The sequence below is a fragment of the Agromyces zhanjiangensis genome (assembly GCF_040496055.1).
Classification (GTDB): Bacteria; Actinomycetota; Actinomycetes; order Actinomycetales; family Microbacteriaceae; genus Agromyces; species Agromyces zhanjiangensis.
On record NZ_JBEPKB010000012.1, the window covers coordinates 1 to 55,218 of the forward strand.

Annotated in this window: 59 protein-coding genes (1 of these 59 only partly in view); 38 read left to right on the plus strand and 21 right to left on the minus strand. The window is 72.8% G+C overall.

From position 1 onward, the window contains the following. The 10 genes from ABME02_RS17380 to ABME02_RS17425 all read left to right on the plus strand — a co-directional run. On the plus strand, positions 1-328 hold a 328-nt coding region (locus ABME02_RS17380; protein WP_353816621.1), incomplete at its 5' end, for an outer membrane protein assembly factor BamB family protein. A gap of 90 nt (positions 329-418) precedes the next feature. Beyond that, positions 419-1,711: a GAF domain-containing protein gene (locus ABME02_RS17385; RefSeq protein WP_353816622.1), complete on the plus strand. Its 1,293-nt coding sequence runs from the start codon at positions 419-421 to the stop codon at positions 1,709-1,711. Positions 1,712-1,866: 155 nt separating this feature from the next. After that, complete coding sequence (exaC, locus tag ABME02_RS17390; protein WP_353816623.1) at positions 1,867-3,390, plus strand: acetaldehyde dehydrogenase ExaC; 1,524 nt, start codon at positions 1,867-1,869, stop codon at positions 3,388-3,390. 13 nt (positions 3,391-3,403) lie between these two features. Continuing rightward, on the plus strand, positions 3,404-3,820 hold the full coding sequence (locus ABME02_RS17395) for a DUF779 domain-containing protein (RefSeq protein WP_353816624.1): 417 nt from the start codon (positions 3,404-3,406) through the stop codon (positions 3,818-3,820). A gap of 247 nt (positions 3,821-4,067) precedes the next feature. Further along, positions 4,068-4,439: an FKBP-type peptidyl-prolyl cis-trans isomerase gene (locus ABME02_RS17400; RefSeq protein WP_353816625.1), complete on the plus strand. Its 372-nt coding sequence runs from the start codon at positions 4,068-4,070 to the stop codon at positions 4,437-4,439. Positions 4,440-4,618: 179 nt separating this feature from the next. Further along, on the plus strand, positions 4,619-5,452 hold the full coding sequence (locus tag ABME02_RS17405; RefSeq protein WP_353816626.1) for a DUF4397 domain-containing protein: 834 nt from the start codon (positions 4,619-4,621) through the stop codon (positions 5,450-5,452). A gap of 5 nt (positions 5,453-5,457) precedes the next feature. Further along, entirely contained in the window at positions 5,458-6,159 is a 702-nt protein-coding gene (locus ABME02_RS17410) for a class F sortase (RefSeq protein WP_353816627.1), read from the plus strand. A 42-nt stretch (positions 6,160-6,201) separates the two neighbouring features. Beyond that, positions 6,202-6,864, plus strand: coding sequence for an RNA polymerase sigma factor (locus tag ABME02_RS17415; RefSeq protein WP_353816628.1), 663 nt, complete (start codon positions 6,202-6,204; stop codon positions 6,862-6,864). Further along, positions 6,845-7,690 (plus strand): anti-sigma factor, encoded by an 846-nt coding sequence (locus ABME02_RS17420; protein WP_353816629.1) that lies wholly within the window; start codon positions 6,845-6,847, stop codon positions 7,688-7,690. The genes ABME02_RS17415 and ABME02_RS17420 overlap by 20 nt, the downstream gene beginning before the upstream one ends. Before the next feature lie 69 nt (positions 7,691-7,759). Beyond that, complete coding sequence (locus ABME02_RS17425) at positions 7,760-8,491, plus strand: lysoplasmalogenase (protein ID WP_353816630.1); 732 nt, start codon at positions 7,760-7,762, stop codon at positions 8,489-8,491. Here the strand turns inward: ABME02_RS17425 and ABME02_RS17430 are convergent. Both ABME02_RS17430 and ABME02_RS17435 read right to left on the minus strand, forming a co-directional pair. After that, positions 8,460-8,843, minus strand: a complete 384-nt coding sequence (locus ABME02_RS17430; protein WP_353816631.1) for a protealysin inhibitor emfourin — start codon at positions 8,841-8,843, stop codon at positions 8,460-8,462. The genes ABME02_RS17425 and ABME02_RS17430 overlap by 32 nt on opposite strands. Before the next feature lie 10 nt (positions 8,844-8,853). After that, positions 8,854-10,029, minus strand: a complete 1,176-nt coding sequence (locus ABME02_RS17435) for a M4 family metallopeptidase (protein ID WP_436408296.1) — start codon at positions 10,027-10,029, stop codon at positions 8,854-8,856. A gap of 116 nt (positions 10,030-10,145) precedes the next feature. On the opposite strand from ABME02_RS17435, the gene ABME02_RS17440 reads away from it, so the two are divergent. Then, a complete protein-coding gene (locus ABME02_RS17440) occupies positions 10,146-10,991 on the plus strand; it encodes a CPBP family intramembrane glutamic endopeptidase (protein ID WP_353816633.1) in 846 nt (281 codons plus the stop codon). Between the two features lie 64 nt (positions 10,992-11,055). Here the strand turns inward: ABME02_RS17440 and ABME02_RS17445 are convergent, their stop codons facing one another. After that, a complete protein-coding gene (locus ABME02_RS17445; RefSeq protein ID WP_353816634.1) occupies positions 11,056-11,523 on the minus strand; it encodes a hypothetical protein in 468 nt (155 codons plus the stop codon). A 135-nt stretch (positions 11,524-11,658) separates the two neighbouring features. Here ABME02_RS17445 and ABME02_RS17450 point away from each other — a divergent pair, with 135 nt between their 5' ends. Continuing rightward, positions 11,659-12,663: an NAD(P)-dependent alcohol dehydrogenase gene (locus tag ABME02_RS17450; RefSeq protein ID WP_353816635.1), complete on the plus strand. Its 1,005-nt coding sequence runs from the start codon at positions 11,659-11,661 to the stop codon at positions 12,661-12,663. A gap of 296 nt (positions 12,664-12,959) precedes the next feature. Here ABME02_RS17450 and ABME02_RS17455 read toward each other — a convergent pair whose 3' ends face one another. The 5 genes from ABME02_RS17455 to ABME02_RS17475 form a co-directional block, all read right to left on the minus strand. Then, a complete protein-coding gene (locus tag ABME02_RS17455; RefSeq protein WP_353816636.1) occupies positions 12,960-13,382 on the minus strand; it encodes a hypothetical protein in 423 nt (140 codons plus the stop codon). Between the two features lie 140 nt (positions 13,383-13,522). Further along, positions 13,523-13,891 (minus strand): DUF488 domain-containing protein, encoded by a 369-nt coding sequence (locus tag ABME02_RS17460; RefSeq protein ID WP_353816637.1) that lies wholly within the window; start codon positions 13,889-13,891, stop codon positions 13,523-13,525. 52 nt (positions 13,892-13,943) lie between these two features. Further along, positions 13,944-15,041, minus strand: a complete 1,098-nt coding sequence (locus ABME02_RS17465) for an NAD(P)-binding domain-containing protein (RefSeq protein WP_353816638.1) — start codon at positions 15,039-15,041, stop codon at positions 13,944-13,946. 71 nt (positions 15,042-15,112) lie between these two features. Next, positions 15,113-16,006, minus strand: a complete 894-nt coding sequence (locus ABME02_RS17470; RefSeq protein ID WP_353816639.1) for a hypothetical protein — start codon at positions 16,004-16,006, stop codon at positions 15,113-15,115. A gap of 130 nt (positions 16,007-16,136) precedes the next feature. Next, a complete protein-coding gene (locus tag ABME02_RS17475; protein ID WP_353816640.1) occupies positions 16,137-17,003 on the minus strand; it encodes a hypothetical protein in 867 nt (288 codons plus the stop codon). A 236-nt stretch (positions 17,004-17,239) separates the two neighbouring features. Here ABME02_RS17475 and rpsO point away from each other — a divergent pair, with 236 nt between their 5' ends. After that, on the plus strand, positions 17,240-17,509 hold the full coding sequence (rpsO, locus tag ABME02_RS17480; protein ID WP_127793104.1) for a 30S ribosomal protein S15: 270 nt from the start codon (positions 17,240-17,242) through the stop codon (positions 17,507-17,509). Between the two features lie 218 nt (positions 17,510-17,727). Further along, entirely contained in the window at positions 17,728-18,849 is a 1,122-nt protein-coding gene (locus tag ABME02_RS17485; protein WP_353816641.1) for a M24 family metallopeptidase, read from the plus strand. Positions 18,850-18,915: 66 nt separating this feature from the next. Here the strand turns inward: ABME02_RS17485 and ABME02_RS17490 are convergent, their stop codons facing one another. Further along, entirely contained in the window at positions 18,916-19,464 is a 549-nt protein-coding gene (locus ABME02_RS17490) for a CGNR zinc finger domain-containing protein (protein ID WP_353816642.1), read from the minus strand. A 94-nt stretch (positions 19,465-19,558) separates the two neighbouring features. Between ABME02_RS17490 and ABME02_RS17495 the strand changes: the two genes are divergently transcribed. The 7 genes from ABME02_RS17495 (at position 19,559) to ABME02_RS17525 (ending at position 26,728) form a co-directional block, all read left to right on the plus strand. Beyond that, complete coding sequence (locus ABME02_RS17495; RefSeq protein ID WP_353816643.1) at positions 19,559-20,608, plus strand: EamA family transporter; 1,050 nt, start codon at positions 19,559-19,561, stop codon at positions 20,606-20,608. A 10-nt stretch (positions 20,609-20,618) separates the two neighbouring features. Further along, complete coding sequence (locus ABME02_RS17500) at positions 20,619-21,509, plus strand: LLM class flavin-dependent oxidoreductase (protein ID WP_353816644.1); 891 nt, start codon at positions 20,619-20,621, stop codon at positions 21,507-21,509. Positions 21,510-21,561: 52 nt separating this feature from the next. After that, positions 21,562-22,197, plus strand: a complete 636-nt coding sequence (locus ABME02_RS17505; RefSeq protein ID WP_353816645.1) for a hypothetical protein — start codon at positions 21,562-21,564, stop codon at positions 22,195-22,197. A gap of 119 nt (positions 22,198-22,316) precedes the next feature. Then, the gene (locus ABME02_RS17510) at positions 22,317-23,954 is read left to right on the plus strand and encodes a M28 family metallopeptidase (protein WP_353816646.1); all 1,638 of its coding nucleotides are present in this window, start codon (positions 22,317-22,319) and stop codon (positions 23,952-23,954) included. A 77-nt stretch (positions 23,955-24,031) separates the two neighbouring features. Next, on the plus strand, positions 24,032-24,796 hold the full coding sequence (locus ABME02_RS17515) for a fructosamine kinase family protein (RefSeq protein WP_353816647.1): 765 nt from the start codon (positions 24,032-24,034) through the stop codon (positions 24,794-24,796). An 85-nt stretch (positions 24,797-24,881) separates the two neighbouring features. After that, on the plus strand, positions 24,882-26,102 hold the full coding sequence (locus tag ABME02_RS17520) for an LLM class flavin-dependent oxidoreductase (protein ID WP_353816648.1): 1,221 nt from the start codon (positions 24,882-24,884) through the stop codon (positions 26,100-26,102). Beyond that, a complete protein-coding gene (locus ABME02_RS17525) occupies positions 26,099-26,728 on the plus strand; it encodes an FMN reductase (protein WP_353816649.1) in 630 nt (209 codons plus the stop codon). The genes ABME02_RS17520 and ABME02_RS17525 overlap by 4 nt, the downstream gene beginning before the upstream one ends. 79 nt (positions 26,729-26,807) lie before the next feature. On the opposite strand, the gene ABME02_RS17530 is transcribed toward ABME02_RS17525, so the two are convergent. Together ABME02_RS17530 and ABME02_RS17535 are read right to left on the minus strand one after the other, a co-directional pair. Further along, positions 26,808-27,404, minus strand: a complete 597-nt coding sequence (locus ABME02_RS17530) for a DedA family protein (RefSeq protein ID WP_353816650.1) — start codon at positions 27,402-27,404, stop codon at positions 26,808-26,810. A gap of 113 nt (positions 27,405-27,517) precedes the next feature. Beyond that, on the minus strand, positions 27,518-28,456 hold the full coding sequence (locus ABME02_RS17535; protein ID WP_353816651.1) for a hypothetical protein: 939 nt from the start codon (positions 28,454-28,456) through the stop codon (positions 27,518-27,520). Positions 28,457-28,824: 368 nt separating this feature from the next. On the opposite strand from ABME02_RS17535, the gene ABME02_RS17540 reads away from it, so the two are divergent. Further along, on the plus strand, positions 28,825-29,313 hold the full coding sequence (locus tag ABME02_RS17540) for a hypothetical protein (RefSeq protein WP_353816652.1): 489 nt from the start codon (positions 28,825-28,827) through the stop codon (positions 29,311-29,313). A gap of 74 nt (positions 29,314-29,387) precedes the next feature. Here the strand turns inward: ABME02_RS17540 and ABME02_RS17545 are convergent, their stop codons facing one another. After that, positions 29,388-29,594, minus strand: coding sequence for a dodecin family protein (locus ABME02_RS17545; protein ID WP_353816653.1), 207 nt, complete (start codon positions 29,592-29,594; stop codon positions 29,388-29,390). 196 nt (positions 29,595-29,790) lie between these two features. On the opposite strand from ABME02_RS17545, the gene ABME02_RS17550 reads away from it, so the two are divergent. Next, positions 29,791-31,881: a glycosyltransferase gene (locus tag ABME02_RS17550; protein WP_353816654.1), complete on the plus strand. Its 2,091-nt coding sequence runs from the start codon at positions 29,791-29,793 to the stop codon at positions 31,879-31,881. Positions 31,882-32,201: 320 nt separating this feature from the next. Next, a complete protein-coding gene (locus tag ABME02_RS17555; protein ID WP_353816655.1) occupies positions 32,202-34,484 on the plus strand; it encodes a polyribonucleotide nucleotidyltransferase in 2,283 nt (760 codons plus the stop codon). 89 nt (positions 34,485-34,573) lie between these two features. Here ABME02_RS17555 and ABME02_RS17560 read toward each other — a convergent pair whose 3' ends face one another. The 4 genes from ABME02_RS17560 to ABME02_RS17575 form a co-directional block, all read right to left on the minus strand. Then, a complete protein-coding gene (locus tag ABME02_RS17560) occupies positions 34,574-35,422 on the minus strand; it encodes an SDR family NAD(P)-dependent oxidoreductase (RefSeq protein WP_353816656.1) in 849 nt (282 codons plus the stop codon). 103 nt (positions 35,423-35,525) lie between these two features. Then, positions 35,526-35,738, minus strand: a complete 213-nt coding sequence (locus ABME02_RS17565) for a hypothetical protein (protein WP_353816657.1) — start codon at positions 35,736-35,738, stop codon at positions 35,526-35,528. Further along, the gene (locus ABME02_RS17570) at positions 35,735-36,391 is read right to left on the minus strand and encodes an ArsR/SmtB family transcription factor (RefSeq protein ID WP_353816658.1); all 657 of its coding nucleotides are present in this window, start codon (positions 36,389-36,391) and stop codon (positions 35,735-35,737) included. The genes ABME02_RS17565 and ABME02_RS17570 overlap by 4 nt, the downstream gene beginning before the upstream one ends. A 79-nt stretch (positions 36,392-36,470) precedes the next feature. After that, complete coding sequence (locus tag ABME02_RS17575; RefSeq protein WP_353816659.1) at positions 36,471-36,929, minus strand: Lrp/AsnC family transcriptional regulator; 459 nt, start codon at positions 36,927-36,929, stop codon at positions 36,471-36,473. Positions 36,930-37,095: 166 nt separating this feature from the next. On the opposite strand from ABME02_RS17575, the gene pdhA reads away from it, so the two are divergent. The 5 genes from pdhA to ABME02_RS17600 all read left to right on the plus strand — a co-directional run bounded on the left by pdhA (position 37,096) and on the right by ABME02_RS17600 (position 41,721). Further along, positions 37,096-38,217 carry a pyruvate dehydrogenase (acetyl-transferring) E1 component subunit alpha gene (gene pdhA, locus ABME02_RS17580; RefSeq protein WP_353816660.1) on the plus strand — a complete coding sequence of 374 codons (1,122 nt, stop codon included), beginning with the start codon at positions 37,096-37,098 and terminating at the stop codon, positions 38,215-38,217. Further along, entirely contained in the window at positions 38,214-39,224 is a 1,011-nt protein-coding gene (locus ABME02_RS17585; RefSeq protein WP_353816661.1) for an alpha-ketoacid dehydrogenase subunit beta, read from the plus strand. Before pdhA ends, ABME02_RS17585 begins: the two co-directional genes overlap by 4 nt. Before the next feature lie 2 nt (positions 39,225-39,226). Continuing rightward, positions 39,227-40,654 carry a dihydrolipoamide acetyltransferase family protein gene (locus ABME02_RS17590; RefSeq protein WP_353816735.1) on the plus strand — a complete coding sequence of 476 codons (1,428 nt, stop codon included), beginning with the start codon at positions 39,227-39,229 and terminating at the stop codon, positions 40,652-40,654. A 187-nt stretch (positions 40,655-40,841) separates the two neighbouring features. Further along, positions 40,842-41,150, plus strand: a complete 309-nt coding sequence (locus tag ABME02_RS17595) for a 4a-hydroxytetrahydrobiopterin dehydratase (RefSeq protein ID WP_353816662.1) — start codon at positions 40,842-40,844, stop codon at positions 41,148-41,150. Between the two features lie 247 nt (positions 41,151-41,397). Continuing rightward, on the plus strand, positions 41,398-41,721 hold the full coding sequence (locus ABME02_RS17600) for a histone-like nucleoid-structuring protein Lsr2 (protein ID WP_353816663.1): 324 nt from the start codon (positions 41,398-41,400) through the stop codon (positions 41,719-41,721). Positions 41,722-41,782: 61 nt separating this feature from the next. Here the strand turns inward: ABME02_RS17600 and ABME02_RS17605 are convergent, their stop codons facing one another. The 3 genes from ABME02_RS17605 to ABME02_RS17615 all read right to left on the minus strand — a co-directional run bounded on the left by ABME02_RS17605 (position 41,783) and on the right by ABME02_RS17615 (position 43,665). Then, on the minus strand, positions 41,783-42,268 hold the full coding sequence (locus ABME02_RS17605) for a GNAT family N-acetyltransferase (protein WP_353816664.1): 486 nt from the start codon (positions 42,266-42,268) through the stop codon (positions 41,783-41,785). Then, complete coding sequence (locus ABME02_RS17610; RefSeq protein WP_353816665.1) at positions 42,247-42,843, minus strand: SACE_7040 family transcriptional regulator; 597 nt, start codon at positions 42,841-42,843, stop codon at positions 42,247-42,249. The genes ABME02_RS17605 and ABME02_RS17610 overlap by 22 nt, the downstream gene beginning before the upstream one ends. A gap of 90 nt (positions 42,844-42,933) precedes the next feature. After that, complete coding sequence (locus ABME02_RS17615) at positions 42,934-43,665, minus strand: MBL fold metallo-hydrolase (protein WP_353816666.1); 732 nt, start codon at positions 43,663-43,665, stop codon at positions 42,934-42,936. A gap of 57 nt (positions 43,666-43,722) precedes the next feature. Between ABME02_RS17615 and ABME02_RS17620 the strand changes: the two genes are divergently transcribed. The 9 genes from ABME02_RS17620 (at position 43,723) to ABME02_RS17660 (ending at position 54,200) form a co-directional block, all read left to right on the plus strand. Beyond that, positions 43,723-44,289, plus strand: a complete 567-nt coding sequence (locus ABME02_RS17620) for a TetR/AcrR family transcriptional regulator (protein ID WP_353816667.1) — start codon at positions 43,723-43,725, stop codon at positions 44,287-44,289. A gap of 111 nt (positions 44,290-44,400) precedes the next feature. After that, complete coding sequence (locus tag ABME02_RS17625; protein WP_353816668.1) at positions 44,401-46,008, plus strand: carboxyl transferase domain-containing protein; 1,608 nt, start codon at positions 44,401-44,403, stop codon at positions 46,006-46,008. A gap of 5 nt (positions 46,009-46,013) precedes the next feature. Beyond that, positions 46,014-48,062, plus strand: coding sequence for an acetyl/propionyl/methylcrotonyl-CoA carboxylase subunit alpha (locus ABME02_RS17630; protein WP_353816669.1), 2,049 nt, complete (start codon positions 46,014-46,016; stop codon positions 48,060-48,062). Between the two features lie 10 nt (positions 48,063-48,072). Next, a complete protein-coding gene (locus ABME02_RS17635) occupies positions 48,073-49,236 on the plus strand; it encodes an acyl-CoA dehydrogenase family protein (RefSeq protein ID WP_353816670.1) in 1,164 nt (387 codons plus the stop codon). 32 nt (positions 49,237-49,268) lie between these two features. Continuing rightward, a complete protein-coding gene (locus tag ABME02_RS17640) occupies positions 49,269-49,790 on the plus strand; it encodes a MaoC family dehydratase (RefSeq protein ID WP_353816671.1) in 522 nt (173 codons plus the stop codon). Beyond that, positions 49,787-50,638 carry an HpcH/HpaI aldolase/citrate lyase family protein gene (locus ABME02_RS17645; protein ID WP_353816672.1) on the plus strand — a complete coding sequence of 284 codons (852 nt, stop codon included), beginning with the start codon at positions 49,787-49,789 and terminating at the stop codon, positions 50,636-50,638. Before ABME02_RS17640 ends, ABME02_RS17645 begins: the two co-directional genes overlap by 4 nt. Beyond that, positions 50,638-51,414: an electron transfer flavoprotein subunit beta/FixA family protein gene (locus ABME02_RS17650; protein WP_353816673.1), complete on the plus strand. Its 777-nt coding sequence runs from the start codon at positions 50,638-50,640 to the stop codon at positions 51,412-51,414. The genes ABME02_RS17645 and ABME02_RS17650 overlap by 1 nt, the downstream gene beginning before the upstream one ends. 11 nt (positions 51,415-51,425) lie before the next feature. Continuing rightward, positions 51,426-52,412, plus strand: coding sequence for an electron transfer flavoprotein subunit alpha/FixB family protein (locus ABME02_RS17655; RefSeq protein WP_353816674.1), 987 nt, complete (start codon positions 51,426-51,428; stop codon positions 52,410-52,412). Positions 52,413-52,415: 3 nt separating this feature from the next. Further along, on the plus strand, positions 52,416-54,200 hold the full coding sequence (locus ABME02_RS17660) for a cytochrome b/b6 domain-containing protein (protein WP_353816675.1): 1,785 nt from the start codon (positions 52,416-52,418) through the stop codon (positions 54,198-54,200). A 63-nt stretch (positions 54,201-54,263) separates the two neighbouring features. Here ABME02_RS17660 and ABME02_RS17665 read toward each other — a convergent pair whose 3' ends face one another. Beyond that, entirely contained in the window at positions 54,264-55,061 is a 798-nt protein-coding gene (locus ABME02_RS17665) for an ABC transporter permease subunit (protein ID WP_353816676.1), read from the minus strand. Beyond that, positions 55,058-55,218, minus strand: the 3' end of a protein-coding gene (locus ABME02_RS17670) for an ABC transporter ATP-binding protein (RefSeq protein WP_353816677.1). The gene runs 814 nt beyond the window's last position; only the last 161 of its 975 coding nucleotides appear in the window; its start codon lies beyond the right edge, outside the window — the gene reads right to left on this strand; it ends in the stop codon at positions 55,058-55,060. The genes ABME02_RS17665 and ABME02_RS17670 overlap by 4 nt, the downstream gene beginning before the upstream one ends.

The window sequence follows — 55,218 nt, forward strand, 5'->3', positions numbered from 1 at the left end:
CTCGGTCGCGGCCGGGAAGTCGGCGGTCGCGGCGGGGACCTCGACGGGCGTGGTCGTCGCGTTCGACGCCGCCACGGGCCTGCTGCTCTGGGCGAGCGATCTCACGGGGGGAGCGGGATCGCCGGTGGAGGTGTCGGGCGTGGCGTTCGGGAAGGACGTGGTGGTCGCGGGCACCTCGACGGGTGAGGTGACGGCCATGGACGGCGCGACCGGAGCCCTGTGGTGGGTCACCGATGTCGGGTCGGGATCGGCGGCCCTCGGCGTCGCCGCCGAGAAGTCGCGGGCGTACGCCGCAATCGCCGGCGGCGCGCTCGTGGCGGTCGACTGACCCCCACCGTCCTCGGTGTCGCGCCGAGCGCCCGCCCGGAGCGGACGACTATGATGGCCCCGTTCCGCATTGACGGCGATCGGAGACGGCATGCCCGTGCCGCAGCACGATCCGCGGGGGAGCGGTGACGGCTCCCTGCGCGATCGACTGGTGCGCGCCCAGGAGGACGCGCTCGCGACCGGAGTCGTGCCGCTCAGCCTGAGACCGGTCGTCCGAGCCTCGTGGGAGCGGGCCATCCGCGGTTCGATCGACCCCGACCGCGCGCTGCCCGGCATGGGCCTCGACGAGGACGCCTTCAGGGAGTACCGCGCGTCCCACGCGCTCGCCCCGGTCATGCCCGTGATCCGCCGCCTGCTCGTCGACGGCGCGGACGAGAGCGGGCTCGTCGTCGCGGTCGGCGACGCCGACGGCCGACTGCTCTGGGTCGAGGGCGATCCGTACCTGCGTCGACGGGCCGAGGACATGCTCTTCGTCGCCGGCGCCGACTGGTCGGAGGGCACCATCGGCACCAGCGCGCCGGGCACGGCGCTCGCGCTCGACCGCGCGGTGCAGATCCGCGGCGCTGAGCACTTCAACCGCATCGTGCACCCCTGGAGCTGCACGGCGGCGCCGGTGCACGACCCCGAGACGGGGGCGCTCCTCGGCGTCATCGACATCACGGGGACCGACCTCGCCGTTGCGCCGCACGCCCTGTCGCTCGTGTCGGCGACCGTGGCGGCGGTCGAGGCCGAGCTGCGCATCGCCGGCCTCGAGTCGACGGTGCGCAGCACCATCCGCCGCTCCCGCATGCGTGCGCTGCCCGTCGAGCGCACGTCGCTCGAGGTGCTCGGCGAGCGGCGCCCCCGCCTCGGCACCCACGAGCTCAGCCGACGGCACGCCGAGATCCTCACGCTGCTCGCGTGGCATCCGCGCGGCCTCGGCGCCGAGAAGCTGGCCGCGCTCGTGTACGAGGGCGACCCGTCCCCGGTCACGCTGCGGGCGGAGATGACGCGCCTGCGCCGCGTGCTCGAGGCGGCCGGCGAGCCGCCGCTGGAGTCGCGCCCCTACCGCCTCGGGCGCGAACTCGACGTCGACGCCGCGCGCGTCTCCCGGCTCCTCGGGCAGGGGTCGCTCCGCCGGGCCCTCGAGCAGTACCACGGTCCGATCCTGCCGGCGTCGACCGCGCCGGGCGTCGTCGAGCTCCGCGACGAGCTCACGAGCCGGCTGCGCGAGTCCATGCTCGCCGACGCCTCGCCCGAGGTCCTGCTGGCGTTCGCCGAACGCGACGAGCACCGCTACGACGCGGGGATCTGGCGCGCGCTCCTCGAGGTGCTGCCCGCCCGCTCTCCGAAGCGGGCGTCGGTCGTCGCCCACCTCGAGCGGGTCGACGCGGCACTCCGCTGACGCGCGAGGCTGCGGCATCCGCCGACCTGCGGCATCCGCCGGCCCGCGCTGCAACGTGGTTGCAACCCTCGGGCAACGGGGAAGCAACGCGTGAGCCCGTACCGTGACGATCGCCCCACTCCGAGGGCATGACGACGACGTCACGAGGAGACACGATGACCGTGTACGCCGCGCCCGGCACCGCCGGCGCACTGATCCAGTTCAAGCCGCGCTACGAGCACTTCATCGGCGGCGAGTGGGTGAAGCCCGTCGAGGGCGCCTACTTCGACGACATCTCGCCGGTGAACGGGAGGCCGTTCGCCGAGGTCGCGCGCGGCACGGCCGCCGACATCGAGGCCGCGCTCGACGCGGCGCACAAGGCCGCGCCGGCGTGGGGTCGCACGAGCACCGCGCACCGCGCGGCCATCCTGAACGCCATCGCCGACCGCATCGACGCCAACCTCGAGCTGCTCGCGGTCGCCGAGACCTGGGACAACGGCAAGTCGATCCGCGAGCCCCTCAACGCCGACCTGCCGCTCGCGAGCGACCACTTCCGCTACTTCGCGAGTCTCATCCGCGCGCAGGAGGGCAGCTTCACGCAGCTCGACGAGGACAACGTCGCCTACCACTTCGACGAGCCGCTCGGCGTGGTCGGCCAGATCATCCCGTGGAACTTCCCGCTGCTCATGGCCGTGTGGAAGCTCGCCCCGGCCCTGGCCGCGGGCAACGCGGTCGTGCTGAAGCCCGCCGAGCAGACGCCCGTCTCGATCCTGGTGCTCGTCGAGCTCATCGCCGACCTGCTGCCGGCCGGCGTGCTCAACGTCGTCAACGGCTTCGGCGTCGAGGCGGGCAAGCCGCTCGCGTCGTCGAACCGCATCCGGAAGATCGCGTTCACGGGCGAGACCACGACCGGCCGGCTCATCCTGCAGTACGCCTCGGCGAACATCATCCCCTCGACCGTGGAGCTCGGCGGCAAGAGCCCGAACATCGTCTTCGAATCGGTCGCGGACCGCCGCGACTCGTTCTACGAGAAGGCCCTCGAGGGCTTCAGCCTCTTCGCGTTCAACCAGGGCGAGGTGTGCACGTGCCCGAGCCGGTCGCTCATCCAGAAGTCGATCTACGACACCTTCCTCGACGACGCGATCGAGCGCACGAAGCTGGCCCGCCAGGGCAACCCGCTCGACACCGAGACGCAGGTCGGCGCGCAGGCGTCGAACGACCAGCTCGAGAAGATCCTGAGCTACATCGACATCGGCAAGAAGGAGGGCGCGAAGCTGCTGCTGGGCGGCGAGCGCGTCGACCTCGGCGGTGACCTCAGCGAGGGCTACTACGTCGCGCCGACGATCTTCGAGGGCCAGAACCGCATGCGGCTCTTCCAGGAGGAGATCTTCGGGCCGGTCGTCGCGGTCACGAGCTTCCAGGACTACGACGACGCGATCCGCATCGCGAACGACACGCTCTACGGGCTCGGCGCGGGCGTCTGGAGCCGTAACGGCAACGAGGCGTACCGGGCCGGCCGCGACATCCAGGCGGGTCGCGTCTGGGTGAACAACTACCACGCGTATCCCGCCGGCGCGGCGTTCGGCGGCTACAAGTCCTCCGGCATCGGGCGGGAGAACAACAAGGAGGCCCTGTCGCACTACCAGCAGACGAAGAACCTCCTCGTCAGCTACAGCGAGAACCCGCTCGGGTACTTCTGATCGGGAGCCGGCCATGACGATCGAGACGACGGATGTCGCGGCGCTCGCCGCACGCGTGGTCGCGTCGGTCACGGTCGAGGGCGACGTCTCGCCGCGGGTGGAGCTCACGCCCGCGGCGAGCGTCCTGCTCGCGACGCTGTGGGCGAAGCACGGCCCGCTCATGTTCCACCAGTCGGGCGGGTGCTGCGACGGCAGCGCCCCGATGTGCTACCCGGCGGGCGACTTCATCACGAGCGCAGCCGACGTGCTCCTCGGCGAACTCGATCTCGGCTCGGGGCGCGTCGTACCGTTCTGGATGTCGGCGGAGCAGTTCCAGTACTGGCGCCACACGCACCTCACGGTCGACGTGGTGTCGGGCCGGGGGAGCGGCTTCTCACTCGAGGCGCCGGAGGGCGTCCGCTTCCTGATCCGCTCCCGGCTCATGGAGTGAGCCGCACCGAGCCAGACTCCGCACCGCGGGGCGGCGTTTCCGCCGCCTGCCCCTTCCTCGTCGCGACGGCCCAGGGCCGCCGTACACGAAGAAACTCGTCGCCCCGCGGTGTGGCCTCAGCCGACAGCGCTCCGGGGCGACGAGCTCTTTAGGGCTACAGACTGCAACGTGTTCGCCATCCGCGCAAGAGCGCGGTGGACGGGTGTCCGCGATTGAACCGACGAGCGCCATCCGTTTGGATGGACCCATGACTGATACGAACAGCAAGCCCGAGGTCGAGGCTCCCGTGGGTCCGGCTCCCGTCGAGCTCGTCATCGAGGACATCGTCGTGGGCGACGGCCCCGAGGCGGCGCCCGGCTCGACGGTCGACGTGCACTACCTGGGCGTCGAGTACGACTCGGGCGAGGAGTTCGACTCGTCGTGGAGCCGCGGCCAGTCGATCAACTTCCCGCTGCAGGCGCTCATCGCCGGCTGGCAGGAGGGCATCCCCGGCATGAAGGTCGGCGGACGCCGCAAGCTCACCGTCCCGCCGCAGCAGGCCTACGGCCCCGCCGGCGGCGGTCACCCGCTCTCGGGCAAGACCCTGATCTTCGTGATCGACCTCCTCGGAGTCAGCTGACCCGAGCCACGGCATCGAACGGCACGACGGCCGGCGCACCCGAACGGGTCGCCGGCCGTCGTCGTGTCCTCGTCGATCGAAACTCCATGCGTGTGCATCCGATCGGCGCGTTCGATCGGAAGGAAGTGGTGTCAGGCAAGATCCGCCCCGCGAATCGCGGGAACGACCGGGAGGACACCATGAAGAAGATCATCGCCGCCGGAATCGGCGCCGGAGCGCTCGTCGCGCTCGGCGGACTCGCGCCGGCCAGCGCCGCCGAGGACGCGGCCATGCTCTCCGTGCTGCACGGAGTCCCCGGCCTCACCGTGGACGTGTACGTGAACGACGAACTCACCCTCGACGACTTCGAGCCGGGCGACCTCGCCGGGCCGCTCGAGCTCGCCGCGGGCACGTACTCGGTGGCCATCACCGCGGCCGACGCCGCCGATGCCTCCGAGCCCGTGATCGGGCCGGTCGACCTGCCGCTCGAGGCGGGCGGGAACTACACCGCGGTCGCGAACCTCGACGCCGAGGGCAACCCGACCGCGAACCTCTTCACCAACGACGTGTCGGAGATCGCGGCCGGCGAGGGCCGTCTCACGGTCCGGCACGTGGCCGCGGCCCCGGCGGTCGACGTGCTCGCCGGGGGCGAGGCCGTGATCACCGGACTCGAGAACCCGGACGAGCAGTCGCTCGACCTGCCCGCGGGCACCGTCGAGGCGTCGGTCGCCGCCGCCGGCACGACCGACCCGGTCCTCGGGCCGGCACCCGTCGACGTCGCCGAAGGCACGCTGACCATCGCCTACGCCTGGGGCAGCCTCGAGGACGACACGCTCGCACTCGCGGTGCAGACCGTGACGGGCATGCACTCGAGCCCCGACGGCGTTCCGGCGGGGGCCGCCGGTCTCGTCGCGACGAACTCGCCGGAGCGCGTGTTCGGCCTGTGGACCGCGGGGGGAATCGCGGTCCTCTCGGTGATCGCGATCGCCGCGGTCGCGGTCCGCACGGCGGCGACGGCCAAGGTCGAGCGCTGATCACCATGCGGGGGAGGGCGGTCGCGGCCGGGGTGTTCGGGCTCCCGGTCGCGGCCGTCGCCGTGGTCGCGCTCCTCCTCGGGTGCACGGTCGCGCCCGGCGAGGGGTCCGAGTCCGCCCCCGCCGCGTCCGCGACGGCGATACCGGGAACGCCCCCGTCCACGGCTCCGGCAGCCCGGCCGGCCGCGGCGGGCCCGGCCGCGGCGGTCCCCGACATCCCGCGCCGCTCGGCGTCGCTCGAGGCGAACCGCGCGGTCGCTCCGCCCGCGCCGGTCCGGATCGAAGTGCCCGACCTCGACGTCGACATGCGCGTCGAGCCGGTCGGCCTCGACGCCGACGGGCGCATGGGGCTCTTCGACGACCCGGCGCTCGCGGCCTGGTACCGGTGGGGACCGGCACCGGGGTCGGAGGCCGGATCGACCGTCATCGCCGCCCACGTCGACTCCCTCGAGTACGCCGTCCTGCCGTTCGCACGGTTGAAGGACGCGGCGCCGGGCACGACGGTGTTCGTGACGGATGCCGCGGGCACGCGTCACGCGTACGCCGTCGAGTCGCTCGAGGTCATCGAGAAGGCCGACGTCGACTGGGACGCCGCGTTCGACCGCTCGGGTGCGCCGCGGCTCACGCTCGTCACGTGCGGCGGCGTGTTCGACTACGACGCGCGTCGCTACCTCAGCAACCTCGTCGTGACCGCCGCGCCGAGGTGACCGTGGATGCGACCCGGACGGGAGGGAGTGCTCGATATGCTGATGCCCACGCCGCAGTCGACGATCGCGGCGCCGCCGCTCGTCATGGTCGACGTGCGGTCCCGCCAGAGCCGACGAAGGGATGACCGCCGCACGGTGAGCCCGATCGCCTTCGACACCCTCGACGACCGAGCCCTCGCGGAGCAGTTCTCCGCGGGCGACGAGCGCGCCCTGCGCGAGGCCTACGCACGCTGGTCGCCGCTGGTGTTCCGCCTCGCGCTCCGGTCGCTCGGCGATCGGACGGACGCCGAGGACGTGACCCAGCAGGTCTACCTCGCCGCGTGGCGCGGACGCGGCACCTTCGACGTCTCCCGGTCGAACCTGAGCGCCTGGATCGTGGGCATCACCAAGCACCGCATCGCCGACGCGCACGAGGCGCGCGCACGCGCCAGGCGCCTGGAGGAGAGTCTCGTGGCCGAGGCGTCCGTCGCTGCGACCGCCGTCGAGGACGACTTCGCCGAGCGGGCCATGGTGGCTGAGGAACTGGACCGATTGGAGCCCGTGCCGCGTCGCGTGATGCAGTTGGCGTTCTACGACCAGCTCAGCCATTCGCAGATCGCCGAGGCGATGGACCTGCCGATCGGCACCGTCAAGAGCCATGTCCGACGCAGCCTGAACCGGCTGAGATCACGATGGGAGGTGGGGGATGGACCACATCGAGCCTGACGAGCTGGCCGTGCTGGCGCTCGACGGACGCGAGCCCGACGGCACGGTCCGCGCCCACCTCGACGCCTGCGGATCGTGCGCCGCCGAGTACGCGGCGCTCGCGCGAACCGTCGACCTCGGGCGTGAGGCGACCGCCGAGGGGCTCGAGGCCCCGCCGGCATCGGTCTGGACGCGCATCCACGGCGAACTGGGACTCGCGCCCGAGCTCGCGGCCGACCCGCTCGCGGAGGCGGCGCGCGCGCAGGCGGAGCCGGCGGCGGCCGAGCCGGTGGGCGAGCCGGCCACGGCCGAGCCGGTGGCGCCTGCGCCGGCCGCCGGCGGCCACGTCCCGCCGAGCCGGCCGCGCGTGCCATCGATCGCAGCGCCCATGACGCGGACGCGAGGGCGCCGGTGGTGGCCGGTCGCCGCGGCCGCCGCGGTCGTCGGGCTCCTCGCCGGCGTGGGCATCGGCGTCGCGATCGGCGGGCGCGGCGCGGGCCCCGAGGCGACGACGGTGCTCGCGAGCGCCGAACTCGACGCGTTCCCCGGCTGGGACGCGATCGGCAGCGCCACGGTCGAGCAGGACGCAGCGGGAGCGCGGACCATCCTCGTCGACCTCGAGGCCGACGTGCCGGAGGGGGAGGTGCGCGAGGTGTGGCTGATCCGCGCCGACGCGTCGGGTCTCGTCAGCCTCGGCCTGATGGAGGGCGACTCGGCGCGGCTCGTCGTGCCGGCCGGCATCGACCTCGACGAGTACCCCCTGGTCGACGTCTCGGCCGAACCGGTCGACGGCGATCCCGCGCACTCCGGCGACTCGATCGTCCGGGGCGAGCTGAGCGCGGCCTGAGACGCTCACGGCGGCGGGGACCGGTAGATTGCGTGGGACCCGATCCCCGCTCCCGAGAGGCACGATGTCGTGATCCCCTCCAGCCCTGCCCCGACGTCCCCGCACGAGACCGATGCCTTCCGGTCCGAGCCGCTCGCTCGCGCGGATCGCCGACGGCGCGTCATCGCCTTCGCGCCGTACGTCGCGCTGAGCCTGCTGCACCTCGCCATGCTCGTCGGCGGCGCCGACGGCGCGGCCGTCACGGCGACCAAGCTCGTCCTGATGCCCGCTCTCGTCGTCGCGGTGGCGCTCGCCCGGCCGCGCGCGTCCGCGACGTCGTGGCTGCTCGTGACGGCGATCATCCTGTCGTGGGGCGGCGACGCGCTGCTCACCGGCTCGGGGGACGGATGGTTCGTGGTCGGCCTGCTGTCGTTCCTCGCCGCGCACGTCGCGTACGTCGTCCTGTTCCTGCGGCAGCCCGCCGCCGGTCGCCGGCTCCCGTGGTGGACGCTCGCCTACGTCGCGTGGTTCGCGGCCTTCCTCGCCCTCCTCGCCCCGGGCCTCGGAGGCCTGTTCGTCCCGGTCGCCGTGTACGGAGCGGTGCTCGGCACGATGGCGGCGCTCGCGGGGGGCCTCGGCGGGCTCGTGGCGCTCGGCGGCGCACTGTTCGTCGTCTCCGATTCGGTGCTCGCGCTGGGCCGGTTCCTGCCGGGCTACGAGTTCGCCGCACACGACCTCGTGGTCATGTCGACCTACCTGGCCGCGCAGGGGCTCATCGCGTTCGGCGTGCTCACTCGTGGGGCGGCGCGCCCGGCTCGGTGACGCGGCTCGACGGCGTCGGGGCCTCCGGGGCGGGGCTCTGCCCGGGGCTCGGCGCGGCACGCCCGTCGGCGCTCGGCCGCCCTCGCGAGGGTTCGGCGACATCCCGCACGCGGTCGACCAGGTCGCGCCACGGGCCGGTCACCTGGCGCTCCGCGAGCGTCGCCTCGTGCGGCTCGCACCGGATGCGGTAGGTGTAGCGGTCGGGTTCGGGTGGGGCGGGCGGCGTCTCGCTCCAGGGCAGTCGCTCGACGAGGAGCACCCACTCCTCGGGGTCGGGCTGGTCCTCGACCTCGACGGTCCACGTGAGCCGCAGCCCGGCGAGCCCCCCGCTGCGCGAGACCTCGACCTCCATGCTCCGGATGCTACTCCGGATCGACGCCGACGGTGCTCCAGCCGTCGGCGACGGCGAGGGCCTCGGGCGACCCCTCGCCGAAGCGGGCCCGTGCCGCGGCGACCGTCGCCGCCGCGAACACCGCGAACCCGTCGTTCGGCTTCAGCGTGCCGCCCGTGAGCGTGTCGTACCAGATGCGGCCGACGTGCTCCCACGCGAACCCGCCGAGCTCGACGGCGGCGATCGCGAATGCCCGGTTGGGGATGCCGGAGTTCAGGTGCACGCCCCCGTTGTCGACGTCGGTCTCGATGTAGTCGCGCATGTGGGCGGGCTGCGGGTCGCGGCCGAGCACGTCGTCGTCGTACGCCGTTCCGGGCTCGAGCATCGAGCGGAGCGCGCGACCCTCGACGAGGTCGGTGAAGATGCCCTCGCCGATGAGCCAGGTGGCGGCCTCGGCATCCTGTCCCATGGCGTACTGCTCGGTGAGCGCGCCGAAGACGTCGGAGACGTGCTCGTTGAGCGCGCCCGACTGGTCCCGGTACCGCAGCCGGGCGGTCATCTCGGTGACGCCGTGGGCGAGTTCGTGCCCGATGACGGAGATCGACTGGGTGAATCCGCGGAACACCTCGCCGTCGCCGTCGCCGAACACCATCCGCTCGCCGTCCCAGAAGGCGTTGTCGTAGTGGTCGCCGAAGTGCACGGTCGCCTCGAGCGGCGCACCCTCGCCGTCGATCGCGTCGCGACCGTAGACGCGCTCGAAGAGCGCCCAGACCTCGCCGAGGCCGTCGTAGGCCTGGTCGACGGCGGCGTCGCCCGTCGGGGGCCGACCCTCGGTGCGCACGAGGCGACCCGGGAGCGATTCGGCGCCCTCGGCGTCGGAGATGCGGCGGTCGGGGGCGGGCTCGGCGACCGCGCCCTCGGCGTGCCCGCCCGGTGCCATCTCGGCCTCGGCCTCGCCCTCGTGCTCGAGCGTCGTCGACCGCGGGTGCTCGTGCGGGAGCAGGCCCGGGTGACCGCCCTCGACGCGCAGTTCGCGCATCGGCTCGTCGCGGAGCAGCGATCGGCGGGCGGCGTCGGCCGCGACGTCGTAGTGCTCCTCGGCCGCTGCGATCCGGAGCAGGAGGTACGGCGGCACGATGCCCGCGCGGGCTCGTGCGCGGGCGAACACGGTGGCGCGGGGGTCGCGGGGAGCGGGCGGCTGCGGCATCCGGGTCATGCGTCGATGCTGGCACGCGCCGCCGACAGGGCGCGAAGCCCCGCCGAGGACCGCGGGAGCGGGGCATCCGCCGTGTCCTCGTCGGCGCCCCGTGCGAAGCTGGAGGGGTGACCGCCGTCGCCGCCGCCCCCTCCGAGGTGCGCACCCACCCGATCGCCCTCGTCCCGGCCGCGCTCGTCTGCTCGGCCGCGGTGCTGCTCTTCGGGTTCCAGCTGCGCCTGCCGGGGTACGCGATGCTCGTCGTCGGACTCGCCGTCGCGTGGCTCGTCGACCGGTCGGGTCGCACCGAGCGACTGCTGCCCGACCTCGCGCTCATCGCGATCGGCCAGGCGATCATCTCGACCATCTCGCTCGAGGCCGAGCTCTCGAACGAGGCGATGGTGCGGTTCGCGGTCGTCCTCGGCGCCGCAGTGGCGGTGCCGTTCCTGATCTCGCGCTTCCTCTACCGCGAGCGCACGATCCGGTTCCCGTGGCGAACGGGCCGGAGGTGGACGCGCACGCAGTGGCTCTACCTGATCTTCGTGACCTTCGCCGGCTGGCTCATCCTGCCGTTCTACTTCATCACCTCGGGCGTCTACCAGAACTGGCCGACCGTGACCGAGCCGAACGAGATCGCGCGCCTGTTCGTCGGAGTGAACGCCGTCGGCACGTGGGACGAGCTCTTCTTCATCTGCACGGTGTTCGCGCTCCTGCGCCGCCACTTCCCGACGTGGCAGGCGAACCTCCTGCAGGCGATCGTGTTCGTCTCGTTCCTCTGGGAACTCGGCTACCAGTCGTGGGGGCCCCTGCTGACGATCCCGTTCGCCCTGATCCAGGGCTACACATTCAAGCTCACCAAGTCCCTGACGTACGTGCTGGTCGTGCACCTGCTCTTCGACGCGATCGTGTTCTGCGTGATCGTCTACGCGCACAACGGGTGGCCGGCGATCTTCCCGCTGGTTCCGGCGGGGTAGCGCGCGTGCCGGTTCCGGCCGGGGCGGCGATGACGGACGCCCCGGGGAGGCTGCCCGAACCGGCTCATGCCCGCCGCCGCGACGGTGGGATGGCGCGCACCGAGCCCGCTCCGAGCGCGATCGCGCCGGCGACGGCGGACGCGCACACCGCCCACTCGAGCGGTCCGGGTGCGTCGGGCGGCGTCTCGAACACTTCACCGCTACCGCTGCGGTAGACCGCGGCATCCGTCCCGACGGCGAGGTCGTCGCTGCGGACGTCGGCGGTGGTCCCGTCGGGCAGTTCGACGACGACGTACCGGAAGGGCGCGAAGCGGCTTCCCCTGCGGTCGGCGACGAGACGCTCCTCCGTGTACTCGCCGACCACGGTCGCCGCGACCGGCGAGGTCGAGGTGATCGCGCGCGACGTGGTCTCGCCGATGGCGACGATCGCGGCGATCGCGAGCGCGACCGCACCGATCGCGAGCACGGCCGCGGTGAGCCGGCGCGGGGGAACGCCCGCGCGCTCGTCGCTTCGTCGTGGGATGTCCGCCATCGGATCGCGACCTCCGGCTCGCTCCGGACCACTCGAATTCCATGGTCGCACGCCCGCTTCCCACCGTCGCCGTGACCGTCTCGGTCATCCGGCCCCTCGTCGTCACGGCGGTCTGGCGGTGGATAGGCTCCCGCCATGCGCGCAGTGCGGTACGAGCGGTACGGCGGGCCCGGCCGGCTGCGCCTGGTCGACGCGCCCGCGCCGGTACCCGGGCCCGGGCAGGTGCTCGTGAAGGTCGTCGCCTCGTCGGTCAACTCGTGGGACTGGGACCTGCTCCGGGGCGGGGTGCTGTCGCGCATCGTCGCGCCCTGGCGGCCGGCGCATCCGGTGCTGGGGGCGGATGTCTCGGGCGAGGTCGTCGCGGTCGGGCCCGGTGGCCCGGGCGGCCGCGGCGGCGACGGGGATGCCGGGTTCGCCGTCGGCGACGCGGTCTGGGGCGACCTCTCGGCGGCGGGATGGGGCGCGTTCGCCGAGTACGTCGCGACGGATGCCGCGGCGCTCCGCCACCGACCCGCCGGCATCGATCCGGTCGCTGCGGCGGCGATCCCGCAGGCGGGCGGGCTCGCCTGGCAGGCGCTCGTCGACGTGGCGGCGCTGCGTGCGGGCGAGCGCGTGCTCATCATCGGGGCCGGGGGAGGTGCGGGTACGATCGCCGTGCAAGTCGCTCGGCACCTCGGGGCGGGCCGGATCGCCGCGGTCGATCGGGGCGCGAAGCTCGACCTGCTTCGCGCGGTCGGCGCGACCGAGGCGGTCGAGGCGGATGACGCGGACGGACTGTTCGCCGAGGGGGTGGACCCCGCCTCAGGACGGTTCGACGTGATCGTCGACCTCATCGCGGGTCGTCCGCTGGCCGAGTACCGTCGGGCGCTGCGTCCCGGCGGCCGGTTCGTCATCGTCGGCGGGCGCCTGCGGGCGATCGCCCGGATCGCGGCGACGGCCGGGCGTCCCGACGCCGAGGGCCGCACCTTCCGCCTGCTCGCGGCGACGCCGAACGGCGGCCTCGACGAACTCGGCGAGCTCGTGGCATCCGGTGCGCTCGCCCCCGTGATCGAGGAGGTGCTGCCGCTCGGGCGCGTGCCCGAGGCGCTCGCGCGCATCGGGGCGGGGACGGTGCGGGGCAAGCTCGTGATCGCGCCGTAGCCCGGCGCGCGCGATGGCGCGCCGCGACCCGCGGAGCCGACGTCGACCGCCGACGGAGCGGCGTTCAGAACGGCGCGGCCGCATGGTCGTGCTCGAATCGAGTCGGTTCCTGCCCGAGGGCGAGTTCGGGCTCGGCGTCGGATGGTGGTTCGGGTGGGGTCGGCAGGGGCGGCCCGACCCCCTCGCGTGCTCCGATCGGTTCGTACCGGCGCTCGGGATGGGTCCGCAAGACGTGGCCGACGGGCGAGGTCCAGCGCATCACGCCGCCGGGCTCCTACAGCACGCGCCATCCGGCTTCATGCTTCAGCCGATGGTGGTGGCGGCAGAGCGCAGCGAGGTTCGGTGCGCAGGTCTCGCCGCCATGCGCTCGGAGACGGGTGTGGTCGAGGTCGGCGGGCGCCCGAGCGCTCGCGTCCGTAGCTCAGCGCGGCGTTCGTCGAGGTGACGCCCTCGGCCACGGCGACGAGGCGAGACGCCGAGGCCTCGTGCTGGCCGACCGTGGTCGCGAGCTCGGCGACGAACGATCGGGTCGCCATGTCGCGATCCCGCGCGGTGCTCGACGCGGTGACGCCGACGGCTTCGGTGGCGAATTCGCGAGCCCGCTGGATGCTCCGGTACCGATCGGCGTGCAATCGCCGGATCAGCCGCTCGACGCTCGCGATCGCGGCCAGCTCGAACTCGAGCGCCTGTTCGACGGGGAGGGCGAGGATCGCCGGCATGGGTCCAGGCAATCAGGTCCCACCGACATCGGTCCTGCACCGAAAACGCTGGTCATACATGCATTCCTGCGCTGCATTCGGAGTTCGGGGCGGCACGACCACCCGACCGATCGCCCGGCGCGGCCTCGGAGCCATCCGCCTCAGCGCTCGATGTCGGCTCCGTGCTCGCCGAGCCAGTCGCGGAGCACCGCGGCGTGGTTGCGCACCGCATCCCGCGCGCCGTACAGCAGCGTCACGCGCCCGTGCCGGCCCGCCAGTCCCAGCAGCGCGTGCGCCGACGGGTTCCCGTCGAGCTCGGCCCGGTAGCGCGAGGCGAACTCGTCGAACCGATCGGCGTCGGCGCGATGCCACTCGGTGCGCAGTTCGGGGGAGGGCGCGGCATCCTTCGCCCAGTCGTCGAGCTCGGCGCGCTCCTTCGAGATGCCGCGCGGCCACAGTCGGTCGACGAGGACCCTGACGCCGTCGGATGCCTCGGGGGCGTCGTGGATGCGCTTGATCACGATGGCCATGCGGCCAGTGTCCTCCCGCGCGGACATGTGGGCAACGGCGGGCACGCGCCGACTACGCCGCGACCGCCGCCCTGCGCTCCAGCACGATCTGCTGGACGGCCGCCCGCCCCGCGCGGTTCGCGCCGACGGTCGACTGGGACGGTCCGTACCCGATGAGGAAGAGCCGCGGGTCGTCGAGCGATCGGGTGTCGGCGACGCGGAAGCCGCCGTCGCGGGTCCGAAGGCCGAGCGGCGCGAGGTGGTCGAGCGCCGGGCGGAACCCGGTCGCCCAGAGGATGACGTCCGCCGGGCGGAACGATCCGTCGGGCATGCGCACGCCGTCCTCCTCGATCGAGGCGAACATCGGATGCCGCACCAGCACGCCGCGCGCCTCGGCGGCGCGCGCCCACGGCGTCCAGTGCATGCCGGTCACCGCGATCACGCTCCCGGGCGGCAGGCCCTCGCGGACCCGCGCCTCGACGCCGGCGATCGCCGCGGTGCGGGCGGGCAGGTCGAAGTCGTCGTCGATCCAATTCGGCTCGCGCCGGGTCATCCACGTCGTCTCCGCGACGTGCGAGATCTCGTCGAGCAGTTGCACGGCCGAGACGCCCGCGCCAACGATGATCACGCGTCGACCGGCGAACTCGTCGGCCGAGACGTAGTCGGCGACATGCAGCTGGCGGCCGCGGAAGCGCTCGATTCCGGGGTAGTACGGCCGGAACGGACGCGTCCACGTCCCGGTCGCATTGATGACGTACCGGGCAGCCCAGGTGCCGCGATCGGTCTCGACGATCAGGTGGCCGTGCGGGTCGTCGTCGTCGCGGCGCACGGCGCGCACGCCGAGCGGGCGCTGCACGTCGAGGTCGAACCGACGCTCGTACTCGGCGAAGTACGGCGGGAGCACGTCGCGGCTCGCCGCCGCCGGGTCCGCGGGCGGGACGGGGTGACCGGGCAGCTCGTGGATGCCGTTCACGGTCCCCATCCGCAGCGACGCCCAGCGATGCTGCCACGCCCCGCCGGGAGCGGGGTTCGCGTCGAGCACGACGAACGTGTCGGCGGCGGCGGGGTCGAGCCCGGCGGGCACGAAGCCGCGCCGACGGAGGTGATGGGCGGCCGAGAGACCGGCCTGCCCGGCGCCGATCACGGCGACGTCCACGGGCACTGCATCCACGCAAGCCGGAACCACGCGATGCGCCCGCGTATTCCGCCGCGTCGGGCGGGCGCCGTGCGCTGCGAACCTGCTCAGTCCGGGGCGCGCTCGACCAGGAACGTCCCGTCCGCGTGCCACTCGGCGACGAGCAGGTCGGTGTCGACGCCGTCCGCGGCGATGCCGTCGCCGGGCACGGCGCCGTCGACGAGCGCGATCGGGACCCGCGTCCGGAGCACGAGTCCGTCGGTGGCGAGCATGCGGAGTCCCGAGCACTTCGCCGCCATGCCGGCGCTTCCGATGCGGGCGACGAGGCAGCCGACCCGATCCGGCGTGGAGACCGCGTACACGGCGACGCCCTCGATCGGTCCGTCCGCGTCGAGGACGAGGGCCGCGCGAGCGGACGGGTAGGCCGCGTCGAGCAGGCCGTCGCGCATCTTCGGCACGAGGTCCGGATCGCGGAAGGCGGCCATGGTGCCGAGGCCGCGGACGCGGTCGGCCGTCCCGGCGATCGCGCCACCGGCGGGAGGTGCCGCCGGAACCACGCGCACCGTCGCCGAGGGTTCGCCCGCCCGTGGCGGTGCGTGCTCGTCGGACGTCGTCGGAGCCGGAGCGAGCGCGAGCGCGATGGCACCGACTGCGGCGAGCGATCCCACGACGATGCCGGTCGCGACCCACGCGCGACGACGCCGATCGAGGTCGGAGCGGTCGTCGCGCGGTGGCGTCCGGCCGACCGGCGCCGGCGTGTTCGACCCCGCCTCGCTCGACGCCCCAGCCCTCGATCCGGATTCCGCGCCGCCCACGTGGGCGGCGCTGGACGGCGTTGCCGGGCCGGATGAGCGATCGAGCTCGAGGAGTCGCCACTCGCTCTCGCTGACGAGCACCGTCCGCCCGCTCACCGGGTCGACGCGCTCCACTCGCGGGTCGGCCGCTCCGGCGCGGGAGTAGACCCGCGCCTCGAGCGCTGCGCGTTCGTCCTGGCTGGCCATGCTGGAGCTTCCCGTCACCTTCACCCTAGACCTGAGGATGGCTCGATGCCGGAGGACGAGCATGCCAGCGCGGCAGGGTCGTTCGGGCGGGCACGCCACCAGGTCGGTCGACGCGGGTCGCCGGTCCGCGTCACCCGGCTTCGCGAGCGATGCGGAAGGTCCCGTCGGTATGCCATTCGGCCACCAGGACGTCGGTGACCGCCGCGTCGCCGGAGATCCCGTCGCCGTCCGGATCGTCGCCCGACCCGAGGCCCGCCGGGATCGCGGTCCGCATCACCAGTCCGTCGGATACGAGCGTGCCCACGGCCGTGCAGTCCCACACCATCCGCTTCGCCTCGATCCGCACGATCAGGCAGCCGACCCGGTCGGCCGTCGTGACGGCGTACACGCCGACGCCCGGGATCGGTCCGTCCGGTCCGAGCACCTGCGCGACCCTGGACGAGGGGAACGTCGCCTCGAGCCAGCCCGGCAACGAGCCGCGGCTCCGCTCCGGGTCCTGGAACACCGCCATCGCGCCCCGTCCGCGCGCGGGCTCGCCGGCCCCGATGCGGGCGGCGGCCTGGGCCGGCACCGGGGCGCGCGGAGCGATCGAGAGCTCGACCACCGTGTCCGCCGGCACCGTCGCCGAGCGAGATGACCACGAGGCCCAGGCGGCCGGAATCGCAGCGACGGTCAGGGCGGCGGCGATCGACGCGACGACCGCGGGGCGACGTCGGCGATGCCGATCGCCCAGCGGCGCGGCGGATGCGGCGGGGCCGACCGGGTCGGCGACCGCGGCGGGGGCGGCACGCGGGCCCGTCCGAGCGGATGTCGCATCGCCGCCATGCTCCGGGACCGCCGCGCGACCCTCGAGTTCGAACAGCTCCCACTCGCTGTCGCTCGCCCAGCGAGGTTCTCCCGTCGACGGATCCACGTGCTCGGTGCGCGGCTCGTCCTGTCCGGTGCGGGAGTACACCCGCGCCAGCAGCTGGTTCCGCCGTTCGTCGTCCGACGCCATGACCGATCCGATCCGGGCAGCACGATACTCGCGCGACGCGTGCCGAGGTATCCCGCCGACGGGGGTGATCCCACGCGCGTGACGCCCGGCCCCAGCACTCGGGGGAGTGCCCGCACCGTCAGCCCCGGGGCATCCGCTCTGCTAGACTCTTGAGGTTGCCGTGAATCGGCCGCGCATCAAGAGAGCCCAGGCATCAGGCCCCGGGCAGCGCGCAACGAGAAGAAGGGATCCCATCTATGGCACTGGATGCAGACATCAAGAAGGCGATCATCGAAGAGTACGCGACTCACCCCGGTGACACTGGATCCCCCGAGGTCCAGATCGCGATCCTCACCAAGCGGATCAAGGACCTCACCGAGCACCTGAAGGAGCACAAGCACGACCACCACTCGCGTCGTGGCCTGCTCCTCCTCGTCGGTCAGCGTCGTCGTCTGCTCGGCTACCTCGCCGACGTCGACATCAACCGCTACCGCTCGCTCATCGAGCGTCTCGGGCTGCGTCGCTGAGCGCATCCCCGCGCGGCTCTCGATGACACCGCGAACTTCTTGCGAAGGCCCCCGCCCCGCTCACCACGAGCGGTCGGGGGCCTTCGTCATGCAGGCGCTGCGAACGCACGAGCGGATGCCGCGCCCCCACGGGTCGGAATGCCCCACCGCTCGGCCGCCACGCTGCTAGCCTCCGACCGACCGTGCGCAGGGCAGCCCGCGGCCCGAGGAGGATCGTGATGACCGACGCGACGCCCGCCCCCTTCACGGCCGACGACTTCGCCGCCCGCATCCGCCGAGCCGCGCGCTCCGCGGCCGACGCCGACCTGGCCGGCGTCGTCGTGGCACCCGGTCCCGACCTCGAGTACCTCACGGGGTACGTGCCGGTCACCACCGAGCGCCTGACGATGCTCGTGATCCCCGCCGACGGCGAACCGTCGCTCATCGTGCCGAAGCTCGAGCGGCCCGACGCCGAACGTGCCGTCGCCGCGCCGATCCTGCGGCTCGTCGACTGGATGGACGGCGACGACCCCTACGAGGCGGCGGCGCCGCTGCTCGCGCCCGGGCGCTACGCGATATCGGACGCCGCGTGGGCGATGCACCTGCTCGGGCTGCAGGACCGTCTGGCCACGACCTCGTTCGCGTCCATGACGTCGGCGCTGCCGATGCTCCGCGCGGTGAAGGGGGCCGACGAGCTCGTGCGGCTCGCGGCCGCGGCCGCGGCCGCGGACGCCGCGTACCGCGACATCCTCGGTGTCCGCTTCGCCGGTCGCGCCGAGGCCGACGTCGCCGCCGACCTCGCCGCAGCCCTGCGGGCGCACGGCCACTCGCAGGTCGACTTCACGGTCGTCGGCTCCGGGCCGAACGGGGCGAACCCGCACCACGAACGGGGCGATCGCGTCATCGAGGTCGGCGACATGGTCGTGCTCGACTTCGGAGGGCTGAAGCACGGCTACGGTTCCGACACGACCCGCACGGTCCACGTCGGCGAGCCGACCGACGAGGAACGCGCCGTGCACGAACTCGTCGTCCGCGCCCAGCAGTCGGGGTTCGAGGCGGTCCGCCCCGGCGTGCCGTGCCAGGAGATCGACCGCGTCGCACGCGCGGTGATCGCGGACGCCGGATACGGGGAGTACTTCATCCATCGCGTCGGCCACGGCATCGGGATGACGACGCACGAGCCGCCCTACATGGTCGAGGGCGAGGTGACCCCGCTCGAGCCCGGCATGTGCTTCTCGATCGAGCCGGGCGTGTACCTGCCCGGTCGCTTCGGCGTCCGCATCGAGGACATCGTCACGGTCACCGCCGACGGCGGACGTCGGCTGAACACGACGCCGCACGAGATGGCCATCGTGCGCTGAGCCGAGCGGTCGTGGGCGACGGATGCCGCGGCGCGGCGTGCACCGCGGGGCATCCGTCGTCGCACCTCAGTCGGCGCTGCGCGCGCGATACGCCCTGGTCGCCATGCGGTTTCCGCACCGCGTGCTGCAGTACCGCTTCGACGCGTTCTTCGAGAGGTCGACGAACACCCCGGTGCAGTCGTCGGCCTGGCATCGCGCGAGTCGGCCGATCCCGTCGGCGCGGATGACGTCGACGAGCGCCATCGCGGCCTCGACGAGCATGCGCTCGGCGAGCGGGCGATCCTGCGAGACCGCGTGGATGTGCCAGTCGAGCTCGTCGTGTCGCACGAGTCGGGGGATCGCGTGCGACTCCTCGAGGATGGCGTTGACGGCGCTCGCCATGGGGTCGCGTTCGAGCGTCCAGACCTCGCGGAGGCGGTCGCGGACGGCGCGGACCTCGCCGAGCTCGCGCTCGTCGCCGTCGCGTCGACCGGAGAAGCCCCAGACGTCGAGCAGGCCGGCCAGCTGGTCGGTCGTGGCGAGCTCGTCGTCACCGGATTCGGACGCGCCGGGCACCGTGTCGGCGACTGCGGCCATGAACCCGAGGGCTGCGACCGTGTCATCGGTGAAAATCATTTGACTCCTGACATTCGCTCGGCTACTGTCACGAGCATAACGACGTTCGGTCCTCACCGGGCCGACGGCGTGCGGACTGTGGAGGAGGGCGGCCGTGCGTGCATCACGGGGGATCGTCGGCATCGCGCTCGGGCTCGGTGCCGGGCTGGCGTTCGGCGTGGGCGGCGTATTCGTCAAGCCGCTGCTCGAGGCGGGCTGGTCGCCCGGAGCGGCGGTGCTCGCGCGCATCTCGATCGCGGCCGCGCTGCTCGTCGTCCCCGCACTGATCTCCCTGCGGTTCGACCTCAGGCCGCTCTGGCGCGCCCGCTGGACCGTGCTGCTCTACGGCGTGGTCGCGGTCGCAGGCGTCCAGTTCGCGTTCTACGCGTCCCTCGAACGCATCCCGGTGTCGATGACGCTGCTCATCGAGTACCTCGCGCCGATCGCGCTCGTCCTGTTCGCGTGGGTGAGTTCGAGGCGCAGGCCGCAGCTCATCGTCCTCGGCGGCTCCGCGCTCGCGCTGGCCGGGCTCTGGCTCGTGATCGGCCCCGGCGGCGGCGACCTCGACCCGCTCGGCCTCGCGTTCGCCGCGATCGCCATGATCGGCGTGTGCGTCTACTACGCGATCGGCGAGCGGGCCACCGAGCAGCTGCCCCCCGTCGCGCTCATCGCGGCCGGCTTCGTCGTCGGCGCGATGGCCCTCGGCATCGCGGGGCTCCTCGGGCTCATGCCCATGGAGGCGGCGCTCGTCGACGTCGCGTTCCTCGGCGGCAGCGCCCCGTGGTGGGTCCCGCTGCTCACGGTCGGCGCCGTCTCCACGGCATTCGCGTACTCGGCGGGCATCGCCGCCATCCGCCTGCTCGGGTCGCGCGTCTCGTCCTTCCTCGGGCTCTCCGAGGTCATCTTCGCCGCGATCGTCGGGTGGATCCTCCTCGGCGAGGCGCTCGGACCGCTGCAGGTCCTCGGCGGGGTCCTGATCCTCGGCGGGATCGTCCTCGTCAAGCTCGAGCGCTCGCCACGGGATGCCGCCACGCTGGTGGCGGACCCGGAGGTCCTGCCGGTCCCGGCCGACGCGACGATCGACCCGCCCGTGGACCCGCCCGCCGAGCCGTCCGTCGAATCGCGCGCGGCGCTGCCGACCGGCCCGGTCTCCACCTCGGCGTAGGCTCGGGCCCATGCGATTCGGCCTCGTCATCCTCCCGCAGTACGACTGGCCGGAGGCCGCGCGACGGTGGCGTCAGGCCGAGGACCTCGGGTTCGACCATGCGTGGACCTACGACCACCTCTCCTGGCGGGGGCTGGCTGGGGAGCGGTGGCACGCCACGGTCCCGACGCTCACGGCCGCGGCCATGGTCACCGAGCGGATCCGGCTCGGCACCTTCGTCGCGAGCCCCAACTACCGCCATCCCGTGCCCTTCGCGAAGGACGCCGCGACGCTCGACCAGGTCTCGGGTGGGCGCCTGATCCTCGGCCTCGGCTCGGGCGGCACGGGCTTCGACGCCTACGTGCTCGGCCAGTCCGAGCTCTCCGCGCGCGAACGCCATGAGCGGTTCCGCGAGTTCACCGAGGCGCTCGACGTGCTGCTGCGCTTCGAGCGCGGCTCGGGCGAGGGCATCTCGTACTCGGGCGACCACTACTCGGCGGTCGCGGCGCGCATGGTCGGCGAGCCGGCCCAGGAGCCGCGCATGCCCTTCCTCATGGCCGCGAACGGCCCGCGCGCGATGCGACTCGCCGCGCGCTACGGGTCCGGCTGGGTGACCACCGGCGGCGGAGACCTCGACTCGGATGCCGCGTGGTGGGACCACCTCGCCGAGCTGTCCGCGCGCCTCGACGGCGCCCTCGCGGCCGAGGACCGAGCGCCCGGGGAGTTCGACCGCGTGCTCTCGCTCGACGGCGACACCCGGTACTCGATGGCGAGCCTCGGCGCGTTCGAGGATGCCGTCGGCCGCGCCCGCGAGCTCGGGTTCACCGACGTCGTCTCGCACCGGCCGCGCGAGCACGGACTGTACGCCGGCAGCGAGGCGGTGCTCGAGGACATCGCGACCCGGTTGCCATCGCTCCGCTGAGCCCGCCGGTGCCCCGCCGCGCACGGTCGGATCCGCCGGGTAGCCTGTCGTGGTGTCCGCGCCCCGCTTCGTCTCCCCGCTCCGCTGGGAGCCGCTTCCCTACCTCGTCCTGGTGGCGCTCCTGCTCTTGACCGGTCTCGTCCGCCCCGACAGCGGAGTGTGGCTGGTCGTGCTCCTCGTCGCGATCGCGCTGACGGCGGCGTGGGGCGTCGTCGCGTTCGTGCGCGAGCGGCGCATGCGCAATCCCGACCCGATGGGCGACCTCACGAGCCTCGACGGGATCGAGGTCGTCGACGCGGCGCCCGTCGCGGCCGGGGTGCGCAGCGTCGTGCCGGTCGTCGACGTGCACCGGCACCAGCCCGCCATCGACCTCGCCCGCCTCCACGGCGGAGCGACGCAGTCCGCGGTCCTCGTGCCGCGGGCGCGCCGCTGGCTCTCCCCGAGGTACCGGATCGGGGTGCAGCTCGTCGGCGGCGACCGGCCGCGGCACGCGGGGTTCCTCGGCGAGGCGGCGGAGGCCCGCTGGCGCGACGCGCTGGACGCGCTGCGCTCGTCGCGCGGAGCGTACGTCGGGGTTCCGGCGGTCATCGAAGGGTCCGCCCGCCCGTACCGGGTCGACGTCGACCTGAGCGGGCTCGGCGCGGTCGTCGGTGGCGGCGATGCACCGTCCGCGCTCGCGGATTCCTGAGGAATCATCGCGCTCATAGTCGGCCGAACCGGTGAAGTCAAGACTGTTACCGGGGGAGACCCTCCACGTAGTCTCGCCGGAAGGGCGCCGCCGAGGGCGCCCTCCGACAAGGAGAGACGATGTATCGATCTACGAGGCTTTCCCGCCGCGCCGCCGTGCTCGCGACCAGCGCGACGACGGTCGCGGCGCTGGCCCTGGTGCCCGCCGGGGCCGCCTTGGGTGCGCCCGGGGGCAACTCCTGTGCCAACCAGAACAACAACACGATCGCGAAGCTGCTCCAGTGCGTCGACGCGGACGGTGCAATGGAGCACCTCGCGGCACTGCAGGCGATCGCGGATGCCAACGACGGCAACCGCGCCGCCGGCACGAGCGGCTACGAGGAGAGCGTCGAGTACGTGGTCGACACGCTCGAGGCCGCCGGCTGGGACGTCTCGATCGACGAGTTCCCGTACACCTACGTGGGCCCGTCGACGCTGACGCAGCTGACGCCGATCTCCGCCGAGTACGCGACCGGGCCGTACACCGGCAGCGGCGCGGGCGACGTGACCGGCACGATCATCCCGGTCGACCTGCAGCTCGGTGTCGGCAACGCCAGCACGAGCGGCTGCACGGCCGACGACTTCGCGGGCCTCGACTTCTCCGGTCCGGCCGACATCGCCCTGATCCAGCGCGGCACCTGCCCGTTCGCGGACAAGGCGCTGAACGCGGAGGCCGCGGGCGCGGAGGCCGTGATCATCTTCAACCAGGGCAACGACACGTCCGACGCGCGCAATGGCCTCATCGTCGGCACGCTCGGCGGTTCGAACGTCGTGGGCATCCCCGTCGTCGGCGCCAGCTACGAGCAGGGCGTCGCCCTCTCGCAGGCCGGCTCGACCGCGAACATCTTCGTGCCGGCTCCCGAGTCGCGTCCGCAGAAGAACGTGATCGCCGAGAAGACCGGTGTGAACGACGACAACGTCGTGATGGCCGGCGCGCACCTCGACTCGGTGCAGGCCGGCCCCGGCATCAACGACAACGGCAGCGGCTCCGCGTCGCTCCTCGAGCTGGCGGAGAACCTCAGCAAGCTCGAGCCGCAGAACACCATCCGCCTCGCGTGGTGGGGTGCGGAGGAGTCGGGCCTGATCGGTTCCGAGGAGTACGTCGCGGAACTCAGCCAGGAGGAGCAGGACCGCATCGCGCTGTACCTGAACTTCGACATGGTCGCCTCGCCGAACTACATCTTCATGGTGTACGACGGTGACGAGTCCGGTTGGCTGGCGCCCGCGGGCGTTCCGATCCCCGACGGCTCGGTCGAGATCGAGAAGCTCTTCGAGAGCTACTACACCTCGGTCGGTGAGCCGTACGACGACGCGCAGTTCAGCGGTCGCAGCGACTACGACGCGTTCATCCGCGTCGGCATCCCCGCCGGCGGCCTCTTCACCGGCGCCGAGGTCGTGAAGACCGAGGAGCAGGCGTCCATCTGGGGCGGCACGGCCGGTGCGTCGTACGACCCGTGCTACCACCAGGCCTGCGACACGATCGACAACGTGAACGAGCACGCGCTCGACGTGAACGTGGACGCGATCGCCCTCGCGGTGCTCGCGTACTCGTACTCGACCGAGTCGGTCAACGGCGTGGCGGGCGTGAAGGTGCCGGGCGGCCTGAAGCTGCCCGCACCGGCCGGGCCCGAGGGCACCATCGGCGGCAACGCCGGCGGCCTCGACCCCGACCTCGTGGGTGAGGACGGCCACCACCACGGTCCGCACGAGACCGAGTAGTCGTCTCTCGTTCGACCCGACCAGCGGGGCCCGTCGCGTCAGCGGCGGGCCCCGCGCTCGTGCGCCAGACTGGGGCGGTGCAGACGATCGTCAAGCGGCGGGACGACGCGCCCGAGGGATTCTTCGAGGCCGAGGCGGCCGGGCTCGCCTGGCTCGCGGAGGCCGGTGGCGCGCGTGTCGCCGGCGTCTCGGCGGTCGGACCCGGATGGATCGAGCTCGAGCGCATCGACGAGGTGCGACCGTCCCGCGAGGCGGCGGCCGCGTTCGGCGCGGCGCTCGCACGCACCCATGCCGCCGGTGCCGACTCGTTCGGGGGCCGCCCCGACGGATGGCACGGCAGGCTGTTCATCGGTCGCCGGGCGATGCCCGCCGCCTCCGAGGCCTCCTGGGGGACCTTCTATGCGCGCGACCGTGTGCTGCCGTTCGTACCGGTCGCCGAGGACGCCGGGAACCTGACGCCCGCCGAGGCCGCGCTCGTCCGGCGGGCGTGCGACGCCGTCGCGACGGGCGCGTTCGACGACGGCGAGCCGCCCGCGCGCCTGCACGGCGACCGCTGGAACGGCAACGTGCTGTGGTCGGCCGACGGCGTCGTCCTCATCGACCCGGCCGCGCACGGCGGTCATCGCGAGACCGACCTCGCGATGCTCGCGCTCTTCGGGTGCCCGTTCCTCGCCGAGGTCCTGGCGGCGTACGACGGGCTCACTCCGTTGCACGACGGATGGGAGGAGCGCATCCCGCTGCACCAACTGCATCCGCTCGCTGTCCACGCCGCCGGGCACGGCCGCACCTACGGGATCGCGCTCGCGGAGGCCTCGAAGGCCGTGCTGGACCTGGCCGGATGACGTCGGGAATACTTCGACGGGGTCATCCGTTCTGGTCAATTGCATGCAAAAGCATGGAACGAGAGAAGGAGCCCAGGAGGGCGACATGCAGTTCGGAATCTTCACCGTCAGCGACATCACGCAGGACCCCACGACCGGCCGCACCCCGAGCGAGGCCGAGCGGATCCAGGCGACGCTGACCATCGCCACGCACGCGGAGGAGGTCGGTCTCGACGTCTTCGCGCTCGGCGAGCACCACAACCCGCCGTTCTGGTCGTCCTCGCCCACCACGACGCTCGCGTACATCGCCGGGCAGACGAGCACCCTGCAGCTCTCGACCGCCACGACCCTCATCACCACGAACGACCCGGTGAAGCTCGCCGAGGACTACGCGATGCTCCAGCACGTGTCGAACGGTCGCGCCGACCTCATGCTCGGTCGCGGCAACACCGGGCCGGTCTACCCCTGGTTCGGCAAGGACATCCGCCAGGGCCTTCCCATCGCGATCGAGAGCTACGAGCTCCTCCACCGCCTCTGGCGCGAGGACGTCGTCGACTGGGAGGGCAAGTTCCGCACGCCCCTCCAGGGTTTCACCTCGACGCCGCGCCCGCTCGACGGCGTGCCGCCGTTCGTCTGGCACGGCTCGATCCGCACCCCCGAGGTCGCCGAGCAGGCCGCGTTCTACGGCGACGGCTTCTTCGCCAACCACATCTTCTGGCCGGCCTCCCACACGCAGCGCATGATCGCGCTGTACCGCCAGCGCTACGAGCACCACGGCCACGGCACCGCCGCGCAGGCGATCGTGGGCCTCGGCGGCCAGGTGTTCATGCGGAAGAACTCGCAGGACGCCGTGAACGAGTTCCGACCGTACTTCGACAACGCGCCCGTCTACGGCCACGGCCCGAGCATGGAGGAGTTCACGCAGCAGACGCCGCTCACCGTCGGCAGCCCGCAGGAGGTCATCGACCGCACCCTCGGCTTCCGCGACTACGTCGGCGACTACCAGCGCCAGATGTGGCTCATCGACCACGCGGGCCTGCCGCTGAAGACCGTCCTCGAGCAGCTCGACCTGCTCGGCGAGGAGGTCGTGCCGGTGCTCCGTCGCGAGTTCGCGAAGGACCGCCCGGCCGACGTGCCGGACGCGCCCACGCACGCCTCGCTCGTGACGGCGAAGTACGGTGACGGCGCACCGCGCCAGGCCACCCCGAACGCCAACCGCGGGGACAACCTCACCCTCGGCTCGCCCTACCAGGACGGCCCGGCGGCTCCCGCGCCCTCCGGCTCGGCCTTCGGGCCGGCCGCGACCCGGACGGCAGGTGCGCGATGACCACCAGGAAGATCGTCGTCATCTCGGCGGGGCTCTCCACGCCGAGCTCGAGCCGCCAGCTCGCCGACCGGCTCCTCGCCGACAGCGCGAACCTCCTCCAGGAGCGCGGCGTCGAGGTCGAGGCGCAGGTGTTCGAGCTGCGCGACCTCGCGCACGACATCACCAACCACCTGCTCATGGGCTTCGCCCCGCCGAAGCTCGAGGAGGCGCTCGACGCGGTCGCGTCGGCCGACGGCCTCATCGTCGTCACGCCGATCTTCACGACGAGCTACGCCGGGCTCTTCAAGTCGTTCATCGACGTGATCGACCCGCAGTCGCTGACCGATCTCCCGGTGCTCATCGGCGCCACGGGCGGCACCCCGCGCCATTCGCTCGCGATCGACTACGCGATCCGGCCGCTGTTCACCTACCTGCACGCCATCCCGGTCACGACCGGCGTCTTCGCCGCGACGAGCGACTGGGGCGGCGGCGGCGACGGCGTTCGATCGCTGCCCGACCGCATCTTCCGCGGCGCGACCGAGTTCGCCGACCTCGTCGAGCGGACAGACCGCAGCGAGATGGTGAGCGACCCGTTCGCACTCGACCGCCCGATGGGTCACCTGCTCGGCGGCCTCGCGGGGGAGTAGGCAGCAGGGTTCCAGGCGAGCGGATGCCGCGGCCGGACGTGTTCCGGACGCGGCATCCGCTTCGTCGTGGGCGCCCCGTTCACCGGCGACGACGGGTGGAGACGACGCGGATCGCGGTGTCGACCGCGAGCCCGAGCGTGATCGCCACCGCGACCGAGACGGCGATCGCGAGCACCGGCCGGTCGCCGAGCGCGGCGCCGACGAGGCCGCCGACCGCGACGTTGTAGAGCGCCCAGCCGAGTCCAGCGGCCGCGGCCAGCGGGGCGTAGCGCGCGAGCGGGATGCGCGCCGCGCCGGCGGCGAGGTTCACCGCGATGCGCGCGAACGGGATGTACCTGGCCGTGAAGACGAGGACCGCGGTGCGGCGCTCGACGGTGGCGCGGACCCTGGAGATCGCCGCCGCGACGCGCGGGCGTCGCTGCCAGGACCAGCGATCGACGCCGGCCCAGCGTCCGATCGCATAGCACGCGAGGTCGCCGACGAGGGCGCCGACCGCGGCGGTCGCGACCACGAGGGGCAGCGCCGGGTTCCCGGTCGCGCCGGCGATCGCCCCGAGCGCGACGACCGCCGTCTCGCTCGGCAGCACGACGAGGAACGCGTCGCCGACGACGAGGGCGAACAGCACCGGGAACAACCACGGCGACCCGGCAACGGCGGCGATCCACTGGCTGTCCACGCCGGCGTGTCTAGTCGACCCGGGTGAACGGAATGCGACGTGGACCACGGTGTCCACGCCGCGCGAGCTCGGGGGCCGGCGGACGCGGTCCGCCGGCCCCCACGGCCCATCGGTCAGCAGGTGACCGAGTAGTAGAACGCGCCGTCCTTCGGCGCGCCGGTCTCGCGATCCTGGAGGTACACGAAGAACTCGTTGATGTACGTGTCGCTCATCGTCGCCGACGCGACGAGGTCCGAGTCCCACGGGGTGACGTCGTACGAGCAGAACTCGAGATCGTGGTCGACGGCGAGCGCGTAGAAGCCCGGGATCGGCGTGTCGTCGCCCCGCCAGATGCCCCAGAGCGTCGCACCGCCGGCGGCGAGCCCGCCCTCGGTGGTGATCAGGCCGTGGTCGTTCAGCACGAAGTAGCCGGTGACGTCGATGAGCAGGTGGATCGAGCCCTTGTACGGCCTCGCCTTGAGCTCGTACGACGCGCCGGGCGCACCGATCGGCAGCACCGTCGCGTCGCCGATGTCGGTGCCCGTCGTGAAGGTCAGCGCGGTCGACGCAGGCTCCGGCGTGTTGTACGCCCATGCGCGCAGGAAGCCGTTGCCGACGGGCGCGACCGCCTTGAGCGCCGCCTGCACGGCCACCGCGTTCTCGGGGATGCCGCAGCCGGTCGACGAGCCGCCCTGGCTCTTGAGGCTGGACGAGCCGGTGACCTTGAAGTTCCGAACGCTTCCCGATGCGATCTTGCCGCCGGTCGACGAGCGGGTGTCCGCGACGCGGCACGGTGCGACCGGCACGAACGTCGTCGCCTCGTTGCCCAAGTACCCGGCGGCGGCGGCCGCAGTCGCCGTCGACTGCTCGGCGGCGACGGCCTCGGACTGGAGGTCGGCGATGGCGGCATCCGAGTACTCGCGCATGGTCGAGGTGGTCGGCCCCTCCGCGAGGTCGGGCCGCTCGGTGCCGACGACCGGTCCCATGGCGAGCGCCCCGGCGGTGACCGCCGCGGTGACGGTGGTGAGTCCCGTGACGAGGGCGGCTGCCGTGCGCCTGGAAAGTGTGATCAATGCGTGCTCCACTGTGTTCGCCAGGAGCCCGACGCATGCGTCGAGCCGAGCTGGACATCTTCGTCGACCAGTCGGTCTCAGCGGATCCTACGGTCTGCCGGACGACGCTCTCCGGTTGTCGGGCGAGTTCGTCATCGATCCGTGATGAAGGCGGTTCGGAGCCGAGGAGCGCTCGATTCCTGGCGTCGAAAAAGCTGAGAATCCCTCATTCAGGGGGTTCACGCGGTGCATCGCGCGGAGTAGCGTCGACATCGGGAGCGCGGCTTCGGCCGCACACGCCTCTTCTCTCGCCCTACCGGGTCAACCGACGCGCGCGAGCCGCGGTCGCATCCGCTGCCATCGATCGCAACCCGAGAGAAGAAGAGATCATGTCCATCCGTCGCGCACTCGCCGCGCTGGGCGCGGCCGCCGTGCTCGTGCTGGCCGGTGCGGCCGGACCCGCCATGGCGGGCAACCCGCACTTCATCAAGAACGCGACCTCCGCGCACCTCGACGGCGTCAACCTCGTCGTCGACTTCAAGGAGGCCGGCCTCGAATCCGGCTCCATCGAGACCGTCGTCGCGAGCGCGGACCTCAGCGCCACGTACTCGTGCGTCAACGGCGGCAACAACGTGCCGTCCGATCCCAAGAAGACGACCATCGACTCCCGCATCTCCGAGAGCGGCGAGTTCGAGGCCGCCAAGAACGGCAACATCGTCGGCTCGCTGACGCTCATGCCGACGCCCGCCGACGTCGCGCTCGACTGCCCGCCCGGACAGACGGCGACGCTGTTCTCCGTCGTCTGGTCGAACGTGACCGTCGAGGACCTCGACAGCGGCGCCTTCATCGCGGTGAAGGGCACCTTCAGCGCGCCCTGATCCTCAGCACGCCGCGAGCCGGGACGGAGGCACCAGCCATCCGTCCCGGCTCGTCGCCGGATGCGGCCGTCGGATCAGTCGTCGAGCACGAACGTGACCTCCAGGGTGACCGACCACTCGACGACGCTGCCGCCCTCGACCTTGACCTTCTGCTCCTTCACCCACGCGCCTCTGACCCCGCGCAGCGTCTCGACGGACCGGGCGATGCCCACTGCGACCGCGTCCTCGAAGCTCGTCTCGGAGAAGGCCGTGATGGTGGTGACTCGTGCGACCGATGACATGTCGTTCCCCCTCGAACGATTCCGGACGCATCGGAGCATGCGTCCGTCTCCCATCATGCGCCTGCCCCGCGGGCGCCGCGAGGGGTTGACCCGTTCGCGACCGGCGCGCGAACGGCATCCGTCGCCTCGGTGAACCCTCGGCGGACGACGGCGTCTCGGTTCGCGTCGCGCGCACGGGCCGCCCCATGCTGGCCGCGTGAGAGTCGCACTGCTCGCCGAGTCGTTCCTCCCGCACATGAACGGCGTCACGCATTCCCTGCTGCAGGTGCTCGGGCACCTCGAGCGGCAGGGCCACGAGGCGCTCGTCCTCGCCCCCCGATCCGGTCCCGTCGACCACGGCCTGCACGGCGCCCGTGCGGAGTTCCTCCGGTCGGTGCCGATGCCCGGCTACCCGGAAGTCCGCATGACCTTCGCCGGCGCCCGCCGACTCGCCGCGATGCTCGCCGGCTTCGCACCCGACGTCGTGCACCTCGCGTCGCCGTTCGTGCTCGGCTGGCAGGGCGTCCTGGCCGCCGAGCGCATCGGCGTTCCGAGCGTCGCGGTCTACCAGACGGATGTCCCGGCGTACGCCGAGCGGTACCGCGTCCCCGGCGCGGCCCCCGCGCTCGCGAACCACGTCGGTCGCCTCCACCGTCGCGCGACCCTCACCCTCGCGCCGTCCTCCGCGGCGATCGCGCAACTCGAGGGGTACGGCGTCGAGCGCCTGCGGCGCTGGGCCCGCGGCGTCGACACCGACCGGTTCCGGCCCGAGCGGCGCTCGCTCGACTGGCGGCGCCGGTACGCGGCCGACGACGAGGTGCTCGTCGGGTACGTGGGCCGGCTCGCGCCGGAGAAGCAGGTCGAGGACCTGCGGGCACTCTCGACCATCGACGGCGTGCGCCTGATCGTGATCGGCGACGGACCGTCGCGGCCGGCGCTCGAGGGGATGCTCCCGGATGCCGCGTTCACGGGCTTCCTCGGCGGCGACGCACTCGCCGAGGCGATGGCGAGCCTCGACGTGTTCGTCCACCCGGGCGAGAGCGAGACGTTCTGCCAGACCGTGCAGGAGGCGCTCGCGAGCGGCGTACCGGTCGTCGCCACGGGTCGTGGCGGTCCGGTCGACCTCGTGAGCTCGAGCCGCGACGGCTGGCTCTACCGCCCGGGCGACCTCGACGAGCTGGCGGCGCGGGTCCGCGACCTCGCCGGCGACGACTCCAAGCGGCGCGCGTTCGGGCGCGCCGCCCGCGAGGGCGTCGCCGGTCGGAGCTGGTCGGCGCTCGGCGACGAGCTCCTCGGCCACTACGAGCACGCCGCCGAGCTCCACCGCGCGGGGCGGGCGGGCGCGCCCGTCGGCGCTACGGCGTCCGTGGTCGAGCGGATCCGCCCGCCGGCGCACGTTCCCCCCGAGGCCGGAATGGATGCCGGCGCCGCCGTCGACGGACCGGGCGTCGACGGCGACGAGCGGATGCCTCGGCGCGGGCCGGACTCGGCCGGGTCCCCTCCCTCCTGGCGACGGTTCGTCGCCGTGGGCGATTCGGTCACGGAGGGGCTCTGCGACTCGTCGCGGATGGCGGCGGGGGAGTACCGCGGCTGGGCGGACCGCCTCGCCATGCTGCTCGCGCAGTCGGGCGACGGCATCGGCTACGCGAACCTCGCGGTGCGCAGCCGGCGCGTCGTCGATGCCGTCGACGTCCAGCTGCCCCGCGCCCTCGAGCTCGGGGCCGACCTCGTCACGGTGCTGATCGGCGGCAACGACCTGGTGCGGATCGGCGCTCGGGCCGAGGCGCTCGCCGATCGCGTCGGCGACGCCGTCCACGGGCTCCGAGCGGCGGGGTGCGACGTGCTCGTCGTGACCCCCTTCCTGCCGGCGCACGCGCGCCTCGGCTCGGTGCGCGATGCGTTCGAGCGGTTCGCCGAGCGCCTCGTCGTCCGCGCCGACGGCGCCGGCGCGAGGGTCCTCGACGCCTCGACGCACGGTGGGCTGACGGCGCGCGGCATGTGGGCGGAGGACCGCGTGCACCTGAACTCGTCCGGTCATCGGGCGCTCGCGTATGCGGCGGCCGACGTCCTGGGCGTGCCGGATGCCGCGGCGCTCGCCGGCCTCGACGCGGTGCTCCACGGCGACGTGGACGAGCCCGACGCGCCCCCGCTGCCGAACGCGGAGTGGCTGCTCCGGCACGCCGTGCCGTGGGCCGGACGACGGCTCCTCGGTCGCACGGCGGGCGACGGGCGCGTCGCCAAGCACGACGCCCTGGTGCACCTGCCGGGCCCGAGCGGCGAGCACGAGCGGCGCGGAATCCGCGCGTGATCGGGGCGTGCGCGGCATCCGCCCGCCCATGCCGTCGTGCCGCCCGCTAGGTCGCGACACGCCGGGCTGATAGGCTCGGCGAGGATGCCCACGCGGCATCCGCTCAATTCAACATGAGCTCGCGCCCGCTGTCGGGCGCTCGGAGCAGGCCGGCAGGAAGCTGGTCCCCTGTGGTGGCTTACCAAGCGAGAGCTTGGTGGACTTCTACTGGTGGCCAGCGCTGGCGGGTCATCGACGCGCTGAGATCTGCCTGTTCCCTGCTCCTTGTTCACCTCGCGCGCCACACGGGCGTGCGAGCCGAAACAAAGGAGAGAGACCTCTTGGAAGGTCCTGAAATCACGTTCGCCGAGACGACCATCGACAACGGTCGCTTCGGCACCCGCATCATCCGGTTCGAGACCGGTCGCCTCGCGCAGCAGGCGCAGGGCTCGGCCGCCGCGTACATCGACGACGAGACCATGCTGCTCTCGGCGACCTCGGTGTCGAAGCAGCCGAAGGAGCACTTCGACTTCTTCCCGCTCACGATCGACGTCGAGGAGCGCATGTACGCCGCGGGGCGCATCCCCGGCTCGTTCTTCCGCCGCGAGGGTCGCCCCTCGACCGAGGCGATCCTCACCTGCCGTCTCATCGACCGTCCGCTGCGCCCCTCGTTCGTCGAGGGCCTCCGCAACGAGGTCCAGGTCGTCGTGACCGTGCTCGCGATCGAGCCCGACGAGCTCTACGACGTGCTCGCGATCAACGCGGCGTCGCTCTCGACGCAGCTGTCCGGCCTGCCCTTCTCGGGCCCCGTCGGCGGCGTGCGGGTGGCCCTCATCGACGGCCAGTGGGTGGCGTTCCCGAAGCACTCGCAGCTCGAGGACGCGGTCTTCAGCATGGTCGTCGCCGGTCGTGTCGTGACCGAGGCCGACGGCTCGCAGGACGTCGCGATCATGATGATCGAGGCCGAGGCGACCGACAACGCGTGGAACCTCATCAAGGCCGGTGCCGTGAAGCCCGACGAGACCGTGATCGCGCAGGGCATCGAGGCGTCGAAGCCGTTCATCAAGCAGCTCGTCGAGGCGCAGCAGTCGGTCGCGTCGACCGCAGCGAAGCCCACCGCCGACTACCCGACGTTCCCGCCCTACCAGAGCGAGACCTACGACGCCGTCGCCGGGCTCGCCTACGACGAGCTCAAGGGCGTCTACCAGATCGCCGGCAAGGTCGAGCGCCAGGACGCCGACGACGCGCTCAAGGCGCGCGTCAAGGAGGCCATCGCCGCCAAGGTCGAGGCGGGCGAGCTGCCCGAGTCGGCCAACGGCGAGGTGTCGGCCGCGTACAAGTCGGTCACGAAGCTCGTCGTCCGCTCGCGCGTGCTGTCCGAGGGCGTCCGCATCGACGGCCGCGGCCTGGCCGACATCCGTCCGCTCGACGCCGAGGTCCAGGTCATCCCGCGCGTGCACGGCTCCGCCATCTTCCAGCGCGGCGAGACCCAGATCCTGGGCGTCACCACGCTGAACATGCTGAAGCTCGAGCAGCAGATCGACTCGCTGAGCCCGGTCACCAAGAAGCGCTACATGCACAACTACAACTTCCCGCCGTACTCGACGGGTGAGACGGGTCGTGTGGGTTCGCCCAAGCGCCGTGAAATCGGCCACGGCGCCCTCGCCGAGCGTGCGCTCGTGCCGGTGCTGCCGACGCGCGAGGAGTTCCCCTACGCCATCCGCCAGGTCTCCGAGGCGCTCGGCTCGAACGGCTCGACCTCGATGGGCTCGGTCTGCGCCTCGACGCTGTCGCTCCTGAACGCCGGTGTGCCGCTGCGCGCGCCGGTCGCGGGCATCGCGATGGGCCTCATCTCCGACACCGTCGACGGTGAGACCCGCTACGCGGCGCTCACCGACATCCTCGGCGCGGAGGACGCGCTCGGCGACATGGACTTCAAGGTCGCCGGCACCTCCGAGTTCGTCACCGCGATCCAGCTCGACACCAAGCTCGACGGCATCCCCGCCTCGGTGCTCGCGGGCGCGCTGACCCAGGCGAAGGAGGCGCGCACCACGATCCTGCAGGTGCTGAACGCCGCCATCGACGGCCCCGACGAGATGGCGCCCACCGCGCCGCGCGTCATCAGCGTGCAGATCCCGGTCGACAAGATCGGCGAGCTCATCGGGCCCAAGGGCAAGACGATCAACGGCATCCAGGACGACACCGGCGCCGAGATCTCGATCGAGGAGGACGGCACCGTCTACATCGGCGCGACCGACGGCCCCACGGCCGAGGCCGCTCGCGCCGCGGTGAACGCGATCGCCAACCCGACCAACCCCGAGGTCGGCGAGCAGTTCCTCGGCACGGTCGTGAAGATCGCCGCCTTCGGCGCCTTCGTCTCGCTGCTGCCCGGCAAGGACGGCCTGCTGCACATCTCCGAGGTGCGCAAGCTCGCCGGCGGCAAGCGCGTCGAGAACGTCGAGGACGTGCTCGGCGTCGGTCAGAAGATCCTCGTCGAGATCACCAAGGTCGACGACCGCGGCAAGCTCTCGCTCGCGCCCGTCGTCGCGGAGGAGGCCGACACCAACGGCCGCGCCGCGACCGGCGAGCACGCCGAGGCTCCCGCCGAGGGCGCCGACGCGTAAGCGCGGATCCCGCCACCGGATGCCCGTCCCGACTCGTCGGGGCGGGCATCCGTCGTCTCCGGAGCGGAGCCGGAGCCGGAGCCCGTCGCCTATCCGCGCGTGTCGGCCGCGGCCGAGACGATGCCGCGCATGACGTTCCAGTAGCCGACGGGCGCCACCCGGGTGACGAGGTCGCTGAGGCGGGAGTCCCGGCCGATGAACACGCGGGGACGGCGCCGCACGATGCCGTCCACGATGCGCTCGGCGGCCTGGGCCGGCGTCGTGCGGTAGAGCGCGGCCTGCGCGTCGGCGGCGCGTGCGGCGGCGCCCGGCGCGACGGCGGCGGCGACCCGGGCGTGGTGGATGATGCCGGTCTGCACGCCGCCGGGGTAGATGGCCGACACCGAGACATCCGTCGCCTCGAGTTCGTGGCGGAGGGCGTCGGTGAACCCGCGGACCGCGAACTTCGACGTGACGTAGGGCACGCGCCCCGCGGGCGCGGCGAGGCCGTAGAGGCTCGACACGTTCGCGATGTGCGCGTCGCCGGCCTCCGTGAGCGCGGGCAGGAACGCCTTCGTCATCGCGACGGTGCCCCAGAGGTTGATGTCGACGACCCAGCGGAACTCCTCGAGCGTGGCCTGGTCGAAGCTGCCGAGCATCGACACGCCCGCGCAGTTGAGGAGGATGCTCGGGGCGGGCTCGTGGGCGGCCGCGACGGCGGCGGGGAGCGCGCCCACGGCGTCGAGGTCGGCGAGGTCGACGACGTGCGTGCTGGCGGCGGCGCCGCGGTGGCGCACGTCGTCGGCGACGACCTCGAGGGCGCCCGCGTCGCGGTCGACGAGTGCCAGTGCGCACCCGCGGTCGGCGAGCAGCTCGGCCGACGCCCGGCCCATGCCGCTCCCGGCTCCGGTGACGACGGCGAGCCGGCCGTCGAGCTGCAGGGGACGTCGGCGTGCCATGGTGCTCCTTCGCGGGGGTGTTCGGGCAGTACACCCTGACACGCCACGGCCGCTGGGCCAAACCCGAGCGGTGCCCGCGATTGCGTCCACCGCGTGGGCGCGACTACATGAGCGTCAGGCGGGCGGCCGCGTGGATGCGGGCGTTCTCATCGGTCGCGGCGCGGGACGCCGACTGCTCGGCGAGAGCGCGCAGCATCCGCTCGCGATCGGTGCGACGGATGGTGCGACGTCGACCCCATCGCGCGAGCGCCAGGCCCGCACGCACGGCGAGCTCGGAGAGACGGCCCGACGCGGGGGAGAGGGTGAGGGCGTTCATGGCCGGTCCGTTCCATCGGTCTCGGATGCCTGTCCGCGCACGAGCGGGAAGGCGTTGACGTGGATCTGCACGGGGCGCGACCCGGGCGATGGCGACCGCTTGTACGCATCGATGTACCTCTTCAGCACGACGTCGATGTCGGTCACGAGCCCGTGCAGCTGGTCGGGCGTCAGCTTCAGGTTGATGGTGTCGGAGGTCGCGATGTCGAGCCAGTCGCTGCCGAACACCTCCTCGCCCGTCGTCAGGAACTCGCGGAAGTTCTGCTCGCGCGACCGGAACCACTCGTCCTCGACGAGCTTGACCGCGAGTCGGTCGGCGCTGCCCGGCGGCAGGCTGCGCGCATCGGGGATCGCGATCGACCCCGGGCGCCGTTCCCACCAGCGCTCGCGGCCCTTGCCGCGGCCCTCGATCTCCTGCACGAGGCCGGCCTTCGCGAGCTGCCGGAGGTGGTAGCTCGTCGCGCCGCTCGATTCGCCGAGCCGCTCCGCGAGGCCGCTCGCCGTGAGCGGGCCGTACGTCGAGAGCTCGTCGTAGATCTGGACGCGCAGCGGGTGCGCCAGGCTCTTCAGGCTCTCGGAGGAGAGCACGTGATCGATGCCCGGGTGCCGGGTGCTGCTCGGCCGGGATTCGAGGTCGTTCGTCGGCTCGTCCATGGATGCAAAGGTACCTATGCAAAGAAATGTTTGCAACATATTCTTTGCAGAGAGTTCTTTGCAGGAACGTGCCGTGGAGTCAGCGGTCGAGGAGCGGCGCCAATCGATACGGGATGAGCTCGCCCATCGCGAGCGAGGTCTCCGTGCGCTCGACGCCCTCGATCGCGAGGATCTCCTCGTCGATGCGGAAGAGGTCGTGCGCATCGCGGCAGACGACGCGCACGAGCAGGTCGATCTGGCCGGAGAGGCCGTGCGCCTGGATCACCTCGGGGATTTCGGCGAGGGCCGTCACCACGTCGGCGAGCACCTTCTGCCGGGCGTGCACGGCCACGAACGCCTCGAGCGGGTAGCCGAGCGGGCTCGGATCGATGCTCCGCTCGAACGAGAGGAATGCGCCGGATGACTCGAGCCGCGCCATCCTCGCCTGGACCGTGTTCCGACTCATCCGCAGCCGTTCGGCGAGGGCGACGACCGTCGCCCGCGGGTCGGCGGCGAGGGCCCTGAGCAGTGCGCGGTCGACGGGGTCGTAGCCGGTCATACCGCCACACGTTAGCACCGGAACCGGGCCATCCACCATGCAACATGCTCAACGCGACGCTCGTTGCTTGAGCCGAATGCCAGATCGTCGTACCCTGCGAGTACCCGGCATCGGCGCCGGTGCGAGGCTGCCCACAAGGCGGCCGAGCCGACACGGAGGTTCGACGATGACCCCTACCGACCGAGAGGCGACCGGGCTGCTCACCCGCCCCGACGACCTCGTCCGACTCCTCGACGCGACCGGCGGTCGCCACGCGAACCCCGAGTTCGATCCGTGGGTCGCCGACGTCGACGTCGATGCGCTGATCGGGCTGCACCGCGACATGGTCGTGGTCCGCCGGCTCGACGCCGAGGCCACCGCCCTGCAGCGACAGGGGGAGCTCGGCCTGTGGCCGCCGCTCGCCGGCCAGGAGGCCGCGCAGATCGGCTCCGCCCGGGCCCTGCACGACGACGACTTCGTGTTCTCCAGCTACCGCGAGCACGCCATCGCCTGGCTGCGCGGCGTCCGCCCCGACGAGCTGCTCAGCGTGTGGCGCGGCTCTGCGGCATCCGGCTGGAATCCGTTCGAGAAGCGGATGGCGATCCCGAACATCATCATCGGGGCGCAGTCGCTGCACGCCGTCGGCTGGGCGATGGGCGCCCGCTGGGAGGACTCGACCAACGCCTCGATCGCCTACTTCGGCGACGGGGCGACCAGCGAGGGCGACGTCAACGAGGCGCTCGTGTTCGCCTCGAGCTTCGACGCGCCCGTCGTCTTCTTCTGCCAGAACAACGGCTGGGCGATCTCCGAGCCCGTGGGGCTGCAGTCGAAGCAGCCGCTGGCGCGTCGCGCCGACGGCTTCGGCATGCCCGGCATCCGCGTCGACGGCAACGACGTGCTCGCCGTCCTCGCGGTCACCCGATGGGCGCTCGACCGCGCGCGCCGCGGCGAGGGACCCGCCTTCATCGAGGCCGTGACCTACCGCATGGGCCCGCACACGACGGCCGACGACCCCAAGCGCTACCGCACCGACGACGACCTCGCCGAGTGGCGCGAGCGCGACCCGATCACGCGCCTGCACGCGTTCCTCGCGGCATCCGGTGCCGACATGGAGGCGGTCGACGCCGATGCGAAGGCCGCCGCCGACCGCGCCGCGGCCGAGCTGCGCGCCGGACTCACCGCCATCCCCGACCCGGAGCCGATGAGCGTGTTCGACCACGTGTACGCCGAGCCGAACAGCCACCTCGAGCGCCAGCGCGAGCGCTACGCGCGGTACCTGGCGATGTTCGACGAGGAGGGCGGGCGATGACCACCATCACCTTCGGCAAGGCCATCAACGAGGGGCTCCGCCGCGCGCTCGCCGAGGACGACAAGGTCGTGCTCCTGGGCGAGGACATCGGGACGCTCGGCGGCGTGTTCCGCATCACGGACGGGCTCAAGGCCGAGTTCGGCGAACAGCGCGTCGTCGACACGCCGCTCTCCGAGGCCGGCATCGTCGGCACGGCGGTCGGGCTCGCGTACCGCGGATTCCGCCCGGTCGTCGAGATCCAGTTCGACGGGTTCGTCTACCCGGCGTTCGACCAGATCGTCGCGCAGGTGGCGAAGCTCCACTACCGGTCGCGCGGCAGCGTGAAGATGCCCATGGTCATCCGGATCCCGTTCGGCGGCGGCATCGGCGCGGCCGAGCACCATTCGGAGTCGCCCGAGGCGTACTTCACCCACACCGCCGGCCTGCGCGTGATCGCGTGCTCCAACCCGGCCGATGCATACGTCATGATCCAGCAGGCGATCGCGAGCGACGACCCGGTCGTCTTCCTCGAGCCCAAGCGCCGCTACCACGTCAAGGGCGAGGTCGACGTCGAGGCGAACCTGGCCGACGCGCGACCCATGGGGGTCGCGACCACCGTCGCCACCGGCGACGACGTCACCCTCGTCACTTACGGCGCGCTCGTGCAGGTCGCGAAGGATGCCGCGACCGCCGCCGCCGAGGAGGGCGTGTCGATCGAGGTCATCGACCTGCGCTCGCTCTCGCCCGTCGACTACGCCACGATCGAGGCATCAGTGCGCCGCACCGGGCGGCTCGTCGTCGCGCATGAGGCGGGAGAGCAGGGCGGCGTCGGCGCCGAGATCGCCGCGTCGATCACCGAGCGCTGCTTCGAGTACCTCGAGGCGGCCCCGGTGCGCGTGACCGGCCACGACATCCCCTACCCGCCGGCCAAGCTCGAGCAGTACCACCTGCCCGACCTCGACCGGATCCTCGACGGCGTCGACCGCGCCCTCGGCCGGCCGAACTCGCTCTCGGAGGTGGACGCGTGAGCATGATCCGCGACTTCGCACTGCCCGACCTCGGCGAGGGACTCACCGAGTCCGAGATCGTCGCCTGGCGCGTCCAGGTGGGCGATCACGTCGAGCTGAACCAGATCATCGCCGATGTCGAGACGGCGAAGGCCGTCGTCGAGCTGCCGTCGCCGTTCGAGGGCACCGTCACCGCGCTGCACGCGGCCGAGGGCGAGACCGTGAACGTCGGCGAGAAGCTGTTCTCGTGCGACACCGGCGGCGGCGGGACGGCGTCGGCCGAGTCGGCGTCGGCCGAGTCGGCGACGACCGGCGCCGCGGCGGCCGGTTCCACCGTGTCCGAGCCGGCTGCGGAGGCCGCCGCACCCGCCGAGGCGCGCGAGCCCACGCTCGTCGGCTACGGCGCGGGTGCCGACCGCGGGCCGAAGCGCCGGGCGCGGCGACTCGGCGGCGCGGTGCTGAGCGAGAATCTCGTGCCGGCACCGCCCGAGCACGATCGCATCGAGCCCGACACGGCGACGCACGCCGGCCCGGAGGGCGATGGCACGGGTCGCGGCGAGCGACCGCGATCGACACCGCCCGTGCGCAAGCTGGCACGCGACCTCGGGGTCGACCTCGAACAGGTCGTCGGCACGGGCGAGCGCGGACTCATCACGCGATCCGACGTCGAAGCCGCGGCATCCGCGACGACTGGCACACCGCCGACCGACCGTCCGGCCGGTGCGGCCCTCGTCGCGCGCGAGGCCGCGCCCGACGAGACGCGCATCCCGATCAAGGGTGTCCGCAAGCACACGGCCGCCGCGATGGTCCGGAGCGCGTTCACCGCGCCGCACGTCACCGAGTTCCTGACGGTCGACGTGACCGCGACGATGGAACTCCTCGCGGGCATTCGCGTCGACCGTGCGTACGCGGGCCACAAGGTGACGCCGCTCACGGTCGTCGCCAAGGCGCTCTGCATCGCCGCGGCCCGCACGCCCGAGGTCAACTCGCGCTGGGACGAGGACGCGCAGGAGATCGTCCGATTCGGTGGCGTGAACCTCGGCATCGCCGCGGCGACCGAGCGCGGGCTCGTCGTCCCGAACGTGAAGGGCGCCGAGCGCATGACGCTCATCGAGCTCGCCGACGCCATCGCGCAGCTCGCCGAGACGGCACGGGCGGGCCGCACCGCGCCGGCCGACCTCTCGGGCGGGACCATCTCGATCACGAACATCGGCGTGTTCGGGATCGACGCGGGCACGCCGATCCTCAATCCGGGCGAGGCGGCGATCCTCGCGATGGGCGCGGTGCGCCGCACGCCGTGGGAGCATCGGGGCGAGATCGCGCTCCGCGACGTCATGACGCTCTCGCTCTCGTTCGACCATCGCCTGGTCGACGGCGAGCAGGGCTCGCGGTTCCTCGCCGACGTCGGTCGGATCCTCCGCGATCCGGGTCTCGCGCTCACGATGGCCTGAGCCGTACGGGAGGAACTTCCGAGTCCCGCCCGGCGTGTCGCGGCGCGACACGCCGCGGTGCGGCCTGAAGTTCCTCCCCGAGCCCCGAGCCCCGAGCCCCGAGCCCCGAGCCCCGAGCCCCGAGCCCCGAGCCCCGAGCCCGGAGCGCGGGGTGGCGGCCGGCCCCACCGGCGGGCACCATGTCCGCATGGACGAACGCACGCCCCTTTCCCGCGCGGATGTCTCGGCCGAACTCGACGGCACGGGATTCCGGCACGACGGCGAACGGCTGATCGCAGAATTCCGCACGCCGGATTTCGCGGGCGCGGTGCGGCTCCTCGACGCGGTCGCGGTCGAGGCGGATGCGATGAATCATCATCCGGATGTGCGCCTGGGATGGGGCCGGATCGAATTCGACCTCGTCTCGCACGACGTCGGCGGCGTGACGGCGAGGGACGTCGCGCTCGCGCGGCGGATCGCCGAGATCGCGGCCCGGCAGGGTGCGTCGGCAGGGTGATCCGACGGCAGGAGCGGTGAGTCCGCGTCGGGCGCACCGACTCCGGTCGCGATGTCGAGTCGCGAGGCGGCGGTCCGCTGTCGCATTCCGCCCGTACGGCCGGCCGTGAATTCCCGCGAATCAATGGGTCGGCGAATTCTCCACATCCGACCGGAATGCACGCAATTCCAATCGATGCGACTTTATGCTCGGAATAGCCCGTTCCCAGAGAATCCCGCGGAACCCACCGCAGAAACGGAAGTGCACAATGGCAAAGCGCGTGGTCGAGACGCTCATCGACGATCTCGACGGCAGCGACGCCGACCGGACCCTGTCGTTCGCATTCGACGGCGACCAGTACGCGATCGACCTCTCCTCTGCGAACATCGACAAGTTCGAGGCGGCCCTCGCGCCCTACATCGGCGCAGCCCGCAAGACTGCGGGGCGCGGCGGCGCGTCACGTCGCCGCGGCGGCTCCGCGGGGGGCGGCGACACGAAAGACGCCCGCGAGTGGCTCCGCGCCAACGGCCACCAGGTGTCCGATCGCGGCCGCATCCCGGCGCCGCTCATGGAGCTCTACCGCAGCCGCTGAGCCCGACCGGGACACGACTCGGCGCCGCCGGCCGGGACCGACCGCAGGCGGCGCCGTCGTCTCATCGCAGTTCGAGCACGACCTCGTCGATCTCGGTGCCCCGGGCGTTCGCGTAGCCGCGATCACGACCCACCTCGACGAAGCCGAGCTTGTCGAGTACCGCGATCGAGGCCGCGTTGTCGGCCGCGGCGCGAGCGCGCACCGGCCGAGGTTGCGTGTCGAGGAACAGGCGCATCGCGCGCGTCGCGATCCCGCGACCCCACTGCTCGCGGTCGATCCAGTACGTGATCTCGGCGGTCCGCGTCTCGTCGTCGACCCAGCGGGAGACGCTGCCGACGATCCGTCCGTCGCAGCGGACGGTGCGCGCGTCGACGTCCTCGCGCGCGAACAGCTTCGCCCAGTGCGCGTCGAAGGCCGTGCGATCCGACGGATCGGCGGGCGTGAACGCCGCCATGCGGTTCGCCTCGGGATCGAGACGGATGCGGAACAACTCGTCGAGATCGCCAGCGCGGGTCGCGCGCAGGCTCACGACGTGAGGCTCGACCATGCCATGTCCTCCAGGATGCTGCGGACCACCCTGTCCGCGGGTCGGCGCCCATGGATGCGGGCGCTGTGGGGGGTCGAGTTGATCAGTCCGAAGGCGGCGTGGGCCCGGATTCGCAACTCGGATTCGGCCCGGTCGGGCCTCAGGCGGGCGAGCACGCCCACCCACAGTTCGACGTAGGAGCGCTGCAGCCGCCGGACCTCGTGCGCGTCGGCGTCGCCGAGGCTGTCGAGGTCGCGGTCCTGCACGCGGATGACGTCGGCGTTCGCCAGCGCGAAGTCGACGTGGAAGCGGATGAGCGATCGCAGCGCCTCGTCGGGCGCGGCGACCTCCTCGACCGTGCGGCGACCGCCGTCGAGGAGGCCCTGGCTCGCATCGACGAGGATGGCCGCGAGGACGGCGGCCTTGCCCGGGAAGTGACGGTAGACCGCCGGTCCGGAGACCCCGGCCGCCTGGCCGAGCTCCTCCAGCGTCACGCCGGGGTACCCGCGCTCGGCGAACAGACGCGCCGCCGCGGCGAGCAACGCGGCACGACGGTCGGCCTTCGCGCGGCCACGCTCGGTGAGCGTCTCGGTCACGGGCACCTCCGGGGCATTCGGTGAATGCACACTAACCGAGCGTGACGCAGGTGGCAAGCGCGCGGCGCGCGCGCCCCGACCTCCGCGTCGTCAGTGCGAGGTGGCCGCAGCGGCCTCACGCACGAGCCGCACGGCTTCGGCGGCGCCGCGGTTCCAGGGCGTGCCGTGGCCCGGGAGGACCCACGTGGCGTCCGTCGCCGCCAGTCGGTCGAGCGAGTCGAGCGCGATGTCGGGCGCGTCGGTGAACGGCGCGGGTTGCGGCCCCCGACGGCCGGTGAGCACGTGGCGCGTGGTGAGGGCGTCGCCGACGGCGATCGCGTCGAGCGCGGGGGAGTGCACGGCGATGCTGCCGGGCGAGTGGCCCGGCATGGCGATGATCTCGGGCGAGCCGGGGAGGTCGGCGAGTCGTTCGCCGCCCTCGACCGTGCGGGCTTCGGCGAGGTGCTCGGTCTTCGCGCCGCCCTTGCCGAGCGCGTACGCGAAGAAGCGCGCGACGGGCCAGGGGCGGATGCCGCGGCCGAGCGAGGTCGCGGGCTTGTCGCCGCCCTTCGCCCGATCGAGGTCGGCCGCGTGCACGTACACGGGCACGCCGTGGTCGCGGCGCAGGCGTTCTGCGAAGCCGAGGTGGTCGGTGTCGCCGTGCGTGAGGATGACGGCGCGGACGTCGTCGAGCGTGAGACCGTCGTCTGCGAGCTCGGCGACCAGGTCGCGGTAGTGCCCGGCGAGCCCGGCGTCGACGACGGTGACGCCGCGGTCGTCGATGAAGAGGTAGGACGCGACGATCTCGTTGCCGACGCGCCGGAGTCCGGGTGAGAGTTGCATGATGGCTACGATACATAGCTATGATGGCTAGTGTCAATAGCCATGAAGGAGGCGTACATGCCGGCACCCGCGAAGGTCACGCCCGACGCCCTGCGCGCAGCGGCGTGCGGGATCCTCGAGCGGGAGGGCGTGCAGGGGCTCACGATGCAGGCCGTGGCCGCCGAGCTCGGCGTGCGGGCGCCCTCGCTCTACAAGCACCTCCGCGACCGCGACGCGCTCGTGCGGCTCGTCGCGGAGGACGTGGCCACCGAGCTCGGCATCCGGATGGATGCGGTGCTCGCGGCCGGGGCCGACCCGGCCGACGCGGTGCGCGCGATCGCGGCATCCGCTCGACGCTATGCGCACGAGCACCCGCACGGGTACGGGCTGATCTTCGGGCCGCTTCCCGATGCGGCGCGGGCCCGGGGCTCAGCGATGGAGCGGGCGAGCGCGGCGATCCTCGAGGCGGCGCGGCGGCTCTCGGGCGAGGAGCGGGCGCTCGAGTCCGCCCGCACCATCACGGCCTGGATGCACGGATTCACGACCATGGAGCTCGCGGGGGCGTTCCGGCTCGGGGGATCGGTCGACGAGGCGTGGACCTACGGCCTCGATCATCTCGTCCGCGGCCTCGCCTCCCCGGCCTGAGCAGCGCCGCTTGCGGAATTCGGTGAATGATCGCTAACATGAATCCCGGTTAGCGAGCGTTCACCGAATTGCTCGCACGCACGCCACGACGGAGAGGCGGGACGGGAGCGGATGCACACCATCACGAGCGCGATAGATGCGGCGTCCGACGCCGCGCGCGCGAACGCCGACGCCCACGCCGTGCTGGCCGACGAACTGCGCGAGAAGCTGCGCGTCGCCGCACTCGGCGGGCCCGAGGCCTCGCGCGACCGCCACGTCGCCCGCGGCAAGCTGCTGCCGCGCGACCGCGTCGAGCGGCTCCTCGACGAGGGCAGCCCGTTCCTCGAGCTCGCGCCGCTCGCGGCCGGCGACCTCTACGACGACGACACCCCGGCGGCCGGCGTCATCGCCGGGATCGGACTCGTGCACGGCCGACCCGTGATGGTCGTCTGCAACGACGCGACCGTCAAGGGCGGCACGTACTACCCGATGACGGTGAAGAAGCACCTCCGGGCGCAGGAGGTCGCCCTCGAGAACCGCCTGCCGTGCGTGTACCTCGTCGACTCCGGCGGCGCCTTCCTGCCCAAGCAGGACGAGGTCTTCCCCGACCGCGACCACTTCGGCCGGATCTTCTACAACCAGGCGAACCTCTCCGCACGGCGCATCCCGCAGGTCGCCGCGGTCATGGGCTCCTGCACCGCCGGCGGCGCGTACGTCCCCGCGATGAGCGACGAGACCGTGATCGTGCGCGACCAGGGCACGATCTTCCTCGGCGGCCCGCCGCTCGTGAAGGCCGCGATCGGCGAGGTCGTGACCCCCGAGGAGCTCGGCGGCGGCGAGCTCCACGCCCGCACCTCCGGCGTCACCGACCACCTCGCGGAAGACGACGAGCACGCGCTCGAGCTCGTGCGCGACATCCTCAGGACCGTGCCGCCGCTGCCCGAGCGGGCCTGGGCCGTGCGCGAGCCGCGCGAGCCCGCGGTCGACCCGGCGACGCTCACCGCGGCCGTGCCGGTCGACGTGCAGCAGCCCTACGACGTGCGCGAGGTCATCGCCCGCCTGGTCGACGGCAGCGAGTTCCACGAGTTCAAGAAGGAGTACGGCGACACGCTCGTCACGGGCTTCGCGTGGATCGACGGCCACCCCGTCGGCATCGTCGCGAACAACGGCGTGCTCTTCAGCGAGTCGGCCATGAAGGGCGCGCACTTCATCGAGCTCTGCGACCAGCGCGGCATCCCGCTCGTCTTCCTCCAGAACATCTCGGGCTTCATGGTCGGCCGCGACGCCGAGGCCGGCGGCATCGCCAAGCACGGCGCCAAGATGGTCACCGCCGTCGCGACGACCCGGGTGCCGAAGTTCACGGTCGTCATCGGCGGCTCGTTCGGCGCCGGCAACTACTCGATGTGCGGCCGCGCCTACTCGCCGCGGTTCCTCTGGATGTGGCCGAACGCGCGCATCTCCGTGATGGGCGGCGAGCAGGCGGCATCCGTGCTCTCGACGGTCAAGCGCGACCAGATGGCCGTCCGCGGCGAGGAGTGGCCGGCCGACGCCGAGGAGGCCTTCAAGGCGCCGGTCCGGGCGCAGTACGAGGCGCAGGGCAGCCCCTACCACTCGACCTCGCGTCTGTGGGACGACGGCGTCATCGCGCCCGGCGACACCCGCACCGTGCTCGCCCTCGCCCTCGAGCTCGCGAGCCGCACCCCACTGCCCGAGCCCCGCTTCGGCCTCTTCAGGATGTGACCCGGATGACCAACGCCACCACCCGGACGACGACGGATGCCGCCGCGCGGCCGCAGTCGACCCGCCCCTTCGACCGCGTCCTCGTCGCCAACCGCGGCGAGATCGCCGTCCGCGTCATCCGCACGCTGAAGCGACTCGGGATCCGCGCGATCGCCGTGTACTCGGACGCCGATGCCGACGCCCCGCACGTGGCGCTCGCCGACGAGGCCGTGCGCATCGGCCCTGCCGCGGCGGCCGAGAGCTACCTGGATCCCGCGCGCATCGTGCGCGCAGCACTCGAGACGGGCGCCCAGGCGATCCACCCCGGCTACGGGTTCCTGTCGGAGAACGCGGCCTTCGGCCGCGCGTGCGCCGAGGCGGGCATCGTCTTCGTCGGCCCGGGCGAGGTCGCGCTCGAGGTCATGGGCGACAAGATCCGTGCGAAGCGGCACGTGGAGGCATCCGGGGTGCCGGTCGTGCCCGGCGTCAGCGAGCCCGACGCGACCGACGACGAGCTCCTCGACGCCGCGCCGCTCGTCGGCTTCCCGATCCTCGTGAAGCCGTCGGCGGGCGGCGGCGGCAAGGGAATGCAGGTCGCACGCGACCAGACCGAGCTCGAGCACGCGCTGCCCGCGGCGCGCCGGGTCGCGCGCGCCGCCTTCGGCGACGACACCCTCCTGCTCGAACGCTTCGTCGAGCGGCCCCGCCACATCGAGGTGCAGGTGCTCGCCGACGCGCACGGCAACGTGATCCACCTGGGCGAGCGCGAATGCTCGCTGCAGCGCCGACACCAGAAGGTCGTCGAGGAGGCCCCGTCGCCCCTGCTCGACGCCGAGACCCGCGAGCGCATCGGCGCGGCCGCGTGCGATGCCGCGCGCAGCGTCGACTACCTGGGCGCCGGCACGGTCGAGTTCCTCGTCTCGGATGCGGCGCCCGACGAGTTCTTCTTCATCGAGATGAACACCCGGCTCCAGGTGGAGCATCCCGTCACCGAGCTCGTCACGGGCGTCGACCTCGTCGAGCAGCAGCTGCGGATCGCGGCGGGCGAGCCCCTCGCGATCGCGCAGGACGACGTGCGCATGACCGGCCACGCCGTCGAGGCGCGTGTCTACGCCGAGAGCCCCGAGCGCGGCTTCCTGCCTGCGACCGGCGAAGTGCTCGCATGGCGACCCGCGACGGGGGAGGGCGTGCGCGTCGACGCCGGCGTCCGCGCGGGCCAGCAGGTCACGGCGGACTACGACCCGATGATCGCGAAGGTCATCGCGCACGGCGCCGACCGCGCCGAGGCGCTCGACCGGCTCGACGCGGCGCTCGCCGACACGGTCATGCTCGGCGTCGAGACGAACATCGCCTTCCTCCGGTCCCTGCTCGCCCATCCGGACGTGCGCGCCGGGCAGCTGGACACCGGTCTCATCGATCGCCTGCCCGCGGCCGGCGTCACGGAGGCGGCCGACGGGGACGCTGCGGACGCGGCCGGCGACGACGAGACGAGCGTGCCGGGCGACCCGCTGGCCGCCGTCGCCCGCGCGGCACGCGAACGCGACGCCCGCGCCGGCGCCGAGCAGGCGCACGCCTGGCAGCGCGACCGCGGATGGCGCATCGCCGCGGTGACGGCTGCGGAGGACGGTGCCGCAGCCACCGGCGACCTCGGGCGCGCCGACGTCGCGACCGACGCCGACGGCACCGTCTGGGTGCACCTCGACGGCCGGACCGCGGCGTTCCCCATCGTCGACCGCCGTGCCGCCCTCGACGCGCGCCTCGCGATGCGCGAGCGCGGCGGGAGCGCCGACCCGGACCTCCGCGCGCCCATGCCGGGCAGCGTCACGACGTTGCTCGTCGCCGACGGCGACCACGTCGAGGCCGGGCAGGCCGTGCTCGCGATCGAGGCCATGAAGATGGAGCACCGCGTGACCGCCGCCGTCGCCGGCGTCGCCCGCCTGCGCGTCGCCGTCGGCGACCAGGTCGCCCGCGACCAGGTCGTCGCGAGCGTCGAGCCCGGCGCCGCGGCATCCGCCCACGACCTCCGAGACGGCGCACACGATGCCGCCGTGCCCAGCGCATCCCACCACGAGTAGAAGGAGCACCATGCACGACCTGACCGACGAGGAACAGCAGCTCTACGACATGGTCTGCGAGTTCGCCGACACCGTCGTCGCCCCGCAGGCCTACGAGGCCGACCGCTCCCACGAGCTCTCCATGGACGTGGTCGCGCAGATGGGCGAGCTCGGGCTCTTCGGCCTGCCGTTCCCCGAGGAGGTCGGCGGCCAGGGCGGCGACTACATGGCGCTGTGCCTCGCGATCGAGGCGCTCGCCCGCGTCGACCAGTCGGTCGCGATCACCCTCGAGGCCGGTGTCGGCCTCGGCGCGATGCCGATCTTCCGCCACGGCACCGACGAGCAGAAGGCGGAGTTCCTGCCCGACCTCGTCGCGGGGCGTGCGCTCGCCGGCTTCGGCCTCACCGAGCCGGAGGCCGGCTCCGACGCCGGCGCCACCCGGACGACGGCCGTGCTCGACGGCGACGAGTGGGTCGTCAACGGCTCGAAGCAGTTCATCACCAACTCGGGCACGCCCATCACGCGGTTCGTCACCGTCACGGCGGTGACCGGGGAGCGGACGCGCTCCGACGGCTCCACCTCGAAGGAGCTCTCGACGATCATCATCCCGAACGGCACCCCCGGGTTCACCGTCGGGCCGGGGTACGACAAGTCCGGATGGCGCGCCTCCGACACGCACCCGCTGACCTTCGACGACGTTCGTGTGCCGGCCGCGAACCTCCTCGGCGAACGCGGTCGCGGCTTCGCGAACTTCCTCCGGGCGCTCGACGAGGGTCGCATCGCGATCGCCGCGCTCGCCACGGGCGCGGCGCAGGGATGCCTCGACGAGGCGATGACCTACGCGAAGACCCGCAATGTCTTCGGCGTGCCCATCGCCAGCCACCAGTACATCGCGTTCACCATCGCCGGCATGCAGGCCCGCGTGCACACCGCCCGGCTCGCCTGGCACGACGCGGCGCGGCGCGCCGACGCCGGACTGCCCTTCAAGAAGGAGGCGGCGATCGCGAAGCTCGTCGCGAGCGACGCGGCCATGCTGAACGCCCGCGACGCGACGCAGATCTTCGGCGGCATGGGCTTCATGAACGAGACGACCGTGGCCCGCCACTACCGTGACTCGAAGATCCTCGAGATCGGCGAGGGCACCAACGAGGTGCAGCTCATGGTCATCGCCCGCGAGCTCGGGCTGACGGCGTAGGGCGGCTCGGCCGCCGGGGAGGAGGGAGCGTCATGACGGATGCCGAGATGCGCGAGGTCGTGCAGCGCGGACTCTGGTTCGAGGAGTTCGAGGAGGGCGTGCGCTACCTGCACCGCCCCGGCCGAACCGTGACGGAGGCCGACAACGTCCTGTTCACGACGCTCACGATGAACCCGCAGCCGCTGCACCTCGACGCGGCCTGGTCGGCGCGCCAGCCGTTCGGTCGCATCCTCGTGAACTCGCTCTTCACGCTGTCGACCCTCGTCGGCCAGTCGGTGGCGCAGCTCACGCAGGGCACGCTCGTCGCGAACCTCGGGTTCGGGGCGGTCGCGTTCCCGAACCCGGTGTTCGTGGGCGACACGCTGTACGGCGAGAGCGTCGTCGAGTCGAAGCGGCTGTCGTCGTCCCGCCCCGGGGAGGGCATCGTGGTGCTCGGGCACACCGCGCGCAACCAGGACGGCGCCGTGGTCGCCACCGCGTCGCGCACGATGCTCGTCTGGACCAGGGAGGCGGGCGAACGGCAGTCCCGCGGCGATGACGGGGCGAGCGGATGACGCACCCGCCGTTCCCGTTCGGGCCCGCGCTGCTGTTCTGCCCGGCCGACCGGCCCGACCGGTACGCCAAGGCGGCCGAGCGTGCCGATGCGGTGATCCTCGACCTCGAGGACGCCGTGGCCGAGTCGGGGAAGTCGGCGGCGCGCGAGTCGCTCGTGGCCAACCCGATCGATCCCGCACGCGTCATCGTGCGGGTGAACCCGGCGTCCACGCCGCACCTCGCCGACGACCTCGCCGCGGTGCGGCGCACCGCCTACCGCACGCTCATGCTCGCCAAGTGCGAGGGCACGGCCGACCTCGTCGCGCTCGAGGACTTCGACGTGATCGCGCTGTGCGAGACCGCACGCGGCGTGCTCGCCGCGCCGGACATCGCGGCCGTGCCGATCGTCTCCGCGCTCATGTGGGGCGCGGAGGATCTCGTCGCCTCACTCGGCGGCGGCTCGAGTCGTCACGCCGACGGCCGATACCGCGACGTCGCGCGGCACGCCAGGTCCCAGGCGCTGCTCGCGGCCGGCGCGCACGGCGTGTCGGCGATCGACGCGGTGCACCTCGACCTCGCCGACGCGGACGGCCTCCGCGCGGAGGCCGAGGACGCTGCCGCGCTCGGATTCGCCGCCACGGCGTGCGTGCATCCGAGCCAGGTCGAGGTCGTCCGGGCCGCGTACGCGCCGACCGCCGAGCGCCTGGAGTGGGCGCGCGCTATGCTCGCCGAGGCCGGCGCCCGCGAGGGCGACGGCGTGTTCGCCTTCCGGGGGCAGATGGTCGACGCGCCGCTGCTGCGCCAGGCCGAGGCGGTCGTGCGGCGGGGTCGTTCCCATGGCGGGGACGAGGAAGGGACTGGAGCCTGATGAAGATCATCGTCCTCGTGAAGGAGGTCCCCGACACGTACGGGGAGCGCAAGCTCGACCTCGAGACGGGGATCGCCGATCGCGCCGCGAGCGAGGCGGTGCTCGACGAGATCGGCGAGCGGGCGCTCGAGGTGGCGCTCGCCCACGCCGATGCGCACGCCGACACCGAGGTCGTCGTCATGTCGATGGCGCCCGAGAGCGCCGCGGCGACGATCCGCAAGGGCCTGGCGATGGGGGCCGGATCGGCCGTGCACATCGCCGACCCCGGCCTGGCGGCCGCAGACCTCGGCCTCACCGCGCGCATGCTCGCCGCGGCGATCCGGCGCACCGGCTTCGACCTCGTCATCACCGGCAACCTCTCGACCGACGGCAGCGGCGGCGTGATCCCCGCCATGCTCGCGGAGCTGCTGGAGGTGCCGAACGCGACGGCGCTCACCTCCGTCGAGATCACGGATGGTTCGGTGTCGGGAACGCGCGCCGTCGACGGCGGCACCATGCGCGTGAGCGCGTCGCTGCCGGCGGTCGTCTCGATCACCGAGGCACTGCCCGACGCCCGCTTCCCGAACTTCAAGGGCATCATGGCCGCGAAGAAGAAGCCGCTCGAGACGATCGGCGCCGCCGACCTGGGCATCGAGCCCGAGGACCTCTCCGTCGCCGTCTCGATCATGACCGCCGTCGCGGAGAAGCCACCGCGCACCGCGGGCACGAAGATCACGGACGAGGGCGACGGCGGCACTCGCATCGCGGAGTTCCTGATCGAGAACCGGCTGGTCTGAGAGGACGAATGATGACCGACTATCCCACCGACGCCGTCCTCGTCCTCCTCGAGACGACCCCGAGCGGCGAGCTCGCGACCAGCGCGGCCGGCCTCCTCGCGGCGGCGTCCGCGATCGGCACGCCCGTGGGCCTCGCCGTGACCGCGCCCGGCGAGGCGCAGCCGATCGCCGAGCAGGCGGCCGCGCTCGGCGCCGAGCGGGTGCTCGCCGTCGAGACGGCCTCGTCGCAGTCCGAGCTCACGATCCCGCAGGTCGACGCGCTCGCGGCGGCCGCGGCGGTCGTCGCACCCGGCGCCGTGCTCGTCTCGAATTCGATCGACGGGCGCGACATCGCGGGCCGATTCGCCGCTCGAACGGGCGCCGCCATCGCCGTGGACGCGATCGGCGTCTCGCGCGACGACGAGGGCGTGCTCGCCCACCACTCGGTGTACGGGTCCGCGTACGACGTCGTCTCCGCGGCGACCTTCGGGCCGCTCGTCGTCACCGTCCGCCAGGGCGCCGTCGACGCGCGAGCCGAGGCACGGCCCGTCGCAGTCGAGACGCTCGAGGTCACCGCGTCGGGGGCGGCGTCCGCCGCCATCGAGTCGGTCGAGGCCGTGACCGAGACCTCGAGCCGACCCGAGCTGCGGGGCGCCAAGCGCGTCGTCTCCGGTGGTCGCGGACTCGGCTCGGCCGAGAAGTTCGCGCTGGTCGAGGAGCTCGCCGACGCACTCGGCGCGGCCGTGGGCGCCTCGCGCGCGGCGGTCGACGCCGGCTACATCCCGGCCAGCCACCAGGTCGGCCAGACCGGTGTCGCGGTCTCACCGCAGCTGTACATCGCCCTCGGCATCTCGGGCGCGATCCAGCACCGCGCCGGGATGCAGACGGCCAAGAACATCATCGCCGTCAACAAGGATCCCGACGCGCCGATCTTCGACGTCGCCGACTTCGGCGTCGTCGGCGACGTCTTCACGGTGGTCCCGCAGCTGATCAGCGCCCTCGCCGAACGGAAGCGGTGACCCGTGGCCGCTGTCGGGAACCTGCGCAGGGGACTGCCACGTCGCCGAGGCGGTGAGCCCTGGCCTCCGGCCGACGAGGTCACGGGCGATCGCGCCGACGGGCCGGTCGACGCTCCCGCGGCGCCCGTGGCGCCCGCGACGGCCGCCACCGCGCCGCCGCCCGAACGGCTCCCGGCCGCATCGACGCCGGCCGCCGCCGTCGCGACGGCGGCGCCCGCCGCGCCATCGCCCGTGGTCTCCGGCGTCGATCCGGGTGCCGGACCGAGCGCGGGAACCGCCGGCCCCCGGCTTCGCAGCGGGCTTCCCCGCGTGCGCGGAGGTCGGCCGTGGCCCGAGGCCGACGGCGTTCCCGGCGCGACGACCTCCGAGGCGCCGGATGCCGCGGCCACCGCATCGCAACCCGGCCCCGCCGTCGAAGCGGCTGTCGTCGAACCCGCCGCCGCCGAACCCGTCGCCCCGTCGCCGTCGGCGATGCGATCGGCTGCGGCCGCCCCCGCAGCCGTGGCGGGCACCGTGCTCCGGCGCGGGCTCCCTCGGGTGGCCGGGGGAGACCCGTGGCCGCCCGTCGGATCGCTCGCCGAGGCCGTACCGGCGGCGGCACCCGCGGCGGACGCCTCCGCGGCGCTGGTCGCCGCCTCCGCGCCGCCCCCCGACGTCGTGACCCCGCCCCCGCCGATGCCGGCTCCCGCCGAGTCGGTTCCCGCCGAGTCGGTTCCCGCCGAGTCGGTTCCCGCCGAGTCGGCTCCCGCCGAGCCGGCTCCCGCGGCATCCGTGGCGCCGGTGCCGGAACCTCCCGCGCCGGCCGCCGCGCCGGCGGTGCCCGCGGCGCCTGCTGCGGCGACGGCCGCGGCCTCGAGCACCCGCCCGCAGGAGGGCCCGGAGCGGTACGGCCCGTTCACGCGGCGGCAGTGGGTCCGGGCATCCGTGGTCGGCGTCCTCGCGATCATCGGCGCCGCGACGATCGTGGTCCAACTCACGCGGTGGTTCCTCGGGCTGGAGTTCATGCAGGACTTCATGGCGACCTACCCCGGGGAGACCCACCTGCCGGAGGGGGCGCCCGTCGGGTTCCCGGCGTGGCTCGGCTGGCAGCACTTCTTCAACGTCTTCCTCATCGTGCTGATCATCCGGTCGGGCCTGCAGGTGCGCACCGAGCGCCGCCCGCCGGCGTCGTGGACGCCGCGCTGGTCGAAGGGCGGGCAGGGCCGGATCAGCCTCACGCTGTGGTTCCACCAGTCGCTCGACATCCTGTGGCTCGTGAACGGACTCGTCTTCGTGGTGCTCCTGTTCACGACGGGCCAGTGGATGCGTGTCGTCCCGACCAGTTGGGAGGTCGTCCCGAATGCGATCTCGGCCGGGCTGCAGTACCTCTCGCTGGACTGGCCGCTCGAGAACGGCTGGGTCAACTACAACAGCCTCCAGGTGCTCGCCTACTTCGCGACGATCTTCATCGCGGCGCCCCTCGCCGCGATCACCGGCGTCCGGATGTCGGGCCTGTGGCCGAAGAACGCCGCGACCCTCAACCGCGTCTACCCGGTCGAGTGGGCCCGCGCCGTGCACTTCCCGGTCATGCTCTACTTCGTGGGGTTCATCGTCGTGCACGTCGCGCTGGTGTTCCTCACCGGGGCGCTGCGCAACCTCAACCACATGTACGCGGCGCAGGACGCCGACGGCTGGCTGGGCTTCTGGATCTTCGTGGCCTCGCTCGTCGTCATCGCGGCGGCGTGGGTCGCCGCCCGCCCGAGCGTGCTCGCGCCGATCGCCGGACTGTTCGGCCGGGTCGGTCGATAGGACGACCGGAGGATGCCGCGGCGCGACGCCCACGACGGGGGGCGCGCCGCGGCATCCGCTCGTTCAGACCGCGATGTCGCGGCGACGGAACACGAGCCAGCCGACCGCGAGCAGGGCGGCGACGACGGCGTAGTTCAGCCAGATCGTGCCGTCCCAGCCGTTCAGGATCGGCGAGTCGCCGTACGCCCAGCTGTACGGCGACCAGTCGTGCAGCCACGAGAGGTCGTCGCTCTGGTTCCCCAGTGCGTTGAGCGCGTACGCGACCACCGCGACGCCCGAACCGGCACTGACCGCCCACGACCGGCGACCCGTCACGGCGCCGACGCCGATGGCCGCCGCCGCGGCCAACGACACCAGCCCGAGGAACGCGACCGCGGTCGCGACGAGGTTGCCGAACTCGATGCCGAGCTCGGCGGGCTCGTTCAGGACCATCACGACCGCGACGCTCACGATCGCCAGCCACACGAGCTTGGCGAGCACCGCGGCCGCGCGCTCGGCGAGGACCTGCCCGCGGAGCACGCCATGGGCGAGCGTGAGTTCGAGCTGGCCGTTCTCCTCGTCGTTCGCGATCGCTTCGGTGCCCCATCCGACGGCCGCGATCGTGAGGAGCACGAAGCCGATGAGGCCGTAGAACGTCGCCTGCGCGTACCCCGGTCCCGATCCGATCTGGTCGTAGTTCAGCGACCTGACGAGCTCGGGCGGCAGCGTGTCGATGATCTGCTGCATCTGGCCGTTGCCGCCGAACGACGGGTACAGCGGCAGGTAGAGGAACAGCGCTGCGAGGATGCCGATCGTCCAGCCGACGAGGCCGCGCCAGCCGTCGAGGATCGAGCGGCGGAAGAGGGGGAGCGTGCGGTTCATCGCTTCGCCGCCTTCCGGTCGGCCTCGACGGGTTCCGCCGTCGACGAGACGTCGGCGCCGTAGTACGCGAGCACCATCTCCTCGAGGTCGGGTTCCTCCATCGTCAGGTCGAGGACGTCGAGGCGCGCGACGGCCTTGACGAAGGCGTCGACGTGCG

Bases quoted from the DNA above. Each gene is read 5' to 3' on its own strand.
- ABME02_RS17385 (WP_353816622.1), top strand. From the start codon at position 419: ATGCCCGTGCCGCAGCACGATCCGCGGGGGAGCGGTGACGGCTCCCTG.
- exaC (WP_353816623.1), top strand. From the start codon at position 1,867: ATGACCGTGTACGCCGCGCCCGGCACCGCCGGCGCACTGATCCAGTTC.
- ABME02_RS17395 (WP_353816624.1), top strand. From the start codon at position 3,404: ATGACGATCGAGACGACGGATGTCGCGGCGCTCGCCGCACGCGTGGTC.
- ABME02_RS17400 (WP_353816625.1), top strand. From the start codon at position 4,068: ATGACTGATACGAACAGCAAGCCCGAGGTCGAGGCTCCCGTGGGTCCG.
- ABME02_RS17405 (WP_353816626.1), top strand. From the start codon at position 4,619: ATGAAGAAGATCATCGCCGCCGGAATCGGCGCCGGAGCGCTCGTCGCG.
- ABME02_RS17410 (WP_353816627.1), top strand. From the start codon at position 5,458: ATGCGGGGGAGGGCGGTCGCGGCCGGGGTGTTCGGGCTCCCGGTCGCG.
- ABME02_RS17415 (WP_353816628.1), top strand. From the start codon at position 6,202: ATGCCCACGCCGCAGTCGACGATCGCGGCGCCGCCGCTCGTCATGGTC.
- ABME02_RS17420 (WP_353816629.1), top strand. From the start codon at position 6,845: ATGGACCACATCGAGCCTGACGAGCTGGCCGTGCTGGCGCTCGACGGA.
- ABME02_RS17430 (WP_353816631.1), bottom strand. From the start codon at position 8,843: ATGGAGGTCGAGGTCTCGCGCAGCGGGGGGCTCGCCGGGCTGCGGCTC.
- ABME02_RS17435 (WP_436408296.1), bottom strand. From the start codon at position 10,029: ATGCCGCAGCCGCCCGCTCCCCGCGACCCCCGCGCCACCGTGTTCGCC.
- ABME02_RS17445 (WP_353816634.1), bottom strand. From the start codon at position 11,523: ATGGCGGACATCCCACGACGAAGCGACGAGCGCGCGGGCGTTCCCCCG.
- ABME02_RS17450 (WP_353816635.1), top strand. From the start codon at position 11,659: ATGCGCGCAGTGCGGTACGAGCGGTACGGCGGGCCCGGCCGGCTGCGC.
- ABME02_RS17455 (WP_353816636.1), bottom strand. From the start codon at position 13,382: ATGCCGGCGATCCTCGCCCTCCCCGTCGAACAGGCGCTCGAGTTCGAG.
- ABME02_RS17460 (WP_353816637.1), bottom strand. From the start codon at position 13,891: ATGGCCATCGTGATCAAGCGCATCCACGACGCCCCCGAGGCATCCGAC.
- ABME02_RS17470 (WP_353816639.1), bottom strand. From the start codon at position 16,006: ATGGCCAGCCAGGACGAACGCGCAGCGCTCGAGGCGCGGGTCTACTCC.
- ABME02_RS17475 (WP_353816640.1), bottom strand. From the start codon at position 17,003: ATGGCGTCGGACGACGAACGGCGGAACCAGCTGCTGGCGCGGGTGTAC.
- rpsO (WP_127793104.1), top strand. From the start codon at position 17,240: ATGGCACTGGATGCAGACATCAAGAAGGCGATCATCGAAGAGTACGCG.
- ABME02_RS17485 (WP_353816641.1), top strand. From the start codon at position 17,728: ATGACCGACGCGACGCCCGCCCCCTTCACGGCCGACGACTTCGCCGCC.
- ABME02_RS17490 (WP_353816642.1), bottom strand. From the start codon at position 19,464: ATGATTTTCACCGATGACACGGTCGCAGCCCTCGGGTTCATGGCCGCA.
- ABME02_RS17500 (WP_353816644.1), top strand. From the start codon at position 20,619: ATGCGATTCGGCCTCGTCATCCTCCCGCAGTACGACTGGCCGGAGGCC.
- ABME02_RS17510 (WP_353816646.1), top strand. From the start codon at position 22,317: ATGTATCGATCTACGAGGCTTTCCCGCCGCGCCGCCGTGCTCGCGACC.
- ABME02_RS17520 (WP_353816648.1), top strand. From the start codon at position 24,882: ATGCAGTTCGGAATCTTCACCGTCAGCGACATCACGCAGGACCCCACG.
- ABME02_RS17525 (WP_353816649.1), top strand. From the start codon at position 26,099: ATGACCACCAGGAAGATCGTCGTCATCTCGGCGGGGCTCTCCACGCCG.
- ABME02_RS17540 (WP_353816652.1), top strand. From the start codon at position 28,825: ATGTCCATCCGTCGCGCACTCGCCGCGCTGGGCGCGGCCGCCGTGCTC.
- ABME02_RS17545 (WP_353816653.1), bottom strand. From the start codon at position 29,594: ATGTCATCGGTCGCACGAGTCACCACCATCACGGCCTTCTCCGAGACG.
- ABME02_RS17560 (WP_353816656.1), bottom strand. From the start codon at position 35,422: ATGGCACGCCGACGTCCCCTGCAGCTCGACGGCCGGCTCGCCGTCGTC.
- ABME02_RS17565 (WP_353816657.1), bottom strand. From the start codon at position 35,738: ATGAACGCCCTCACCCTCTCCCCCGCGTCGGGCCGTCTCTCCGAGCTC.
- ABME02_RS17570 (WP_353816658.1), bottom strand. From the start codon at position 36,391: ATGGACGAGCCGACGAACGACCTCGAATCCCGGCCGAGCAGCACCCGG.
- ABME02_RS17575 (WP_353816659.1), bottom strand. From the start codon at position 36,929: ATGACCGGCTACGACCCCGTCGACCGCGCACTGCTCAGGGCCCTCGCC.
- pdhA (WP_353816660.1), top strand. From the start codon at position 37,096: ATGACCCCTACCGACCGAGAGGCGACCGGGCTGCTCACCCGCCCCGAC.
- ABME02_RS17585 (WP_353816661.1), top strand. From the start codon at position 38,214: ATGACCACCATCACCTTCGGCAAGGCCATCAACGAGGGGCTCCGCCGC.
- ABME02_RS17590 (WP_353816735.1), top strand. From the start codon at position 39,227: ATGATCCGCGACTTCGCACTGCCCGACCTCGGCGAGGGACTCACCGAG.
- ABME02_RS17595 (WP_353816662.1), top strand. From the start codon at position 40,842: ATGGACGAACGCACGCCCCTTTCCCGCGCGGATGTCTCGGCCGAACTC.
- ABME02_RS17600 (WP_353816663.1), top strand. From the start codon at position 41,398: ATGGCAAAGCGCGTGGTCGAGACGCTCATCGACGATCTCGACGGCAGC.
- ABME02_RS17605 (WP_353816664.1), bottom strand. From the start codon at position 42,268: ATGGTCGAGCCTCACGTCGTGAGCCTGCGCGCGACCCGCGCTGGCGAT.
- ABME02_RS17615 (WP_353816666.1), bottom strand. From the start codon at position 43,665: ATGCAACTCTCACCCGGACTCCGGCGCGTCGGCAACGAGATCGTCGCG.
- ABME02_RS17620 (WP_353816667.1), top strand. From the start codon at position 43,723: ATGCCGGCACCCGCGAAGGTCACGCCCGACGCCCTGCGCGCAGCGGCG.
- ABME02_RS17625 (WP_353816668.1), top strand. From the start codon at position 44,401: ATGCACACCATCACGAGCGCGATAGATGCGGCGTCCGACGCCGCGCGC.
- ABME02_RS17630 (WP_353816669.1), top strand. From the start codon at position 46,014: ATGACCAACGCCACCACCCGGACGACGACGGATGCCGCCGCGCGGCCG.
- ABME02_RS17635 (WP_353816670.1), top strand. From the start codon at position 48,073: ATGCACGACCTGACCGACGAGGAACAGCAGCTCTACGACATGGTCTGC.
- ABME02_RS17640 (WP_353816671.1), top strand. From the start codon at position 49,269: ATGACGGATGCCGAGATGCGCGAGGTCGTGCAGCGCGGACTCTGGTTC.
- ABME02_RS17645 (WP_353816672.1), top strand. From the start codon at position 49,787: ATGACGCACCCGCCGTTCCCGTTCGGGCCCGCGCTGCTGTTCTGCCCG.
- ABME02_RS17650 (WP_353816673.1), top strand. From the start codon at position 50,638: ATGAAGATCATCGTCCTCGTGAAGGAGGTCCCCGACACGTACGGGGAG.
- ABME02_RS17655 (WP_353816674.1), top strand. From the start codon at position 51,426: ATGACCGACTATCCCACCGACGCCGTCCTCGTCCTCCTCGAGACGACC.
- ABME02_RS17665 (WP_353816676.1), bottom strand. From the start codon at position 55,061: ATGAACCGCACGCTCCCCCTCTTCCGCCGCTCGATCCTCGACGGCTGG.